Here is a 55,335-nt window from a genome sequence, read left to right on the forward strand (position 1 = left end):
CGACGGTTTCCAGGCCGCCGGTGACCGCGTCGGGTACGCGCCGGCTCCGCCGGAGGACCAGGGTCAGCGGCCCCGGCCAGAAGCGCTCGGCGATACGGCGGGCAGGCTCCGGCACCTCCGCCGCCCAGTCGTCGAGCTGGTGCGCGCCGCCGATGTGCACGATGAGCGGATGGGTGGGCGGTCGCCCCTTCACCGCGAAGACGCGCTCCACCGCCCCCACGTTCTCGGCGTCCGCGCCGAGCCCGTACACGGTCTCCGTGGGGATGGCCACGAGGCCACCGGAACGCAGCGTCCGTACGGCCTGCTCCACTGCCGGGGACCCGCCGGACCAGCGCCCGGCGCTCATCGGGCGCTCCCCGCGACGGCTGCCCCGTACACCGCGGAAGGCACCGCTGGGCGCCGGACCACTCTGCGCACGGGCCGCCCGGCCCCGCCTGCCGAGAACGGCCGCGGGCCGCACGTCACGCTGCGGGAGGACGCCGCGTCCACCCTGCCGCCTACCGGGGAGGCCGGGGTGGTCGCTCTCCTCGACCCAGTACAAGCCACCTGTTGTCACCTTCCGCTCAGGACTGCCGCCCCCATTCTCCTGCATCACCCGCCGCCTTCTCCGACCGGCTGGTCGCCTTGCCGCCCGCTCGACCCGGGGCGGCTCGGAAGGGACGCCTTCCGCGGCCGCACCCGGCGCGCGTCGGCGCAGCACCCCAGGGGAGCCCCGGCCCGGCCGAGGACGGGGCTCCGGACGGGCCCCGGTGGTGCCGGGGTCACAGGCCCGGCAGCGGCTCCTGGTCGACCTCGTGGCGCCGCGGCCGGAGGTCGGGGCGCGCCGGGTGGAGTTTCGCGTCGCAGGACGGTCCGAGTCCGGTGCGGCGCGAGGTGCGGCCCGTGAGGGGCCGCCCGCACAGCCGGCACCGCATGGGGCGCAGCGCGGGGTCGGCGTCCGTCGGCAGGGCGTCGTCGTTCATGGCTCCTGTCTACCCGGTCGGGCCGGGCCGACCGCCTCCGCCCCGGCGCCGCGCGGGGGCGGTGGCTCAGCCGAAGTGGGCCGGGTCGGGGCCGAGCCGCCGGCCCTGGTCGAGGGACGCGAACGCCGCGAGGTCGTCGTCGTCCAGGGCGAAGCCGAAGACGTCGATGTTCTCCTCGATCCGCGAGGGGGTCACCGACTTGGGGATGACCACGTTGCCGAGCTGGAGGTGCCAGCGCAGCACCACCTGCGCCGGGGTGCGGCCGTGCTTGCGGGCGATGGCGCCGACCTGCGGGAGGTCCAGCAGGCCGCGGCCCTGGCCGAGCGGCGACCACGCCTCGGTGGCGATGCCGTGGCGGGCGTGGAAGGCGCGGCCCTCGGCCTGCGCGAGCTGCGGGTGCAGTTCGATCTGGTTGAGGACGGGCACCACGGACGTGGCGTCCAGGAGCCGCTCCAGGTGCTCGGGCAGGAAGTTCGACACGCCGATGGAGCGGGCGCGGCCGTCCGCGTGGATCTTCTCCATCGCCTTGTAGGTGTCGACGTAGGCGCCGCGGGACGGGACCGGCCAGTGGATCAGGTACAGGTCGACGTAGTCCAGGCCGAGCCGCTCCAGGGAGGCGTCGAAGGCGCGCAGCGTGGAGTCGTGGCCGTGGTCGCTGTTCCAGACCTTGGTGGTGACGAAGAGCTCCTCGCGGTCGATGCCGGAGGCGGCGATGGCCTGGCCGGTGCCGCGCTCGTTCTCGTAGACGGCGGCGGTGTCGATGCTGCGGTAGCCGGCCCGCAGGGCGGTGCCGACGGCCTCGGCGGCCTGGTCGTCCGGCACCTGCCAGACCCCGTAGCCGAGCTGGGGCATGGTGGCGCCGTTGTTGAGGGTGAGGGAGGGGACCGTGGTCACGTGGCGGCGATCCTTGCGTCGTCGTGGGCTGTCGCTGACACCCCGAACGGTACTCCGCGGCCCCGGGGACGGCCCGGAGTGCTCAGGCGACCGCGCTGAGGGTGTCCGCAGGCCGGCGGCGGGCGGCCCGCGCGGCGGGCAGCACCGCGAGGGCGGCGGCCCCCAGCACCGCGGCGGCCGACAGCGCCAGCAGGTACGGGACGGGCGGGCCGTGGGCGATGCCCGCACCGACGCCGCTGGTCCGGCCCTGGTGGTCGATGAGCCAGTGGGCCAGCGGCACGCCGAGCGCGGTCCCGGCGACGGCGGCGGCCAGGGCGGTGGCGGCGGCGGCGGTGACCGTGACAGCGGTGATCTGGCGGGGTGACAGGCCCATGGCCTTCAGCGCCAGCAGGTCCCGGCGGCTTTCCCGTACGGTGCCGCCGATGGCGGAGGACACCTCGGTCAGGCCGATCAGGGCGAGGACCGCGATGAGCCCGGCCACCACGCCGCGCAGCGAGGTGAGGCCGTCGGCGGGCCCGGCGACCTCGTGGAGGTCGAGCCGTCCCGCGGCCGCCTCGGCGAGTTCGGCGCGCACGGCGTGCGGGTCGGCGCCCGGCCGGATCCGTACGTGGTACAGCGCGGGCTGGAGCGCGGGGTCGTTCTCGCGGAGGGTGTCGAGCGACGTGGACACGACCCGGCCGCCGTTCTCCGGCTCGATGCTGCGGCCGACGAGGTGCAGCACCTGGGGGCGTCCGGCGACGGTGAGCCGCACCCAGTCCCCCACCTCGACGTCCAGCAGGTCGAGCAGGCCCTGCCCGGCGACAGCCTCGTCGGGTCCGTGCGCGGGGCGGCCCTCGACGACGGAGTACGGGTAGGGGTCCTGGCGGGTGCCGAGGCCGCGCAGCGCGATCGTGCCGGTCTGGCCGGGCACGAGGGCGGCGACCTCCAGCCCGCGGTGTGCCGCCACCACGTCGGGGCTGCGCTGGAGGAGGGCGCGGGCCTCGCGGTCGCCGACCCCTTCCGCGGGGCGCGCGGTGAGCGCTGCGGGCAGGCCCAGCCGCTCGGGCCGCGAGTCGAAGCGCTCGATGGTGGTCCAGGCGCCGAGCGCCACGGTGATCAGCAGGAGCGGCAGCCCGAGCCGGGCGACGGTGGCGGCGGCCCGCCCGCGGCGGCCGGGCCCGCCGCCGAAGGCGCGGTGCCAGCCGAGGACCAGGGCCGGCGGGACACCGGGCAGGGCGAGCGCCCGGCGGGACGCGCGGGACAGCCCCCGGCCGGCGGGCGGGGCGACCCCGTTGCCCGCCGGGACGGGCGGGACGCGGCGGCGCGCCACGCGGCGAGCCCGGTGGCGGCGCCGATGAGCAGCACGACCGCGCCGGGGACGCCGAGGAGCGCGGCGGTGTGCCCGGGCAGGCCCTGCCAGACGCCGACGGCGTCTCCGAGCCGCCCCGGCAGCCGCCCGCCGAGGGTCTGGACGAGCGCGGTGGCGAGCGCGGCGCCGAGGACCGCGTACGCCAGGTGCTGGACGAGGAAGGCGCGCACGACCTGGCCGGGGGTGAAGCCGACGGCCTTGAGGACGGAGATGTCCCGCAGGTGGCCGCGCACCCGGGTGCTGATGGCGCCGAAGACGGCGAGCGCGGCGGCGGCGAGCGCCCCGAGGCCGAAGAGGCCGAGGACCTGGCCGAGGAGCCGGGTGTCGCCCTGGGCTCCGTCGCGTGCCTCCTGCCACGGGGTGACGTCGGTGATGGCGCCCGCGCCGAGGGCGGTGACGGCGCGCTGCACGGCGTACGCGGTGTCGTCGGCGTCGGTGAGCCGCAGGCCGGTGACGCGGCCGGGCCGGCCGGGGGTGTCGCGCACGGCGGCGGGGGCGCCCAGACGGTGCCGGGGCGCTCGCCGGGCGTGTAGTGCGGCTCCGCGGTGTCGGCGATGCCGAGGACGGTGAGGGTGCGGCCGCCGGGCCCCGGGAGGGCCAGGCGGTCGCCGGGGCGGCGACCAGGGCGGCGGCGAGGCTGCCGTCGAGGACGACGCCGTCGGGCACGGCCGGGTCGAGCCAGCGTCCGGAGGTGAGCAGGGGGCGGCCGGTGGCGGGCGGGCCGCCGGGCTCGACCGCGCGCAGTTCGACCGCGGCGCGGGCGCCGCCGGCGGTGACGCTGGTGATGACGGTGTCGTACGGCCCCGCGGTGGCGGCGACGCCGTCGAGTGCGGCGAGCCGGGCCGGGTCGGCGGCGCGGGTGGTGTGCAGCCAGACGTGGGCGCCGTGGGACTGGGTGAAGATCCGCTGCCAGGGGTTGGTGGCGTAGCCGAAGAGGGCGGTGGCGAGCAGCAGGGACGCGACGATCCCCGCGGTGGCGGACACGAGGAAGAGCGCCTCCCCCCGGTGGTTCCGGGAGGTGGCGTGCGCCCAGCGCAGCATGGCCCGCACGGTCCTCAGTCCCTCAGCTCGACGACGCGGGCGGGGGTGGCTGCGGCGCCGGCGGCCGGGCCGGCGTCCAGGCGGGCGTCGTCGGTGATCCGGCCGTCGAAGAAGCTGATGACCCGGTCGGCGGCGCTGGCCAGCCGGGCGTCGTGGGTGACCAGGACGATGGTCTGGCCGCGCTGGTGGAAGCGGGACAGCAGCCGCATGACCTCGCGGGTGCCCTTGCTGTCGAGGCTGCCTGCGGGCTCGTCCGCGAGGAGCAGCCGCGGGTGGTTGACGAGGGCGCGGGCGAGGGCCACGCGCTGCTGCTCGCCGCCGGACAGCTCGCCGGGCATGCTGCGGGCCTTGGCGGTGAGGCCCAGCTCGGCGAGGAGTTCCTCGCGCTCTGCGCGTGCCTTCTTCGGGGCGGCCCCGGCGAGCAGGGCGGGGAGCTCGACGTTGTCGGCGACGGTGAGGTTCGAGACGAGGTTGAAGAACTGGAAGACGATGCCGATGCGGCGGCGCCGCTCGACGGCCCAGCGGGCCTCGCTGTAGGAGTCGGTGGACTCGCCGTCGAGGCGGAGGGTGCCGCCGTCCGGCCGCTGGAGCCCGCCGAGCAGGTGGAGGAGGGTGGACTTGCCCGCGCCGGAGGGGCCGGTGACGGCGACGAACTCGCCGTGGTGAACGGTCAGGTCGATGCCGCGGACGGCGTGGACGGGCCCGCCCTCGCCGCGGTGGGTCTTGGTGAGCCCCTCGGCCTCCAGCAGCGGGGCGGGAGCGGGGGATGCGGCGGTGCCGCCGGTGGCGCGGGCGCCCCTGTCGCCGGAGGCTCCGGAGGCTGAGGCGGGGGCGGAGCTGCCGGTCCCGCGGTGGGCTTCGGGGGCGGAGGCGGCGGCCTCGCCGGAGGCTCCGGCTGTGCCGGATATGCCGGGGTCGGCGGGGCCGGGCCGGTCCGTGGTGCTCATCGCCGCTGCTCCTCCAGCTCTTCCAGCTCCTCCTGGCAGCGCTCCAGCCAGTCCAGGTCGGCCTGCAGGTGCAGCATGGCGCCCTCGATGAGGAGGTGCGCCATCCGGTTGTCCCGGTTCTCGGTGGTGGCCAGCTTGGACAGGGTGCGCATGGTGTTGAGGTACTCGCGTCGCTGCTTGTTGATGAGGGTGATCTGGTCCGCGAGACCGGTACGGGGGGCGAGGGCGAGCTTCATGAAGAACTCGTCGCGGATCCGCGGCTCGTCCGCGGTCTCCTCGAACCAGGCGCGCAGCGCCTCCCGCCCGGCGGCGGTGAGACGGTAGATCTTCTTGTTGGGCCGGCTCGACTGGGCGACTTCCTCGCCCTCGATGAGTCCCGACTTCTCCAGCCGGCCGAGGGTCACGTAGATCTGGCCGACGTTGGGCTGAGGGTACGCGGCGCCCAGCAGTTGCTCAAGGTCCTGTTTGAGCTCGTACCCGTGGGCCGGCCCGCCGGCGAGGAGAGCGAGGAGCTGCATGCGCACTCGGGTGGCTCTCCTTCTGTCGCGATACGGGATCGATGTGCTCTGCGCCCTAGTATCGCCGAATGCCTAACAGGTATACATGCCCCTGACCTGACGACGCCGTCCGGTGCCAGTGCTCCAGGGAGGAACCTATGCGGTGGATGCGTGCCGCGGGTAGGGGGTTCCTTGCCGCGGTCCTGATCCTGACGGCCTCCGTGGCGTCGGCGGCCCCCGGCGGCGGGCGCGGCGAAGGACGCGGCCCGGTGACGCTGGCGACCGCCGGCGACCTGACCGGCTACCTGCGGCCGCTGCTGGACGACTGGAACGCGCGGCACCCGGGCGAGCAGGTCACGCTCGTGGAGCTGCCCGACTCGGCGGACGAGACCCGGGCCCAGATGGTCACCGACCTGCGGTCCGGCGAGGGCCGGTTCGACGTCCTCAACATCGATGTGGCGTGGACCTCCGAGTTCGCGGCGGCCGGGTGGATCGCGCCGCTGGAGGCGCGCCGCTTCCCGCTCGGCGCCCTGCTGCCGCCGGTCGTCGACACCGCCACGTACGGCGGGAAGCTGTACGCGGTCCCGTACGTGACCAACGCGGGCATGCTGTTCTACCGGTCCGACGTGCTGGCGGCGGAGGGCGAGCGGCCCCCGCGCACCTGGGCGGAGCTGGAGCGGCAGGCCGCGGCGCTCGCCCCGAGGCACGGGCTCGGCGGCTACGCGGGCCAGTTCCTGCCCTATGAGGGGCTGACGGTCAACACCGTGGAGGCCGTCTACTCGGCGGGCGGGGCGGTGCCGGGCACGGCCGGGGGCGGCGGCCGGACGGCCGGGGACGCGGCGGCCGCGCGGGCCGGGGTGGACTTCCTGGCGCGCGGTGTCCGCGACGGATGGATCCCGCGCGAGGCCCTGGCGTACACGGAGGAGGAGTCGCGCCGGGCGTTCCAGGACGGGAGGCTGCTCTTCCTGCGGAACTGGCCCTACGCCTGGGCGGCCGCGGCCGGGCCCGGTTCGCGGGTGGCCGGGCGCTTCGGAGCCGTACCGCTGCCGGGGGCCGACGGGCCGGGCACGAGCGTGCTGGGCGGGTCGAACCTGGCGGTGAGCGAACGGGCGCGGCACCCCGGGACCGCGGCGGAGCTGATCGCGTACCTGACGAGCGAGCCGGTGCAGCGGCGGGTCCTCACGGAGGGCGCCCTGCCGCCGGTGCGGGCCGCGCTGTACGAGGACGCCGAGCTGGTGCGGGCCTTCCCGTACCTGCCGGCGCTGCGGGAGAGCGTGCTGGCGGCCCGCCCGCGCCCGAAGAGCCCGCGGTACGGCCAGGTGAGCCTGGTGGTCCAGGCGGTGATGCACGACGTGCTGGCGCAGCGCCAGTCGCCCGAGGCGGCGGTACGGCGGATGACGGCGGAGCTGGAGGCGCTGGCAGCCCGCTGAGGCCCGGCGGCGCCGTCCCGGCGGTCACCTGACCCGCCGCCCCTCGGGACGCCTGGCGTCCCCGGGGTGCGGCAGCGCCTCGGAGCGCGGACGCGTCCTCGGGGCGCGGCGGCGCCTCGGAGCGCGGACGCGTCCTCGGGGCGCGGCGGCGGGACCGGCGGCGGGTGCCGGCGGAGGTCCGGCGGCGGTCCGGCGGAGGATGGAGCGGCTGCCGGTGCCGCGGGCGGCCACCGGCGGCCCGCGCCGCCCCGCGGGGTTCGGCAGCCGCGCCGCCCCGCGATGGTGCGGCCGCGGCGGCGCCCCGCACGGCGCGGCGGCTGCGGACGGGCGCCTGGCGTCGCGAGGGCCGTATGAGGCCCGTTCATGGCCGAGCCACCCCACCCCTATTTACCTGTTAGGCATGCCGGGCGCCTCCAGGCTGCCGGTTTCCGAGGGGACAAACCGGGTCATTTCCTGGTAACTCGCCAGTGTTTATTACATCGTCGTTGACTTCTGATGAACCCAGCTACCTAACATGCATGCATAACCGCTGCCCTTGCTCGGGCAGCGTGCACCCTTCACGCAGAAACAGGTCAACGGGTGATGCTCACAGCCCCGGCTGGCGACGGCCTCTCGCACCGCTCCACGCAGACGCACTCCTGGTGGCGCGACGCGGTGATCTACCAGGTGTACGTCCGCAGCTTCCTGGACAGCACCGGCGACGGGATCGGCGACCTCGCCGGTGTCCGCAGCGGCCTGCCGTACCTCAAGAAACTGGGCGTGGACGGCATCTGGCTCAGCCCCTTCTACCCCTCGCCGCAGCACGACCACGGCTACGACGTCGCCGACTACTGCGACGTGGACCCGGTCTACGGCGACCTCGACGAGTTCGGCCGGCTCGTCGCCGACGCGCACCGGCTGGGGATCCGGGTGCTGCTCGACATCGTCCCGAACCACTGCTCCAGCGAGCACCCGTGGTTCCGCGAGGCGCTCGCCGGCGGCCCCGGCAGCGACGCCCGCGGCCGGTTCCACTTCGCGGAGGGCCGGGGCCCGGGCGGCGACCTGCCGCCCAACAACTGGCACGCCATGTTCGGCGGCCCGGCCTGGAGCCGGGTCACCGAGCAGGACGGCACGCCCGGCCAGTGGTACCTGCACATGTTCACGCCCGAGCAGCCCGACCTGAACTGGCGCAACCCCGAGGTGCCCGCCCACTTCGAGGAGGTGCTCCGCTTCTGGCTCGACCGGGGGGTGGACGGCTTCCGGATCGACGTGGCCGCAGGGCTGTTCAAGCACCCGGACCTGCCCGACTCCGACGACCCGGAGGCCGACGCCCGCACCCGCGACTCCGTCAACCCGCTGGCCTGGAACCAGCCCGAGGTGCACGACGTGTGGCGCCGGTGGCGCACGGTGTGCGAGGAGTACACGGCGCGCGACGGCCGGGAACGGCTGCTGGTCGGCGAGGTGTCCGTGCCCACCGCCCGCGAGCACGCGCTGTACGTGCGCCCCGACGAGCTGCACCAGGCGTTCTTCTTCGACCTGCTCGGCGCCCCCTGGGACGCGGCCGCGTTCCGCGGGGTCATCGACGAGGCGCTGCGCGACATCGCCGGCACCGGTTCCAGCGTCACGTGGGTGCTCAACAACCACGACCAGGTGCGCACGGTGACCCGGTACGGCGAGTCCGGCACGGAGGGCAGCGGCCTCGGCGCCGCCCGCGCCCGCGCCGCCGCGCTGCTGATGCTGGCGCTGCCCGGCGCCGCGTACGTCTACCAGGGCGAGGAGCTCGGGCTGCCGGAGGTCGTGGACCTGCCGGACGAGGTCCTCACCGACCCGATCTTCCACCGCACCGGCAGCCGCGCCCGGATCCGCGACGGGTGCCGGGTCCCGCTCCCCTGGTCCGGGCACGCCTCGCCCTTCGGGTTCAGCGCCGGAGCGGAGGCGCGGCCCTGGCTGCCGCAGCCGTCCTGGTTCGCCGAGCACGCCACCGACCGGGCGCTCGCCGACACCCGCTCCTTCTGGCACCTGTACCGGGACGGGCTCCAGCTGCGGCGCGGCCTGCCGCAGCTGGGCGAGGGCCCCCTGCGCTGGCTGGAGGCGCCGCCGGACGTCCTCGCCTTCGAGCGGGGCGACGGCCTGGTGTGCGCCGTGAACTTCGGCACCGCGCCCGTGCCCGCCCCCGTCCCCGGATCGCCGCTGCTGGCCAGCGGGCCGTGCCCGCCCGGGGCGCTGCCCGGTGCCACCGCCGCCTGGTGGATCACCGACCGCACCACCAGTCCCCCGTCCGCCTCCCTGTCCGCGTAGGTCCCTCGCAAGTCCCTCGTAACTCCCCGCGAAAGGTACGAAGATGATGAGACGACGCTTCCTGAAGACGGCGTGCTGCTCGGCCCTCACCGCCGCGCTGGCCCTCGGCGCCACCGCGTGCGGCGGCGACCCGGTCGGCACCGCGAGCGGTGGCGAGAAGGCGCTGTCCGGGCAGACCCTCACCGTCGCCGGCGTCTGGTCGGGCACCGAGCAGAAGAACTTCCAGAAGGTGCTGGACGCCTTCACCGAGCAGACCGGGGCGAAGACCCGCTTCGTCTCCACGGGCGACAACGTGTCCACCGTCGTCGGCAGCAAGATCGAGGGCGGCAACGCCCCCGACGTGGTGATGGTCCCCCAGGTCGGCGTGCTCCAGCAGTTCGCGAAGAACAAGTGGCTCGCGCCGCTGTCGAAGTCCGCCGAGAAGACGGTCGACGCGAACTTCGCACCCGTCTGGAAGGGCTACGGCTCCGTGGACGGCACGCTGTACGGCCTCTACTTCAAGGCCGCGAACAAGTCGACCGTCTGGTACGACCCCGCGGCCCTGGACACCGCCGGTGTGAAGCCCCCGAAGACGTACGACGAGATGCTCACCGCGGCCCGCACCGTCGCCGACTCCGGCGTTCCTGCGTTCGCCGTGGCCGGCGAGGACGGCTGGACGCTCACCGACTGGTTCGAGAACGTCTACCTGTCGCAGGCCGGCCCCCAGAAGTACGACCAGCTCGCCAAGCACGAGATCCCGTGGACGGACCCGACGGTCGTCGAGGCCCTCAGGACCCTCGCCAGGCTGTTCTCCGACGACAAGCTGCTGGCCGGCGGCAGGAAGGGCGCGCTCGCCACCGACTTCCCCGGCTCCGTCGAGAAGGTCTTCGGCCCGAAGCAGGAGGCCGGGATGGTGTACGAGGGCGACTTCGTCGCCGGTGTCGCGAAGGACGAGTTCGGCCGGAAGATCGGCGAGGACGCGGACTTCTTCCCCTTCCCCGCGGTCGGCGGGGGCGAGGCGCCGGTGGTCAGCGGCGGTGACGCGGCGGTCGTCCTGAAGGACGGCAGGAACCAGAAGGCCGCCATGGCCCTCCTGGAGTTCCTGGCGACGCCCGAGGCCGCAGCCGTCTGGGCCGCCGAGGGCGGATTCATCTCCCCGAACAAGGCCCTGGACCTCGGGGCGTACGGCGACGCGACCCTGCGGGCCACCGCCAAGTCCCTGGTGGACGCCGGGGACACCGTCCGCTTCGACATGTCGGACCAGGCCCCGGCGGCGTTCGGCGGCACCAAGGGCGCGGGCGAGTGGAAGATCCTCCAGGACTTCCTGCGCGACCCGTCGAAGCCCGAGGCGACGGCGGCCGCGCTGGAGGCGGCCGCGGCCAAGGCCTACGGCTCCGCGAACCAGGGCTGAGGCGGCGCTCCCCCATGACCACAGTCACCCGTTCCCCCCGGCGCGGCACCGCGCCCGCGGAGGCGACCGCCCGGGCAGCCGCCCGGCGCGGCGCCGGCGCGGACCCGCGGCGCCGCGCCGGGCGGCGCCGGCGCGTCATCGCCGTCGCCTTCGTCCTGCCGGCGCTGCTGCTGCTCGGCGCGCTGGTGGTGTACCCGGTCCTCTTCTCGGTCGGCCGGAGCCTCTTCGACGCGTCCGGCACCCGCTTCGTGGGCGGCGGCAACTACGTCGAGATGTTCCGCGACCCGGCCACGCTGAGGGCCATCCGCAACAGCACGATCTGGGTCGTCGTGGCCCCCACCCTGCTGACCGGCCTCGGGCTGGTCCTGGCGGTGCTGGTGGAGAAGATCCGCTGGGCGGCGGCCTTCAAGGTGCTGCTGTTCCTGCCCATGGCGGTGTCGTTCCTGGCGGCGGGCATCATCTTCCGCCTCGCGTACGAGGAGGACCCGGACAAGGGCGTCCTGAACGCGGCGGTCGTGGGCGTCCACGACCTGGTCGAGGACGGCTCGCCGTACCCCGGCGCGCGGGCCCGCGAGGGCGAGTCCGTGCGGAAGGCCCCGGGCGGCGCCTACGAGACGGCCGCGGCCCTCTCGCCGGGCGCGGCGCCGGTGGCCCTGCCGCTGGTCGGCGTGAAGCCGCAGGACGTGCCCGCGGCGGCGCGCCCGGCGGCGCAGGCGGCCTCGGCCCCGGCGGCGGCCGGGGAACTGCGCGGCGTGGTGTACCTGGACTTCACCCCGGGCGGCGGGGGGCGCCCGGGCGAGGTGGACGCCGAGGAGTCCGGCCTGCCGGGCGTCGCCGTGGAAGCGGTGCGGGACGGCGCGGCGGTGGCGTCGGCGACGACGGCCGCGGACGGCTCCTTCGCCTTCACGGGCCTGGAGGCGTCCGGCGGTTACGCGCTGCGCCTGCCGGAAGCGAACTTCGCCGCGCCGTACACGGGGGTGTCCTGGCTGGGGCCCGCGCTGGTGACGCCCGCCATCATCGGGGCGTACCTGTGGATCTGGACCGGCTTCGCGATGGTGCTGATCGGTGCGGGCCTGTCGGCGCTGCCGCGGGACGCGCTGGAGGCGGCGCGGATGGACGGCGCGAACGAGTGGCAGATCTTCCGCCGGATCACGGTGCCCCTGCTGGCGCCGGTGCTGACGGTGGTCTTCGTCACGCTGGTCATCAACGTGATGAAGGTCTTCGACCTCATCTACATCATCGCGCCGGGGCCGGTGCAGCAGGACGCCACGGTGCTGGCCACGCAGATGTGGCTGGTGTCGTTCGGCGGCGGGAACGACCAGGGCCTGGGCAGTGCGCTGGGCGTGCTGCTCCTGCTGCTGGTGATCCCGGCGATGGTCTTCAACGTACGCCGCTTCCGCAGGAGCCAGTCATGAGCGCCGCAGCGACCGCCCCCGTGAGGACCACCGGACCCCGCCGGCTGCGCCGCTGGCTCGGCAACGGCGTGGTGCAGGCGTTCCTGCTGCTGGTGGGGCTGGTGTGGATCACCCCCGTGGCGGGGCTGCTGGTGTCGTCGCTGCGTTCGGCGGCGGACAGCTCGTCGAGCGGCTGGTGGACCGCGCTGGCGGACCCGGGCCAGTTGTCGTTCGCGAACTACGCGGCGCTGCTGGACAACGCGGGCATGACCGCGGCGTTCTGGAACACGGTCCTGATCTCGGTTCCGGCGACGGGGCTGGTCGTGGGCCTCGCGGCGCTGGCCGGCTACGCCTTCGCGTGGCTGGAGTTCCCGGGCCGGGACTGGCTGTTCCTGCTCGTGGTGGCCCTGCTGGTGGTGCCGGTGCAGGTCGGGCTGCTGCCGGTGGCGAAGCTCTTCGGGGCGGTGGGGCTGTTCGGCACGATCCCGGGCGTGGTCCTGTTCCACGTGGCGTACGGCCTGCCCTTCGCGATCTTCCTGCTGCGCAACTACTTCGCCGAGATACCGAAGGAGATGCTGGAGGCGGCGCGGATGGACGGCGGGGGCGAGTGGCGCATCTTCACGCGCCTCGTGCTGCCGGTCGGGCGCCCGGCGATCGCGAGCCTGGCCATCTTCCAGTTCCTGTGGGTGTGGAACGACATGCTGGTGGCACTGCTGTTCGCGGACTCGCAGTCGCAGCCGCTGACCGTGGAGCTCCAGTCGCAGGTGCGGCAGTTCGGCAGCAACATCGACGTGCTGGCCCCCGGTGCGTTCCTGTCGCTGGTGGTGCCGCTGGTGGTGTTCCTCGCGTTCCAGCGCCACTTCGTGCAGGGCGTGATGGCCGGCTCGGTGAAGTAGCCGCGGGGCGGGGCTTCCCCGTCCCCCGTGCTCAGCGCCTTCGCCGCGCCCCGGGCGGCGGATGCACACGGACGGCGCCCCGCTCGGGGGGCGCCGTCCAGGCGTGCCGGGGTGGCGGCGGCGCCGTCCAGGCGGGCCGGGGCGGCGGGGGCACCGCCCCGCGGGCCGGGCCGCGGGGCGGCGGTGACGCGTACGGGCTGCCGCGGGTCGCGCGGGTCGGCGGGACGCTTACGGGCTGCCCGCTCGACGCGGGACCGAAGGGCGCTCGAAGCCGCCTCGCGGGGCGCTTGAGGGGGCCTGGCCTGGGCGCTCGAAGGGGCCTGGCGCAGCGCGTGTGAATGGTCACGTTCGAGGGTAGGAGCGCGGAACGGCTGGTTCCGGCCAGTACGCTGAACGGCATGTCCCAGTCCCCCATGCACCACGACAGGCCCGACGCCGACGCCCTGAACGCCGCGATCCGCGAGCTCTGGGCACGTTCGGGCGGAACCCTGTCGGCGGACGGGCAGCGGATCTACCAGGCCCTGATCAAGGCATGGGCCGCCACCCAGCAGGGCGACATCGCGCCCGCCGCGTAACGACCCGCCGGAACGGGGCGCCCGCCCCGTTCCTCCCGCCCCGCCGACGACCCGGCCGGCCGCCGGATCCGCACGGGTCCCCCGTGCGACGCCGCGGCCGGCCTCTGACCGTCCCCCGTACGGGTACGCCGCCGGCCCGACCCGCCTAGATGAATGAGTCCGATGTCTTCAGTGGTCGTAGGCGATCAGTGATCGCTTGACGGGGGCGTTGGTGGCCCAGTTGTGCCAGATGCCGGCGGCGAGGGCGAGGAGTCGTTGGCCGGTGCGGGCGAAGACTCCGGCCGGGGTTCTGCCGCCGTGCTGTTCGAGGCTGAGCTGGCCCTTGAGGGTGTCGATGACGGCTTCGATCCACTGCCGGACCCGGGCGATCTTTCCGTGCCGGGCCGGTTCGTCCTCGCGGTCCGGCCGCACCAGATGAACCCCGAGCCGCTCGGAGCAGAACGCTTCGAACTCCTTCCCGGCGAAGCCCTTGTCGGCGAGGATCACCTGTCCTTGGCGGACGAGGTGGTGGTCGCGTTCGAGTAGCGCGGCCATCACCTCCCGTTCGCCGATCTTGGGGTTGGCCAGGCACCAGGTGACGGGCATGCCTTCGGCGGTGGTGACCAGGTAGAGGCGGAAGCCCCAGAAGAAGCGGGAGTGGCTGCGGCAGTAGCCGTACCCGCAGTGTCCGGCCAGGTCGGAGCGTTTGACGGTCTCGCGGGAGGCCGCGCAGGGCAGCGGGGTGGAGTCGATCAGCCGCAGGTCGTCGTTCCAGGTCGGCACCTGCCGGGCCAGTGCCTCGATCACGCGGCTGATCAGGGGGCCTGCGGCGTTGAGGCGCTTGTTGTAGGCGGACTGCTGGGGCAGGTAGCGGAACAGGTGGCCGAGGCGGGCGTGGGCGAAGCGGATCCAGTGCCGGGCCGAGGGAAAACCGAGCAGGACCTGGGCGACCGCCAGGCACAGCAGTTCGGCGTCCGTCAGTTTCGGGGGTCGCCCGATCCGGCGACAAGGCGCCACATGGTCGTCGATGAACACGTACAGTGCCGCCAGAAGGGCGTCCAGGTTTGTCTTCACACACTGACCAACGGGCGCCCTTCGCCATGGTCGCGACCAGCACGAACATCGGACTCATTCATCTAGCGGATGGCCACCCCCGACAGGGTGCGCGCGATGACGAGGCGCTGGATCTCGCTGGTGCCCTCGAAGATCGTGTAGATCGCGCTGTCCCGGTGCATGCGCTCGACCGGGTACTCCCGGGTGTAGCCGTTGCCGCCGAGTATCTGGACGGCCTGGGCGGTGACGTCCTTGGCCACCTCGCTGGCGTACAGCTTGGACATGGAGCCCTCGGCGTTCTCGAAGGGCCTGCCGGCGGTCGCCATCCAGGAGGCGCGCCAGACCAGCAGCCGCGCCGCGTCGATCCGGGTGCGCATGTCGGCGAGCTGGAAGGCGACGCCCTGGTTGTCGATGATCGGGCGGCCGAACTGCCTGCGGGTCTTCGCGTAGTCGAGGGCGACCTCGTACGCGGCGCGGGCGGTGCCCACGGCCATGGCGCCGACGGCGGGGCGGGACGCCTCGAACGTCGCCATGGCGGCGTTCTTCACGCGCTCCCCGCCCTCCTTCGCCTTCTCGCGGGCCCGGGCGAGCCGCTCGTCCAGCTTCTCCTTGCCGCCGAGCAGGCAGGAGCCGGGGACGCGGACGTCCTCCAGGACCACCTCGGCGGTGTGGGAGGCGCGGATGCCGTGCTTCTTGAACTTCTGGCCCTGCGAGAGCCCCGGGGTGCCCGGTGGGATGATGAAGGAGGCATGCCCCTTCGAGCCGAGGTCGGCGTCCACGACGGCCACCACCACGTGCACGTGGGCGATGCCGCCGTTCGTGGCCCAGGTCTTGGTGCCGTTGAGCACCCACTCGTCCTTGGCCTGGTCGTAGACGGCACGGGTGCGCATCGAGGCGACGTCGGAGCCCGCGTCGGGCTCGGAGGAGCAGAAGGCGGCCACCTTCACGTCGTCGGTGTCGCCGTACATCTGCGGGAGCCAGGTCCCGACCTGCTCCTCGGTGCCGTTGGCGAGGACGCCCACGGCGGCGAGGCCGGTGCCGACGATGGAGAGGGCGATGCCCGCGTCGCCCCAGAACAGCTCCTCCATGGTCATCGGGATGCCGAGGCCCGTGGGGTCGAAGAACTGCTGGGCGTAGAAGTCGAGCGAGTAGATGCCGACCTTCGCGGCCTCCTGGATGACCGGCCAGGGCGTCTCCTCCCGCTCGTCCCACTCGGCGGCCGCGGGCCTGATCACGTCCCTGGCGAAGCCGTGCAGCCAGTCCCGGACCTGCTTCTGGTCCTCGTTGAGCTCGAACGTGAACTCGGCCATGGTGTCCCTCCGGCGGGCATGAGCGTTACTTGCGGTAACCACAGTCTGTTACCGGCAGGTAAAAGCTGTCAACCGGCGTCGTGGCCGGAGGGGGTGTTACGTTGCGCTGGCCTGAAGGAACATGTGAAGGGCGGGGAGAGACGCTATGGACACCACCCACCGGACCGAGCAGCAGCGGTCGGCCGAGCAGCGGCGGCGCGAACTGCTGGAGGCGGCCGACCGCGTGGTCCTCCGCGACGGCCCGCAGGCCTCCATGAACGCCATCGCCGCCGAGGCCGGCATCACCAAGCCGATCCTCTACCGCCACTTCGGCGACAAGGGCGGCCTGTACAGCGCCCTGGCCAAGCGCCACACCGACGCCCTGCTCGCCGCGCTGCGCGCCGCCCTGGACGCCCCCTCGGAGCGGCGCCGGCGGGTGGAGGCCACCCTCGACACGTACCTCGCCGCGATCGAGGCGCGGCCCCAGGTGTACCGCTTCCTGATGCACCCCGGCGACGACACGGGCCTGGGCCGGCACTCGGCGCCGCTGCTGCGCCGCATGGGCGAGGAGCTGGCGGACGTCATCGCGGAGCGGATCGAGCTGGGCGACGGCGGAGAGGTGCTGGCCCGCGCGTGGGGCCACGGCATCGTCGGCATGATGCACGCCGCCGGGGACTGGTGGCTCGGCGAGCGGCCCTGCGCCCGCGCCGCACTCGTCTCCTCGCTGGCGGACCTGCTGTGGGGCCGGCTGGCCGCCGCCGACGACCGCAAGGACGGCCCGGGCTTCTGACCCGGGGCGGCACCCGCCCGTGACGGGACGGCCGGGCCCGGCACCCCGCACCCCTGCCCGCGGGCACCCGGATCCACGCCGGACGACGGCGCCGACGCCGACGCCCCGAACCCTCGACCGGGCGCCCCGCACGCCCCCCACCGGCCCCTTCGCTGAGCGGATCCGCCGTGCGGAAGGCCGACAGCGCGGTCACCCGCGGGACTTCACCCGTCCGCCACCGTCACAGCGGGGCCCATCCGATCCGACGCGCCGTCAAGCAGGCGCGTGGCAGCGGGCCGGGACCCTTCGGGCCGGACGTCCGGACGCCCGGGCGGCAGTGTCAGGCGACCGGGCCGCGGCCGCCCCAGGGTGTGCGGCGGGCGGCGCGCAGCAGGCGGGTGCGGCGCCAGCCGGTGAGGCGGTCGGGGTAGACGAGGCCGTCCACGTGGTCGCATTCATGCTGCAGGCAGCGGGCGAAGAAGCCGGTGCCCTCCACCCGCACGGGCTCGCCGCGGACGGTGACGCCCTCCACCACCGCGTGGTCGTGGCGCGCCGTCCCGGCCTCCAGGCCGGGCAGGGACAGGCAGCCCTCGGGGCCGCGGACCAGCGGGCCGTCGGCGGCGACCAGACGGGGGTTGACGACGTGGCCGAGGTGGCGGACGTCCTCGTCGTCGGGGCAGTCGTAGACGAAGACCCGCAGGCCGACCCCCACCTGGTTCGCCGCGAGCCCGACGCCGTTCGCGGCGTACATCGTGGCGAACATGTCCTCCACCAGCCCGGCCAGGGACGGGCCGAAGTCGGTGACGGGCTCGCAGGGGCTGTGCAGCACCGGAGCGCCGTGGAGGGTCATGGCCCGCACGGCGCCGGAACTGCCGGGGATCGGCCGGTTTCGCATGGCGTTCAGCCTACGGTCCCGGTCTGACCGGCGGGTTCGCAGGTGGCGGGGTTCGGGGCGGCGGCCGTCTCTCGATAGGCTGAGCCAGGACCCACGCTAGGAGGAACAAGGACGATGGCAGGCAACTCGGAGCCGCTGTCGCCGCGCGCCAAGCTGGCCGTGACGGCGGGCAAGGCCGCAGCGGCGGTGTCTCGCGCGGCGGGCCGCGGCAGCGGATCGGTGATCGGTGGCCGGGTGGCCCTCAAGCTGGACCCGGATCTTCTGGGGCGGCTCGCGCAGCACCTGGACGTCGTCCTGGTCTCGGCGACCAACGGCAAGACGACGACGACGCGCCTGATCGCCGAGGCCCTGCGCGCCAGCGGGCCCGTCGTCTCCAACGCGCTCGGCGCCAACATGCCCGCGGGCATCACCTCCGCCCTCGCCGGCGGCGGTGAGGCGAAGTACGGCGTCATCGAGGTCGACGAGAAGTACCTGGCCGGGGTGGCCCGGGACGTCACGCCCAAGGCGGTGGCGCTGCTGAACCTCTCCCGCGACCAGCTCGACCGCGCCGCCGAGACCCGGATGCTCGCCGAGAAGTGGCGGGAGGGACTGTCCGGCCAGAAGGCCGTGGTCATCGCCAACGCCGACGACCCGCTGGTCGTGTGGGCCGCCTCCTCGTGCGCGAACGTCGTGTGGGTGGCGGCCGGCCAGGAGTGGAAGGACGACGCCTGGTCCTGCCCCGCCTGCGGCGGTGTCATGCAGCGGCCCGGCGACGACTGGTTCTGCGGCGAGTGCGGTTTCCGCCGCCCCTCCCCCACGTGGGCGCTGAGCGGCGACCACGTGCTGGACCCGCACGGCCAGGCCTGGCCCATCCGCCTCCGGCTGCCCGGTCGCGCCAACAAGGCGAACGCCGCCACCTCCGCGGCCGTCGCCGCGGTCTTCGGGGTGCCGCCGCAGGTCGCCCTGGAGCGCATGTACGACGTGCAGGCGGTGGCCGGACGCTACGACGTGGTGTCCTTCCAGGGCCGCGACCTGCGGCTGCTGCTCGCCAAGAACCCGGCCGGCTGGCTGGAGACGTTCTCGCTCATCGACCCGCCGCCGACACCCGTCATCCTGTCCGTCAACGCCCGGGGCGCGGACGGCACGGACACCTCGTGGCTGTGGGACGTCGACTACCCGCGGCTGGCCGGTCATCCGATCTTCGTCCTCGGCGACCGCAGGCTCGACCTGGCCGTGCGCCTGGACGTCGCCGGTCTGGACTTCCGGGTCTGCGAGACCCTCGACGAGGCCGTGCAGCTCGCCCCGCCCGGCCGGATCGAGCTGATCGCCAACTACACGGCGTTCCAGGACGTGCGCCGCCGCGTCGGCAACTGACCACCCTCCGCGAAGGACGAAACGAGCATGAGCGACAGCAGCCTGCGCCTGGTGTGGGTCTACCCGGACCTGCTGAGCACGTACGGCGACCAGGGCAACGTGCTGGTCACCGAGCGCCGGGCCCGGCAGCGCGGCCTGGACGTGCAGCGCATCGACGTACGCAGCGACCAGGCCGTGCCGACCTCCGGCGACATCTACCTCATCGGCGGCGGCGAGGACCGGCCGCAGCGGCTGGCCGCCGAGCGGCTCCGCCGGGACTCCGGCCTGACCCGGGCCGCCGAGAACGGCGCGATCATCTTCTCCGTCTGCGCTGGCTACCAGATCCTCGGACACGAGTTCATCAACGACCTCGGGGAGCGGGAGCCCGGCCTGGGCCTCCTCGACGTCATCTCCACGCGCGGCGAGGGCGAGCGGTGCGTCGGCGACGTCCTCGCCGACATCGATCCGCGGCTGGGGCTCCCGCAGCTGACCGGGTTCGAGAACCACCAGGGCGTCACCCACCTCGGCCCGACCGCCCGCCCCTTCGCCCGGACCGTGTTCGGCAAGGGCAACGGCACCGGCGACGGCACCGAGGGCGCGTACAACGAGACCGTGTTCGGCACGTACATGCACGGCCCGGTCATGGCCCGCAACCCGCAGATCGCGGACCTGCTGCTGAAGCTGGCCCTGGACGTCAACGCGCTGCCGCCGGCCGACGAGCGGTGGTACGACGCGCTGCGCGCCGAGCGGATCGCGGCGGCGAGCCAGCCCGAGTGACCCCCGGCCGGCACCGGGCCGGCAGCGGCCCCGGGAGGGCCGGAAACCGCTCATCCGGGCGGCCGTGCGAACGTCTGTTGCGTACGGCCGCCTGCGGTTTTGTCGCTTTCTCTGAAGTCGTCCAAAGGTCGGACGTCAGGTTCGGTGGTTACCCCGTGTACCGGTAGGGTGGCGGCGATCCAGCCGGACGACGTGGTCCGGGAGTCCGCCCACGTTGCAAAGGTTTTTCGGGCTATGCGCATTGGTGTGCTCACGTCCGGGGGCGACTGCCCCGGCCTGAACGCCGTCATCCGCTCCGTCGTCCACCGCGCCGTCGTCGACCACGGCGACGAGGTCATCGGCTTCCACGACGGCTGGAGGGGCCTCCTGGAAGGCGACTACCGCAAGCTCGACCTCGACGCGGTCGGCGGCATCCTCGCGCAGGGCGGCACCATCCTCGGCTCGTCCCGCGTCCAGCCCGCCCACCTGGTGGACGGTGTGGAGCGCGCCAAGGGCCACGTCGCCGAGCTCGGCCTCGACGCGGTCATCCCGATCGGCGGCGAGGGCACCCTGAAGGCGGCCCGGCTGCTGTCCGACGCCGGACTGCCGATCGTCGGCGTCCCGAAGACCATCGACAACGACATCTCCGCGACCGACGTGACGTTCGGCTTCGACACGGCCGTCGGTGTCGCCACGGAGGCCCTGGACCGGCTGAAGACGACCGCGGAGTCCCACCAGCGGGTGCTCATCGTGGAGGTGATGGGCCGGCACACCGGGTGGATCGCCCTGCACTCCGGCATGGCGGCCGGCGCCCACGCCATCGTGGTGCCCGAGCGGCCCTTCGACCTCGACGAGCTCACCGCGCGCGTCGGTGCCCGGTTCGCGGCGGGCAAGCGGTTCGCGATCGTCGTGGCCGCCGAGGGCGCGAAGCCCCGGCCGGGCGGCATGGAGTTCGACGAGGGCGGCAAGGACATCTACGGCCACGAGCGCTTCGCCGGGATAGCGCGGCAGCTCTCCGTCGAGCTGGAGCGGCGCCTCGGCAAGGAGGCCCGCCCGGTGATCCTCGGCCACGTCCAGCGCGGCGGCACCCCGACCGCCTACGACCGGGTCCTGGCGACCCGCTTCGGCTGGCACGCGGTGGAGGGGGTGCACCGCGGCGAGTTCGGCATGCTGACGGCGCTGCGCGGCACGGAGATCGTGATGGTGCCGCTCGCGGAGGCCGTGGAGACGCTGAAGACGGTTCCCGAGGAGCGGTACGCCGAGGCCGAGACGGTCCTGTGACGCGTACGGCCGGCCCGTGACGCGGCCCGCCCGCCCCCGAACCGCCCCCGGTCGCCGACGCGGCCGGGGGCGGTTCTAGTCTGGTGCGGCAAGCGGACAACCCAGCACGAATCAGGAGCCGGCGGATGGATCACAGCGGGCACGGCATGACGGCGGACCTTCCGCCGTTCACGCTGGGGCGGGGCCTGGCGTTCTCCCCGGACGCGTTCTTCCTCGTCAGCTGCCTGGTGGCGCTCGCCCTCTACGGGTGGGCGGTCGTCCGGCTGCGGCGGCGCGGCGACGCCTGGCCGGTCGGCCGGACGGTGTTCTTCGCCCTCGGCGTGCTGAGCGTGGCGCTGGTCACCTGCACCGGCATGAACGACTACGGCATGGTCATGTTCAGCGTGCACATGGTGCAGCACATGGTGATCAGCATGCTGTCCCCCATCCTCGTGCTGCTGGGCGCGCCGGTGACGCTGGCGCTGCGGGCGCTGCCGGTGGCGGGCCGGGGCCGCGGCAAGGGGCCGCGGGAGTGGCTGCTGATGCTGCTGCACAGCCGGTACCTGCGGGTGATCACGCATCCGGCGTTCACGATCCCCATGTTCATCGCCAGCCTGTACGGCCTGTACTTCACCCCGCTGTTCGACTTCCTCATGGGGTCCAGGCCGGGGCACATCTTTATGATGGTGCACTTCCTGGCCGTGGGGTTGACGTTCTTCTGGCCGATCATGGGCGTGGACCCGGGGCCGCACCGCCCGGGGTACGTGATGCGGATGCTGGAGCTCTTCGCGGGCATGCCGTTCCACGCGTTCTTCGGGATCTCGCTGATGATGGCGTCGCAGCCGATGGTGAACACCTTCCTGAACGCCCCGGCGTCGCTGGGCGTGGACCCGCTGTCGGACCAGAACGCCGCCGGCGGCATCGCCTGGGCGTTCAGCGAGATCCCCTCGGTGGTGGTGCTGGTCGCGCTGCTGTTCCAGTGGTACCGCTCCGAGGAGCGGGCGGCGCGGCGCGCGGACCGGGCGGCCGACCGGGACGGCGACAAGGAGCTGGAGGCGTACAACGCGTACCTCGCCTCGCTCCAGGCCCGCGGCAGCAGCTAGCGTTCCGGCCCCGGTGGCGGGACCATGGCAGCGAGGCCCGCGGCCGTGAGGAGGACACGATGTCCGGTTCCACGAAGACCATGGGGGTGCTGACCATCGGGGCGCTGGTGCTGACGACCGCGTACACGGTGGCGCTCGGCAGCAACGGGTGGCTGTGGTTCGCCTGGCTGGTGCTGGGGCTGGCGACGCTGGGGATGCTCACGACGCGCGACACCTGAGCCGCCGGGGCCCGGGCCCGCGGAGCGGCGGGCCCGGGCCCCGGTGCGTCTCGGCGGGCGGTGTCCACCGCGACCACAAGCCGGGCGACCTCACCTACGGCTCACCGCGGCCGGACCCGCCGCCCCGCGCGGTGGCGCTGCCCGGGCCGCTGCCGCGGGTGAGGCCACCGGCGGGGTGCGGTTCCGGGGCGGCAGCGGTGCGGCGCGGCCCCGGATCCCGGGTCAGTGGCCGAAGGCCACGACGCCGTAGCCCTCGCGGGCGCGGGCCTGGCGCATCCAGTCCACGCAGGACTCCACCGCGGCCAGCACCTCGGGGTCGAGGCCGCCGCGCTTCTCCGGTGCGGCGGCCTCCCACTGGGCGAGGCCCTCGGCGCACTGGTCGGGGGTCCACTCGCCGTACGCCGGGAGGAAGTCGGGACGCGGCAGCGGCTCGGGCACCGAGCCGTACATGAAGTCGGTGACGGCCACCGCCGTGACGCTCGCCTCCCGCAGGCCCTCGTCGACGCGCTCCAGCCACCCGGAGCGGAACGGCGAGAAGTCGTTGTTGAACAGCCAGCGACCGTGGAACTCGCAGATCATCTGGTACGCGTAGCCGTACTGGAAGGCGTGGGCGGCGTCGAACGGGCCGCCGGCCACCACCGCGCGCAGCGCCTCGTACCGGCTCGGGGCCCCCTGGGCGAGTTCGTCGGCGAACCATTCGTCGGCGTGGGCCATCTGCTGCTTGAAGCGGCCGCCGATCATGCGGCGCAGCTTGTCGTCGCCGGATCCGATGGCGGCGCGGGCCTTGGCGATGTCGACGAGGTAGGGGCTCAGTGCGTAACTCATGATCGAACCCTAGACGGGGCCACTGACAACGGACTTCACGCCCGCCTCCGGGCCCCGGCGCGGACGGCTGCACCCCTCCCCCATTTCGTCAACTTGACGAGAACAGGGGCCCTGTTTATCGCCCTACCGACGAGAATCAGGGGGTCATCATGGCCGACGTCAGCAGGCGCCTCGGATGGCGCCACCTGCGCTCCGCGCCCACCGCGCACATCCGCCACCTCAGACGGGACCGGCTCGTCCACGACGGCCCGTGCCGCGGGCGGGGCGCGCCCGCCGGCACGGGGACAGGGGTCCCGCGCCCGGCGGGCGGGCGCCGCCGGGGCTCAGCGCAGGCGGCGCCAGAAGCCCAACCGGTGCTCCCGGCGGTAGTCGACCGGGCCGACGCGGTCGGGTGCCAGCGACTGGACGTACGGGATGCGGTCCGCCGGCCGGTGCGCGGGCCATGCGGCCAGGCCCGGCGCGTTGGGGTCGCCCGTGCGCGCGAAGGCCGCCCAGTAGGCGGTCATGGTCGCCGACAGGCGCCGCTGCGCCGGGGTGAAGCGGGGCTCCGCCTGGTCGTCCTCGAACAGGTACGGCCCGTCGGCGGCGTGGAAGGCGCCGAAGTCGAAGCGACCGGGCAGCGGCAGGTACATCGGGGCGTCCCGGTCGGCGAACTCGTAGGCGTACAGGGGCACGCGGCTGCCGAGCACCCTGTGCTGCGCCTCCGTGCCGCGGGCCCACATGCGGTCCGTGACCACGGTGGCCCAGGCGAGGCCCGGGGAGGGGAAGGAGCCGGTCGGGTAGGCCGCGCGGACGCGCCGGGCCTGCGGGCCGAACGCGGTGCGCAGCGACGTGCGGTAGTCGTCCTCCGTGAAGGGGCGCCCCACGGCGTCGTACAGCATGCCGACGAAGGTGCGGTGCTCGTCGCGCGTGGCGCCGGACAGGACGGGCACCCGGTGGAAGCGGCCGGCCCGCAGCGCGTCGGGCGGGAGCTCGGGAAGCGTCGCGTTGCCGACCGCGAACGCCTGGAAGGCGTTCATGATGTGCGGCACTTCGAGGATGCGCTTCACCGGCAGGGCGCGCAGGCACCGCAGCGAGCGGTCCGGGTCCGGGTCCCGGCAGCCGAGCGGCGCGGTCATCGCCTCGGTGGTCTCCTCCATCTCTCGGCCGGTGCGCCAGACGTACCACGGGTATCCGGGCACGCCCGGGCCCATCGCTCCCGCGGGCATGTCCATCATGCCCTCGCCGCTCGCGGTCACCGCCCGGTGGAACAGCCCGCGGGCGCCCGGCGACGTGAGGTGCCCGGCGATGGCCGACGCCCCGAACGACATCCCGGCGACGGTCACGTTGCCCGGGTCGCCGCCGAAAGCGGCGGCGTTGCGCTGCACCCAGCCCAGTGCGGCCTGCTGGTCGAGCAGCCCGAAGGTGCCGGAGCCGGGCAGGCCGGGGCGGGCGAAGCCGCCGAACACCCCGAGACGGTAGTTGACCGTCACCACGAGCAGGCCCCGCGCGGCCAGGCGGCGCCCGTCGAAGAAGGCGCCGCCGCCGATGGCGCCGTCCCCGTGGATCCACACCAGCACGGGAGCCGGCCGCCGCGCCGCGGCGGGCGGGGTGGTGACGTTCAGGACCAGGCAGTCCTCCTCCGTACTGGAGATCGGCGCGTACGGCGACGGCACCTGCGGGCACAGCGGTCCGGGCCTGCCCGCGTCGCGCACACCGTCCCACGGGCGTACGGGCCTGGGCGGGGCCCACCGGTACTGCCCGGTGGGCGGTCCCGCGTAGGGGATCCCGTAGTACACGTCGTGCGCCCCGGAGCGGACCCCGCGCACGAGCCCGGACTCGGTGCGGGCCGTCGGCGCGGCCGGCGGACCGCTGCCCGCGCCGGGTACCGCCGCTGCCGTGGCCGCCATGGCGCAGAGGGCGCCCACCGCCGCGGCAGCGCGCCGCAGCCTGGTCCCTGGAGGCATCGCCGTCCCCTTCCGGGCCGTTCGCCGCATGGATCGGCATGCCTTCCCCGGGCGCCCCGACGGCACCACCGAGACGGCCCTCCGGGTGTACGGGACCACCCGCACGGTGCTGCCGCGGCCGGCCGCCGGGTCCCGGCGCCGCGCGTCACCGCTCCCGCCGGCGGCGGGGCCGCCGGGCCGCCCGACACGGCGGGTGCGGCGCAGCAGGGCGGACCGCGCGGCCGTGGCACAGAATGAGCGGGCACCGCCCCACGGCGGTCGCCGGCCGGCCGGTGCGCGTCCGGCGGCGGACGGTCGCGGGGCAGTCCGGCGCCGCCCCTCGCCGCCCCTCCGCGCGTCGCGCGAGCGGGGTAGAAGGCACTCGGCAGGTCCGGTCCGGCGAGTAGGGAGACGACGGATGTTCTACTACGTGCTCAAGTACGTGCTGCTCGGCCCGCTGCTGCGGCTGCTGTGGCGGCCGCGGGTCGAGGGGCTGGAGCATGTGCCGGAGACCGGTGCGGCCATCGTGGCGGGGAACCACCTGTCGTTCTCGGACCACTTCCTGATGCCCGCGGTGCTCCCCCGGCGCATCACGTTCCTCGCGAAGCAGGAGTACTTCACCGGACCGGGCCTCAGCGGCCGGGCCACGGCGGCGTTCTTCCGCAGCGCCGGTCAGATCCCGGTGGACCGGTCCGGCAGGGACGCCGGGCGGGCCGCCATCCGGGAGGGGCTGGAGGTGCTGCGGCGGGGGGAGCTGCTGGGGATCTACCCGGAGGGCACCCGGTCGCACGACGGGCGGCTGTACAAGGGGAAGGTCGGCGTCGCGGTGATGGCGCTGACGGCGGGGGTCCCCGTCGTGCCGTGCGCCATGGTGGGCACCTTCGAGATCCAGCCGCCCGGGAAGGTGCTTCCGAAGGTCAGGCGGGTGTCGATCCGGTTCGGGGAGCCGCTGGACTTCTCGCGGTTCGCGGGCCTGGAGCACGAGAAGGCGGTGGTCCGGGCGGTGACGGACGAGATCATGTACCGGATCCTGGAGCTGTCGGGGCAGGAGTACGTGGACGCGTACGCGGCGGACGTGAAGGCCGCGGAGGATCGGCCCAGGGGCTGCTGAGCGCGGCCGCCGCCTCGTCGAGGACGCCGCGCAGCCGCCGGGCGTCGGCGGCCACCGCCGTCACCAGGGCGCCCGGCCCGGCCAGCGGCGTGAGGACCGCCGTGCCGCCGAGCAGCCCCGCCTCCACGGGCCGCTCGGCGAACTCGGGCCGCACGACGAGGAGTTGACCCACCGCCCGGTGCCCGCCCAGCACCGCACCCCCGTCCCAGCCCGCGGGCGCGCCGGACCCGAAGGCCAGTTCCTGGTCCAGCAGCGGCAGGCCCGCGCGGCGGACGGTGAGCCGGGTCGCGAGCGTCCCGGGCGGCTCCCCCGCGCGGCCGAGCACCTGCTCCTCGCGCAGGACGAGGCGGGCCCCCGGGGCCAGGTCGACGACGGTGCGCATCCGCAGGTCCGACCGGTGCGCCGCGATCAGCTGCTCCGGCAGCCAGCGCAGTTCGGCCCCCTCCCCCGCGGTGAGCCGTACGTCGTACCGGGCCGGGGCCCTGTCGGCGCCGGGGAGGGACACCGTCGCCGCCGCCGCGTCGACGAGCAGGCGCGCCCCGTCCCGTACGGTCACGTCGAGGCTCAGGTGGTCGCCGCCCAGGGGCGCGCTCATCGCGCCGACGACGGTGACCCGGGCGTACGGGCCGGTGGCGCGGGTGCGGCGCAGGGCGAGCGGTCCCGCGCTCTCCAGGACGGGGAGGGTGCCGTCCGCCTCGGCGACGATCCGGGCCGCGGCGCGGACGCTCACGCCGCGCCGGCCGGGGCGGTCCAGGCCGCCAGGCGCGCCCGCACCCAGTCGGCGACCGGGGCGACACCGTCCCGTGTGGTCAGGGAGGTGAAGACGACGGGCAGGTCGCCGCGCTGCTCCTTGGCGTCGCGGGCCATGCGCCCCAGGTCGGAGCCGGTGTACGGAGCGAGGTCGGTCTTGTTGACGACGAGCAGGTCGGCGGTGGTGACGCCGGGACCGCCCTTCCTCGGGATGTCGTCGCCGCCCGCGACGTCGATGACGAAGATCTGGGCGTCGACGAGGCCCTTGGAGAAGGTCGCGGTGAGGTTGTCGCCGCCGGACTCCACGAGGATCAGGTCGAGCGGGCCGACGGCCTCCTCCAGTTCCTCGACCGCTTCCAGGTTGGCGGATATGTCGTCGCGGATCGCGGTGTGCGGGCAGGCGCCCGTCTCGACGGCGGCGATCCGCTCGGGCGGCAGGACGGCGTGGCGCAGCAGGAACTCGGCGTCCTCGCGGGTGTAGATGTCGTTGGTGACGACGGCGAGGGAGAGCCGGTCGCGCAGGGTGCGGCAGAGCGCGGCGACGGTGGCGGTCTTGCCGGACCCGACGGGCCCGCCGAGGCCGATGCGCAGGGCGCGGCGGCGTCCGTCGGGGCGGAACGCGTCGGCGCTCACGGCGGCGGCGCCGTCCGGTCGGTGGCTGTGGTCGAGGTGCATGCAGGGCTCCCGGTAGGGGGTCAGGAGGCGAAAAGGCGCACCGGCCAGGCCGCGTGCTGCTCCGCCGTGATGTCCAGCAGGGGTGCGGAGGCCGCGGGCAGGGCGTCGACGCCCTCCGCGGCGGCCTCGGCCGCCCGCACGGCGACGGCGTCCATGTCGGGCGCCAGCCGGGCGAGGACGGCCGCGGCCTGGAAGGGGTCGAGGCTGAGCAGCCGCACGGCCGCGGTGGCGGGGCCGCTGACGGTCTCGTACGCGGCGCAGTGCGCGGCGTCCCGCGCTCCGAGTCCGGCGGCGCGGGCGGTAGCGCCGAGGACGACCGGCTGGTGGGCGCCGCGCGGGTACGCCCGGGCGAGGGCGTCCAGTGCGGGGCACGGCCAGGTGGCGCGGGCGGCCCGCAGCAGCTGCCTGCCGAGGCGGCGGGAGGCCGCGCGCAGCGCGGGCGAGGCGGTGCGGGCGTCGGCGGCCGCGTCGAGGTGCGCCGGGTCGTGCCCGAGGGCGGCGGCCGCGGCGAGCCCGGCGGCGGTGAGGCCGGCGGTGTGCAGGCGGCCGCGGCAGAAGCCCTCCAGGTCGGCGGCGTCCTTGAGGCGGCCGGCCCGGACGGCGGCCTCGGCTCCGCCGGAGTGGGCGTGCCCGCCGGCGGGGAAGCGCCCGTCGGCGAGCACGAGCAGTGCGGACCGGGTCATGCTGCTCCCTGCCGTTCAGAAGAGGAAATAGCGCTGCGCCATGGGGAGTTCCGCGGCGGGGGCGGGTTCGACGGGCTCGCCGTCGATGGTCACCGCGAAGCTGTCGGGGTCGACCCGCACGTGCGGGGTCGCGTCGTTCTCCCGCATGTCCGCCTTGGTGACGCCCCGCACGCTGCGGGCGGCCGTGAACCTCTTGCCCAGTCCGAGCCGTTCCGGCAGGCCGTCGTCGAGGGCGGCCTGCGCGGTGAAGTTGACGGAGTTGGCCGCGGGGGCGCGGCCGTGGGCGCCGAACATGGGGCGGGGCAGGACGGGTTGGGGCGTGGGGATGGAGGCGTTGGCGTCGCCCATCTGCGCGTACGCGATCTGGCCGCCCTTGATGACGAGGTGGGGCCGGACGCCGAAGAAGGCCGGTTCCCACAGCACCAGGTCGGCGAGTTTGCCGGGTTCGACGGAGCCGATCTCGTGGTCGAGGCCCTGCGCCGCGGCCGGGTTGATCGTGTACTTGGCGACGTACCGGCGGGCGCGGTGGTTGTCGGCGCGGCCGTCGCCGGGAAGGGCGCCGCGGCGCCGCTTCATGACGTGCGCGGTCTGCCAGGTCCGCAGGATCACCTCGCCGATGCGGCCCATGGCCTGCGAGTCGGAGGAGATGATCGAGATCGCTCCGAGGTCGTGCAGGATGTCCTCGGCGGCGATGGTGGTGGGGCGGATCCGGGACTCCGCGAAGGCGAGGTCCTCGGGGACGGCGGGGTTCAGGTGGTGGCAGACCATCAGCATGTCGAGGTGCTCGTCGACGGTGTTGACGGTGTGCGGCCGGGTCGGGTTGGTCGAGCTGGGCAGCACGTGCGGCTCGGAGACGACGGTGATGATGTCGGGTGCGTGGCCGCCGCCCGCGCCTTCGGTGTGGTACGCGTGGATGGTGCGGCCCGCGATGGCGGCGAGGGTGTCGCCGACGAACCCGGCTTCGTTGAGGGTGTCGGTGTGGATGGCGAGTTGGGCGCCGGTCCGCTCGCAGACGTCCAGGCAGGTGTCGATGGCGGCCGGGGTGGCGCCCCAGTCCTCGTGGATCTTGAACCCGAGGGCGCCGCCGCGGAGTTGGGCGTGCAGCGCTTCCCTGGACAGCGTGCTGCCCTTGCCGAGCAGGCCGATGTTGACGGGGAGGTCGTCCATCGCCTCCAGCATGCGGGCGAGGTGCCATCCGCCGGGGGTGACGGTGGTGGCCTTGGTGCCCTCGGCGGGTCCGGTGCCGCCGCCGACGAGAGTGGTGACGCCGGAGGCGAGGGCGGTGCCGGCCAGGGTGGGGGAGATGAAGTGGACGTGGGCGTCGACGGCTCCGGCGGTGAGGATCCTGCCGTTGCCCGCGATGACCTCCGTCTCGGGGCCGATGACCAGGTCGGGGTGGACGCCGTCCATGGTGTCGGGGTTGCCGGCCTTGCCGATGCCGGTGATGCGGCCGTCCCGGATGCCGATGTCGGCCTTGACAATCCCCCAGTGGTCGAGGACGACCGCGCCGGTGATGACGGTGTCGGGGGTGCCGTCGGCGCGGCCGGCGCGGGACTGGCCCATGGACTCGCGGATGACCTTGCCGCCGCCGAACACAGCCTCGTCACCCGCGCGTCCCGGTCCGCCGCAGCGGTCCTCCTCGATCTCGACGAGGAGGTCGGTGTCCGCGAGGCGGATGCGGTCGCCGGTGGTGGGGCCGAACAGGTCGGCGTGGACGGCGCGGTCCAGCAGCACGGGACGCGGCTCAGTCATCGAGGGGGCCTCCGGTCTCTCCGCGCAGCCCCGGGACGATCCGCGCACCGGCGAGCGGGACGAGGGAGACGTCGACGGGGACGCCGGGCTCGAAGCGCACGGCGGTGCCGGCGGCGATGTTCAGCCGGAGGCCGCGCGCGGCCTCCCGGTCGAAGCGCAGGCCGGGGTTGGCTTCGGCGAAGTGGTAGTGGGAGCCGACCTGGACGGGCCGGTCGGCGGTGTTGAGGACGGTGAGCCGGGTCACCGGGCGCCCTTCGTTGAGGGCCACGGGCTCGTCCGCGTACAGGATCTCTCCGGGGATCATCCGCGCGCCCTTCAGAGGATCGGGTCGTGGACGGTGACGAGCTTGGTGCCGTCGGGGAAGGTGGCCTCCACCTGGACGTCGTGGAGCATCTCGGGGATGCCCTCCATGACGTCGTCGCGGGTGAGCACCTTGCGTCCCGACGCCATGAGTTCGGCGACGGTGCGGCCGTCGCGGGCGCCTTCCAGGATGTGCGAGGTGATGAGCGCGACCGCTTCGGGGTGGTTGAGCCGCACACCGCGGGCGAGGCGCTTGCCGGCCACGTCGGCGGCCACGTGGACGAGCAGGCGTTCCTGCTCGTGGGGGCTCAGGTACACGTCTCACCTCACAGTTCCCGCCCGGCGGTCGCCCCGGGCGCAACGGGACACTATCCGGCTTCAACACCTTGTTGAGCTGCGAGGACGACTGTGTCGGAGAGATATTTCAAACTCTCGCAGAAGTTTTTCCGGGAGGTTAACCGGCGTTTTGCCGACCCATGGGAAGCGGGACGGCTTCCGGCTGGAGGCGGGGCAGCGGCCGGCGTTGACGGCGGGCCCGGCAGGGCGGCGGGGCGGGCGCGGTCGACGGGGGAAACCGCCGGGGGCACGGTCGGCGGGCCTGGCCGGCGGGGCCGGCCCGGTCGGCTGCGGGGCCTCGTCGGAAGGCCGTGGCGGTGACGTCCCGCGAAATCCCGGGGGAGCTTCGGCCGGCCGGGGGTACCCGTTCGGCCCCGTGGTCGGGACCGTCGGCGCATGGCACCGGCACTCGGCGGACGGGAACCTGGAGGCATTGTTCCCCTCACCTTTGGAGGCATGGTGGCCGGTCTTGTGGTCGTCGGCGCGGACGGGTCGCCGTCGAGTCTCGCCGCGGTGGAAGCGGCGGCGCGCGAGGCGGAGTTGCGCGGGGCGCGGCTGCGGGTGGTCCACGCGTTCCTGTGGCCTGCGATGCACGTGCCGCTGGGGCCGCCGGAGGGCGGGCTGCGGAACATGGTGGAGCACCTGGTCGCCGAGTCGGTGGACCGCGCCCGTTCGGTGGCGCCCGGCCTGGACGTCACCCACGCCGTGGTGACGGGCGAGCCGCTGTCCGTCCTGGAGGTGCAGTCGCGTGAGGCGGACCTTGTGGTCGTCGGCTCGCGGGGCGCGGGAGGGTTCGTCGGGCTGCTGGTGGGCTCCACGGCGGTCCATCTGGCGGCGCACGGGTCCTGCCCGCTGCTGGTGGTGCGGGAGGCGGGCGACCCGTCGGGGCCGGTCGTGCTGGGGGTCGACGGGTCCCCGGCGGGTGAGCGGGCGGTGGAGTTCGCCTTCCGCGAGGCGGCGCTGCACGGCACCGGCCTGGTGGCGCTGCACGCCTGGACGACGTGGAACGCGCCGCTGCCCGAGCCGCACGACGGGTCCGAGCCGTACGCGAACCCGCCGGGCGCGCTGGCCGACGGGGAGCAGCTCCTGGTGTCCGAGGCGCTCGCCGGCAGCAGGGCCCGGTATCCGGAGGTGGCGGTGGAGCAGAGGGCGGTGCGGGGCGCCACGCGGGAGGCGCTGATCGAGGCGAGCCGTTCCGCCCGCATGCTCGTGGTCGGTGCGCGGGGGCGCGGAGGTTTCGCGGGCCTGCTCCTGGGCTCGGTCAGCCAGGCCATGCTGCACCACGCGCACTGCCCGGTCGCGGTGGTACGGGGTGGGGACGCCCGCGCCTGACGGCGGCGGAGGTACGCGGCGGGCGGCGGCCGGTACCGGGGGCCGCGAGGCGCGGACGCACGCGGCGGGCGGCCGACCGGTACCGCTACCGCTACCGCGGAAGGGTGGCGTACGCGGCGGCCGGCCGGCACCGCCACCGCGGAACGCTGATGTACGCGACAGGCGGGCGGCCGGTACCGCCACCGCGGAAGACTGACGCACCCGACAGGCGGCGGGTGCCGCGGCTCCGTGGGAGCGCCGGTGCCGCGGCCGCACGAGAGCGCCGGTGCCGCGGGAGCGCCGCCGTGCGTGCCCGGCCCCGCGACCGGGCACGGGCGCAGGCTCGCGGGGCCGCGGGAGCCCCGCCGCCCGGGCCGAGGTGCCGGTGACCGGTGGACCCGCCGTGGGGTGCGGCGCGGGGACACGCGTACGCCGTCCCGTGCCCGCCGGGGTGGTTCACGGGGGCCCTTGCGCACCACCCGAGCCCGGGGGTCGGTGCGCGGGTCCGCGGCACGCTCCGGCCCGGGGCCCGCGGCCTCTCCGGCACCGTCCGCGGGGTCGCCGTCCGCTGGGTCGCCGCCGTCGCCGCGGGTGGCCAGGAGGGACCAGGCGATGGACACGGTGAGGGTCACCACGATCACGCCCAGCGTCAGCGGGATCGGCAGCTTCCCCACCGGGGTCTCCGACAGGATCAGCTTCACCCCGGCGAAGGCCAGCAGCACGGCCAGCCCGTAGTGCAGATAGGCGAACCGGCGCAGCAGCCCGGCCAGGCAGAAGTACAGACTCCGCAGGCCCAGGATGGCGAAGGCGTTGGCCGTCCACACCAGGAACGTGTTGGTGGTGATCGCCAGGACGGCGGCGACCGAGTCGACGGCGAAGACCAGGTCCGTGGCCTCGATCGCGACCAGCGCCACAAAGAGCAGCGTGGCCACCCGCCGCCCGTCGATCCTCGTGAAGAACCGGTCGCCGTGGTACCTCGCGTCGGTGGGCACGATCCTCTTGACCAGGCGGACGACGGGGTTGCGGTCAGGGTCCACCTCCACGTCCTTGGAGACGGCCATCTTCCAGCCGGTCCAGATCAGGAACGCCCCGAACAGGTAGGCGCTCCAGAAGAACACCTCAAGCAACCCGGCGCCGACGAAGATGAACACCAGCCGGGCGCCCAGCGCTCCGATGACCCCCCAGAAGAGCACCTTGTGCTGGTAGGCGTCGGGGACGGCGAAGAAGGAGAAGACCAGCGCGAAGACGAAGACGTTGTCGACCGACAGCGCCTTCTCGATCAGGTAGCCCGCGTAGTAGGTGGAGGACACCTCGGCGCCCTGCCAGACCAGCAGGACCAGGCCGAAGGCGAGACCGATCGCAATCCACGCCCCGGACCACAGGGCGGCTTCCTTGAAGCCGATGACGTGGCTGTCGCGGTGGGCGATCAGGTCGACGGCGAGCATGACGGCGATGACGAGCGTGACGGCGGCCCACGCCCACAGCGGGACGGAGAACGACACCTCGTTCATCGCGGTCTGCCTCGGGCCGGGTCGGGCGTGCCCGGGTCCACCGGTACGGAGGAGAGCCCGGCCGGCGACCGCGGGGCCACGGCGCCGCGCTCGCGGGCGCGCCGCCCCCTCGGAGAACCACCGGCGCGGCTGCAGGGCGAGGGCCACGCACAGTCCACCGACGGCCAGGGCGGCCAGGGCCGGCAGCCACCAGGAAGTCGGCGCTTCAAGCCCGTCCATCACCCGTTCCCCTCCTTCCCCTGGCTCTTCTCCTGCCGGCCGGCCGGCAGGCGCCGCGCACCGGGCGGCCGCACAGCGCGGGCCCCAGCGGGCGACGGGCGGCCCGCCCTGTGCCGCCGCAGACGGCGGCCGCGGCCCCGGAGGCGACGGCGCACCCGCACGGCCCGCCGACCGGGGCGCGGCCCTCGGCCAGGCTGCGTGCGGCGCCCGCGCCAGGTCCCGGCCGGAGGCCGTCGCCGACGGGGCGTGGTGCCGCGCGACCACCGCCGCCGCGGCCGCGCGCCTGCCGGAGACGACACGCGCAGGACGCGGCTCGGCGGGCAAGGGCCGGCCTTCGAGAGGACATCGAAACCCCTTCCAGGGCCGAGAGGACCGGGAGCGTCCATCGTCCCCGCACACCCAAACACCCGTCAAGCGTTATGCGAAACTTATTTCGCTAATGATTGTTCGCCTAATGGCATTGATCGGCTGAAGCCGACTTCGTACGATGAGGAAACATGAATCGGCCAACCTCCGCCCGCAGCGACCACTGGACCTTCCTGACCAACCACGCCCGCGTCCTGATCACTCTCGCCCGGGATCCCGGCTGCCGCTTGCGCGACGTCGCGGAGCTGATCGGCATCACCGAACGCGCCGTACAGCTCATCGTCGCCGACCTGGAAGCAGCCGGGTACCTCACCAGGACCCGGGTAGGCCGCCGGAACCAGTACACGATCGACCCGACCGTGGCACTGCGCCACCCCGCGGAGGCCGGCCATCCGGTCGGCGATCTCCTGGCCACGTTCCTGCACCGCGAGGACAGCCCCGCCCCCGAGCAGGAGCACGCAGCCTCCGAACCGACCGCCGGCTGACCCCCGGCGCACCCCCACCCGCCCCGGCGCCCCCGCCGGCACCCTTCCCCCGGGGCCCGCCGAACCGTGCCCACACGTCCGGACGAGCCGGACGGCGCGGGATGCCGGCGGATGGCACGGTGGCCTCATGGACGGCTACTGGTCGACCCTCCTGCTCCTCGCCGCGCTGATCGTGCTCAACGCGCTGTTCGCCGGAAGCGAGATCGCCCTGATCTCGCTGCGCGAGGCCCAGATCAGGCGTCTGGGCCGCAGCGGGAGAGCCTCCGCCGCCCGGCTGGTACGCCTCGTGGAGGACCCGAACCGGTTCCTGGCCACCATTCAGATCGGCATCACCCTGGCGGGCTTCCTCGCCTCCGCCACCGCGGCCGTCGCACTCGCCGAGCCGCTCGTGCCGGCCCTGGGCTTCGCCGGGCGGGCCGCAGAGCCGCTGGCGATCGGCCTCGTCACCCTCGTGCTCACCTTCGCGACCCTGGTCGCGGGCGAGCTCGCACCCAAACGCCTCGCCATGCAGTACGCCGAACGGTGGGCCCTGCTCGCGGCGACCCCGCTGGACGTGCTGGCCACCGCGTCCCGCCCGGTCGTGTGGGCGCTGAGCCGGACCACCAACGTCATCGTCCGGCTGTTCGGCGGCGACCCGCGGGAGACCGAGGCGCCGCCGAGCCCCGAGGAGCTGCGGGACATGGTCGTCGGCCACGGGGGGCTCACCGCCGAGCAGCGGACCATCATCTCCGGGGCCCTGGAGATCCACGAGCGGCCCCTGCGCGCCGTCCTGATCCCGCGGCGCCAGGTGTTCACCCTGCCCGACGGCATGCAGGCCGCCCGGGCACGCGTCGAGCTGGCCCGCTCCGGGCACTCGCGTGCCCCGGTCGTCCGGGCCGGCCACGTGGACGAGGTCGTCGGCATCGTCCACCTGCGCGACCTGATCACGGCCGACGACGGCTCCTCCGTCGCCACCCTCGCCCACGCCGTGCCCTTCTACTCCGACTTCATGAAGGTCTCCGAGGCGCTGCGGCGCCTGATGGCGGCCCGTCAGCAGTTCGCCGTGGTCGTGGACGAGCACGGCTCCGTCGGCGGCATCGTGACGGTCGAGGACCTGCTGGAGGAGATCGTCGGGGAGATCTACGACGAGACCGACCGCGACGTGTCGGCCGTGCGCACCCAGCGCGACGGGACGCTGCTGCTGCCGGGCAGTTTTCCCGTGCACGACCTCCCCGATCTGGGTGTCGACGTCGGCGACCTCGCCCACGGCCCGTACACGACCGTCGCGGGCCTCGTCCTGGCCCGGCTGGGGCACCTGCCGCAGCGGCCCGGGGAGAGCATCCGGCTCGGGGACTGGTCCGTCGAGATCACCGGCGTCGACCGGCATGCCATCACGACGGTCCGACTCAGGCCGCAGCCCCGCTGACCCGCCCGGCCGGAGCCGCCCGGCGGCTGCCCGCTGCCGGCAGCCACCGGGCGGCTCAGCGGTGGCCCGGTCGGTGCGGCCGGATGGCGCCGAGCCGTACGAGGGGCCGCGCAGAGGGCCGGCGCGCCCTGTTCAGCGGGCAGCCCGGCGGTCGGAGTCGTCCCGCTTCTCGGGGTGCGCGCGCAGCGAACCGGGGTGGGCCTTGGCGGTCGGGTCCTGGCGGGTCTTGATGAGGCTGGCCACGGTGACGACCGCGAGGACGCCGCCGATCACGGCGAGGCTGACCGGGGTGGGGATCTCGGGAACCGCCTCGTTCACGTCGATGTGCGCCCAGTGGAGGATGAGCTTGACACCGATGAACGCGAGGATCAGCGCGAGACCGGTGGACAGGTACACCAGCCGGTCGAGCAGCCCCTTGACCAGGAAGAACAGGGCGCGCAGGCCCAGCAGGGCAAAGGCGTTGGCGACGAAGACGATGTACGCCTCCTGGGTGACGCCGAACACCGCGGGGATGGAGTCGAGCGCGAAGAGCAGGTCGATGCTGCCGATGGCGAGGAGGACGATGAACAGCGGGGTGACCATCCGCCGTCCGTCGACGCGTGTGGTGAGCCTGCCGCCCACATACTCCGGGGTGACCGGCAGGAACCTGCGCGCGGCCCTCACCATGACGTTGTCGTCGATGTCGGGGTCCTCGTCGCGGTGCCGGAACAGCTGCACGGCCGTGTAGATCAGCAGCAGTCCGAACAGCAGGAACATGAACGAGAACAGGGCGAGCAGGGTGGCGCCCAGCGCGATGAAGATGGCCCTCATGACCAGGGCGAGCACGATGCCGAAGGTCAGCACCTTGTGCTGGTGCTCCTCCGGCACGGCGAAGGTGCTCATGATGATGACGAAGACGAAGAGGTTGTCGACGGACAGGCTCTTCTCGACGATGTAGCCCGCGAAGTACTCGGTGCCGTACTGGCCGCCGTACCGCAGGCCGAACCAGACGCCGAAGCCCACCGCGACGAGGATGTAGAACACCGACCACGCCGTGGCCTCACCGAAGCCGACCCGGTGCGGGCGTACGGCGGCCATGATCAGGTCGACGGCGAGCAGGGCGAGGATCAGGCCGATGGTGACGGCCCAGACGAGTGCGCTGATGTCCAGCACCTGTCCTCCATTCGGGTTCCGCGTCAGGTACCGGGGCCCGGTGGCTCCCGGCCTTGCGCTCGGTCTCGGTTCGCGGGGGGCTGAGTCGCGGGTCGGTAGTCGTTCCACGGCCGGTCGTGGCCCCGGTCGGCCGTGCTCTGCGGTCGGTCGTGGTCAGGTCGGGTCCCGGTCGGCCGTGCTCTGCTGTCGGTCGTGGTCAGGTCGGTCGTGGTCTGCTGTCGGTCGGTCCCGGTTTCCGGTCGGTCCCGGTTCCCGGTCGGTCCCGGTTCCCGGCGGTCGGGTTCACGGCGATCGGCGGTGTGCGGCCGGTGCCGGGCCCGGCCGGCCCGGCGGCCACTGAATGCGGTGCCGACCCCCGGGCGGTTCCCGGTTCACCCGTACGGTCCAGGTGGCCTGTCTGGAGTCCTCGTTCCTCGCGGTGCCGGTTTTCAGTCCTGTCCCCCGGTGCCGGCCCGGTCTCCCGGCGGGCCCCCGGCCGGCGGGGGCGCCGCGCCGGTGGCACCGGTCGGAGCGGTGAGCAGCAGCACCGCCCCCAGGACGGCCGAGACCGCGGATGCAGCAAGGATGCCGACCTTCGCCTGGCCGATCAACGCCGCGTCGGTGAAGGCGAGGTCGGTGATGAACAAGGAGACGGTGAAGCCGATACCCCCCAACGCGGCGGCACCGAGGATCTCCCGGCGGTGCATGTCCCCCGGCAGGGTCCCCCAGCCCAGCCGCCGCACCAGGTGGGCGACCCCTCCGATACCGACGATCTTGCCGGCGACGAGTCCGACCGCGACCGCCCAGGTGACGGACTGGCCGAAGGCGTCACCCAGCGCGCCGCCGCGGAGGTCCACGCCCGCGTTGGCCAGCGCGAAGACGGGGACGATGAGGAAGGCGCTGACCGGGTGCAGGGAGTGCACCAGATCGTTCAGGACCTCGCGGCCGCCGACGGGCCGGGCCGGGGTGAGCAGTCCGAGGGCGACCCCGGCGAGCGTGGCGTGCACCCCGGACTCCAGGGTGGCGAACCAGACGAGCACCCCCACGGGTACGTACGCCCAGGGCGAGCTCACGCCCGCCCGCCGCATGCCCGCGGCGACCAGCAGCCCGGCCACGGCGGCGGCCAGCCACCAGAGACCCACGCTCCCGGTGTAGAAGAGCGCGATGACGCCGATGGCGAGGATATCGTCGACGATGGCGACGCTGAGCAGGAAGAGCTTCGCGCCGGTGGAGGCGCGGCGGCCCAGCAGGGCCAGGATTCCCACGGCGAAGGCGATGTCGGTGGCCATCGGGATGCCCCAGCCGCGGCCCGCCTCCCCGCCTCCGGCGAGGGCCGCGTACAGCAGGGCGGGAAGCACGACGCCGCCGACGGCGGCCAGCGCGGGCAGGGCCGCGGCCCGGCGGTCGCGCAGTTCCCCCACGGCCAGTTCCCGCTTGATCTCCAGGCCGATGACGAAGAAGAAGAGGACCATCAGCCCGTCGTTGACCCAGTGCTGCAGATCGTGGGTGATGCTCGCGTCCCCGCCGCCGAGGGTGATCTTCTGCGCCCAGAACGCGGCGTACCCGTCGGCGGCGGGGCTGTTGGCCCACACGAGCGCCACGAGCGCGGCGAGGACGAGCACGAGGCCGCCCGCGCTCTCCGCGTGCAGGAACGCCCGCAGCGGGGAGAGGACCGCGAGCGTCGCACGCCTGATCGGACCGGTCACGCCTTCCGTCGCCTCCTGTCACGGTGGTCGCTGTTCGCCCGCGGGGCGGCGCACACGTTCGCTCCGACTTTCACAGAGATCCGTACGGGTCGCAGCCGCGACCCACCGGACGGCGGGTCCGACGTCGGCCGTTTCCCTCCGCAGGGGCGGGAGGGGCGGCCGGGGAGCCGTGCGGGGCTTCCCCGGCCGGGACGCGGCCGGGGAGGGGTTCGGGAGGCCCGGGTGCGGCCGGCCGGGGACGCGGCAGGCCCGGGACGCGGCAGGCCCGGGTGCGGCCCGTGGCGGTCAGGTGAACCACGCTCCCGTGGACAGCTCCGGGTCCGTGCCACGGGCGGTACGGGCCAGGGCCACGGCGCTGGAGACCAGTCCGACATGGCTGATCGCCTGGGGGAAGTTGCCGAGGAACGTCCCGTCGGACGGGTCGATCTGCTCCGGCAGCAGCCCCAGCCCGTTCGCGTGCGAGCACAGCCGTTCGAAGAGTTCGCCCGCCTCGTCGGTGCGCCCCTGCCCCAGGAGGTTGTCCACGAGCCAGAAGCTGCACAGCAGGAACGCTCCCTCCGGCTGGCGGTCGAGGCCGTCGGGTGAACGGTCCGGCAGGTAGCGGTACAGCAGTCCGCCGCCCGCCCCCAGCCGCTCCGCGACCGCCTTCACAGTGGCGGCCATCTTCGGGTGGTCGGCGGGCACCACGCGGCGCAGCGGCAGCGCGAGCAGCGACGCGTCGAGCGAGGTGCCGCCGCCGAGGTCCTCGGTGAGTGCGCGGACCCGGTCGTTCCAGGCGTGGTGCAGGATCCGCTCGGTCAGCTGCTCGGCCTGCCGTGCCCAGGAGTCGGCGTCGCCCGGCAGGTCCAGTCGGCGCGCGAGCCTGGCGGCCCGGTCGAGGGCCACCTGGCACATGGCCGCCGAGTAGGTGAAGGGCCGACCGGACGTGCGGACCTCCCAGATGCCGTGATCGGGGGTACGCCAGGCGTGTCCGGCCCGCTCGGCGAGCCCCGCCAGCCACTGCCACAGCCGCGGGTCGAAGGTGCCACCGGTCGCCGCCCGCTGGAAGGCGCAGTCGAGGATCTCCCCGTACACGTCGTGCTGGGTCTGCTCGACGGCCGCGTTCCCCCACCGCACCGGGGCGGAGCGGCGGTGGCCTTCGAGTTCCTCGTCCACGGACTCCGGGGCCGGTACGTTCCCGTCGATGTCGTACAGCACCCGCGGCTGGTGGTTGTGGCGTGCGGCGGCCAGGGCCCAGTCCAGGAAGCCCCCGGCCTCCTGCGGGAGCCCGATACGGCGCAGGGCGAACACGGTGTAGGCGGCGTCGCGGATCCAGGAGTAGCGGTAGTCCCAGTTCCGCGTGCCTCCGATGTGCTCGGGCAGCGAGGACGTGGGGGCGGCGATGATCGCCCCGTTCTCGACGTGGTCGAGGAGCTTCAGGGTCAGGGCCGACCGGCGCACGAGGTCGGGGCGCGGCACGCCCTCGACCACGAAGCCGGCCCAGCGCCGCCAGGCGCGCAGCGTGGCCTGGAGGCCGTCGTCCGCCGAGTCGTACGGGCTGGGTGAGGGATCCCAGCGCAGCCGGACCACCAGTTCCTGCCCCGCCTGGAGGGTCACTTCCGGGTCGGCGGGGGCCAGCGGAGGCGACGACCTCAGGTGCAGGGTGAGGTCCTGCCTGCGGCAGTCGAGCAGCCATGCGTCGCCGCTGCGCCGCACGTGGGCGCCGCCGCGCGGCTCCAGGTGGAGCCGGAGGGTGACCTCGCCGCGGGTGACCCGGGCGCGGCGGACGAGTTCCCCGGCGGCCGCCGGGGCGTCCTCCTCCAGCCTCGCGCCGGGGCGCAGGAGGAAGGCGTCCGTCACCTCGACGGCTCCGCTGTCCGTGCGCAGTTCCGTGACCAGGACGGCGGTGTCGTCGACGTAGCGCTGCCGGCTCTCCCGCACGTCCGCCGGGGAGAGCCGGAACGTGCCGCCGTGGCGCCGGTCGAGCAGCGAGCAGAACACGGGGTCCGCGTCGAACCGGGGGACGCACATGAAACTGATCTCCGTGTCCCGGCCGACCAGGGCGCTGCCGCGGCCGTCGCCGATCAGGCCGTGGTCCTCGATCGGCAGGTATCCCTCTTTCCGTGTGGGTGGTTGCCAGAGCGTCATGCGTCCGCAAGTACCCAGAACCGCGCACTTGATCGCTACGTCGGCACCGCGTCGTGCGACCGGTGCCCCGCGGGGGTCAGGCCGTGGACCCGAGCCGTGCCGTCCGCGGCCCGTGCGCTCCCGCTTGCAGCGGCGTCCGGGCAGGCGGCATGCACCTGTCGAGCCGGGCCGCGCCCCGGTTCAGATGCCGGGGCCGTACCCGGGGTCCGGGTGCTGGCGCGGGGTCCACCACTCGGTGAGGCCCCACACGCCGAGCGCGATCGCGGCCACGGCGGCGATCCCCGCGGCCCACGGGCGGCGCGTCCAGCGCAGGCCCAGCATCCAGGCCGCGAGCGGGACCGCCGCGCCGCCGAGCACGATGAGGGGCAGGTCGACGAAGACCACGCTGAGATCGCGGGCGTGGGCCTCGAAGCCGCCGTCGATGCTGAACGCGGCACGGGGCGTCCAGACGACCGCCCCGGTCGTCGCCCCCGCTGCCGTGAGCAGGCAGCCGGCCGTGTCCCTCGCCGCTCCGCCGGATCCGGCTGTCGGCGTCGTGCTTCCCGTTCCTCTGCTTCCTTTGCGTATGCCCATGCCCCTGCCGGACGCACGAGCGCTTCCTGTGGTTCCGGCGGGGCCGCGGCGGCCCGTCGGGGGCGGCTGCCCGAACCGCCGGCGCCCCGTCCGAGGGCATACGGGCTCGTCCCTGCTCGCCACCGTGACACCCCTGTGGCGAGCGGTCCGGGAAACGGCCGCCGGGCGCCGTGGCGTCGCCGAGCCGGGCGGCACCCTGGTGACGGCCTGCGGCCTCCGTGACCACCGTGGCGGCTGCCGCCGGGCCCCGGGCCGGGCGCGGCCGTACGCCCTACGCCGCAGGCAGCGGCAATCGGCTGACCCCGCGCTGGACGCCCCCGCGGCCCCAGCGGAGCAGGAGGGAGCGCGCGGCACGGCGTACCCCGCGCATGGCCGCAGCACCCGTGCCGGGCGTCGCGCCGGACCGCGCTGAGCGCCGGCTGCCGGAGCGAGCGCACCCGCCGACGGGGCACGACGAGGGACACGCGCCCGTGCGGGGCGCGCCGGCCGGGACGGGTTCGGCTGCCGCACGCGCGGCGCTCGGCAGCGGGCCCGAACCGGCGGTACTCACCGGGCACCACCTCGGCCGGGGCCGGCTGCGGGCCCCGGGCAGCACGCAGACCTGGACCTCCGCGCCCGGGAGCTGCTGCGTCAGCGGGAGCGGGTGGCGGGTCTCCTGGCGCGGCGCACAGGGCGGGAGGCCGCCCGGGTGCGGGCCGGTCTCGCGCGGGATGCGGGTGCTCGACGCGACCGGCGCACAGGCGCACGGCCTCGTGGACGAGGTGGTCCGCGGCCGGCGGGAGGCGGGCCGTTGACTCCCGCCCGGGCGTCGGAGCCGCCGCCCCTGCCCGCGCTGCCCCAGGCGGAGGGTGCCTGCGCGGGCGGCTGTCCGGACACCGTGGACCTCCTGGCCCGCCTCGGCCCCGCCCGCTGCGCGCACACATACGGCGCACCGCGTGCGGGCCGGGCGCTGGTCGGGCGGGCCGCCGTGCTGCGCGACGCGCTGCCCCCGATGCACGAGCGGGGCGGGCACGAGGTGCACGCCCCGACCCTGGCGCGTGCGCTGCGTGCGCTGGACGGTGAGCGGCGCACCGGCCGTGTGACGCTGCCTCAAGATCCCGTGCGCTGACCGGTTTCAGGCCCGTCCGTGCGACGGGCCCTCGCCCGTTCGGCCGACGCAAACGGACGAACTTCGTACGGCGCGACTTGCGGGCGCAGTGGACGCAGTCGACGGCGCACGGCCGCTCCGCCGCTGGTACGGGGCTCAGTAGCGCTACGCCACGGGCCCGTGCGGACGCCTTGTCCACCTGATCGGATCAGTCGTGACGAGGCTCACACCGCTCATTTCGCTCTCGGGATTCCGGCGGCCGGCGGGAAAGATCCGTCTCGACGACAAGCCCCCGCCACCCCGGCGGGGCGGTCCGGGCGGACGCCGAGTCCTGCCGCCGTCCGGACGCCAGGTCGACACCAGTGGATCGGCAGGAGTGGAGGACCCGAGCAGTACGGGACGACCGACCGCGCACCGCGGGGTCGCCAGTCCCTTGGGGTGAAGCCGCGTCAGCGGCCGGGCATCTTCGTCCTGTCCGAACCCGACAGGCAATCCTTCACAGGCGGACTGACGAAGGGTACTGCCGTGCCGACGCAGAATCAGGTCCCGTCCCCCCTCACCTCCGACTCCCCCGCAGCGCCGCCTCCCACCGGGGGTCCCGCGCAGCGCACCGGCGGCCACCACGCCGCCGGCCACACCTCCACCGCCGCCAGGATCGCCCGGGTCCTGTCCGCGCTCACCCTCGCCGCCGTGGGCGGGACGCTGCTGACGCCCGGAGCCGCACCGGAGGCGCAGGCCGCCCCGGCCGTGGCGCACAAGGCGCTGAACGTGGCCGCCTCCAAGAAGGGCTCCCCGTACCAGTGGGGAGCGGCGGGCCCGCACCGCTTCGACTGCTCGGGGCTGACGCTCCACTCGTACAAGCGGGCCGGCAAGAAGCTGCCCCGCACCGCGCAGGCGCAGTACAACAAGACGCGGCGGATCTCGAAGACCCACCGCCGCAAGGGTGACCTCGTGTTCTTCCACGGCCGCGGCGGTGTCTACCACGTGGGCATCTACGCCGGGAACAACAAGGTCTGGCACTCGCCGAAGCGCGGGTCGTGGGTGAAGCTGGACCGCATCTGGTCGCGGTCGGTCTCGTACGGCCGCGTGCGCTGACCCGCGGGCACGCCCGGTGCCCTGCCGTGCGGTACGGGGACTCCCGTGGGCAGCGTCCCGCGGGCGCCCCCGTACCGTCGGGCCGCGCCGCCGTGCCGGGTGCCGGGGGCGCCCTGCGTCGGCTACGGCACCGGTGCGGGCCAGGGCAGGGCGATCCACACTGTCTTGCCGCCCTCGTCGGTGGGGGTGACCGACAGGCGGCCGCCGCGCTCGGCGGCCAGCCACCGGATGATCACCATGCCGCGTCCGTTGTCCTGTTGGACGGCCGCCGGGAGCCGCTGCGGCCAGCGCGGATGGCTGTCGGTGACACCGATGCGCAGCCGTTCCTCGCGTTCCAGCCGTACGTCGACGGTGAAGGTGGGCGACTGGCCGAAGGTGTGCTGCACGGCGTTCGTGGCGAGTTCGGAGACGATCAGCCGGACGGCGTCGCCGATGTCGGCGCCTTCCGGCAGGCCCCAGTCGGCGAGGACGTCGCTGACGTATCTGCGGGCGGCGGACACCGAGGCCGGATCGCTCGGCAGGGTGACGGACGCTTCCTGGTGATCTGCCATGGCGACACTGTCCCTTTCCCGCCGGGGCCGGGTCTGCCACGCGACTGCGGGGGCTGGCGCGGTCGGCCTCGGACTGTGTGTTTCGCGTCGTCAGACTGCCACCGATGTCACCGTGACGAGGACCGATCCACCAAGATATGCAGATATCTGTCGCTCGATGCGGTGAACCCTGCCACGTGCGAACGGATTCCCCGGGCCCCGCGCCCGGAATCGGAGCGGCTCCGGCAGTGGCCGGATCCGTCAGCCGCACCGCAGGCGAACACGCCGCCCGGGGCCCGTACGACGCGCACCGGGGCAGCCGACCCCGCGGCCGCGGCAGCAGCCGCCCTCCGGGGCCGTACCACAGCCGCCGGCCCGCCCCGGCACGTCCGCCCCACCCGGTATGGACGTGCTGAGCGCTCGCTTGCGCGGAGGCGCGGCGGCATGGGCGCGGCGGCATCGGGGGCGCACGTCGGCCCCCGCGCGCCGGCGCCGGTCGCCTCAGTCGAGGACGTGCCGCAGGTAGGCGTGCGGGGCGGCGAGGTAGCGGCGCCAGTGGTCGACGAGTTCGAGTTCGTGCCAGGCCGCCCGGCGCATGCCGTGCTCGCCCACCTCCACGATGTCCGCGCCGGGCAGCGCGGTCAGCAGCGGGGAGTGGGTGGCGCACACGACCTGGCCGCCGTTGCGCACGAGCTGGTGGATGTGGCCGAGCAGTTCCAGGCAGGACGCGAAGGACAGCGCGGCTTCGGGCTCGTCCATCACGTACAGCCCCGGCGCCGCGAACTTGCTGCGGAAGGCGGCGAGGAACCCCTCGCCGTGGCTGACCGCGTCCGGCCCGACCCCTTCCCGTTCCAGTGCGTCGAGCGCTGTCTCGGCCCGCAGGAAGAACCCCTTGCGCGCGGACCAGCTGCCCAGCATGCGGCGGCCGCCCGGGGCCGCGTCGAAGCGGATCCGCTCGCCCAGGACCGACTTGGGGCGGTGACTGGCGTAGCGCCAGTCGTGCGAGCCGCCCCAGGAGTCCAGGCCGAACCCTTCCGCGAGCGCCTCCACGAGGGTGGACTTGCCCGAGCCGTTCTCCCCTACGAGGAAGGTGACCGGCGCGCTGAACCGCAGCCCGTCCGCCAGCAGCGCACGCACGGACGGTACCGACCAGGGCCACTCGTCCTCGTCGTAGTCGGCCACACGTACGTACGCGTGTTCGATGATCACTGGCTGATTCTCCCACACAGCGGGACGAACACGTCCGGTGCCGCTCGCCGGAAGCCCTCACCCTGGGCGGGCACACGGCCGCCGCCGCGTGGGCGCGGCGAGCGCCGGGCCGGCGGCCGCATGCCCGGGCCGCGCCGCTCCGGCGTCACCCACGCACGCGCAGGAATCCGCACGACCAGGGCGAGAGGGGTGGTCCGCGACGGTCGCGCATCACGCGACCGCCCTGCCTCACGCACCCGCAGGGAATCGAGCCGAGCCGCGGGCGGCCCGGCAGCAGCGGTACGCCGAGAGGGCCGCACGCCGAGAGAGGCGGCATTCCGCCACCGGCTCCGTGCCCGCCCCCGAACCCCGGGGGCTCCGACCGTCCGCCGTGGCGGGCGCGGCGTCCGCACGCGACCACGGGGTGCCGGCGGCCCCGTCGGGCCGCCGCTCCCCGGCGCCTCCCGCGGGCGGCCTACGACCAGGGCGAGGTACGCAGGACCGCGGCCACGGCCTCGTCGACCTGGCGTTCCGTCAGGTCCGCGCGGGCGGTGAGGCGGAGGCGCGAGATGCCGTCGGGGACGGACGGGGGGCGGAAGCAGCCGACCGCGAGGCCCTCGGCCCGGCAGTCCGCGGCCCAGCGCACCGCCTGCTCCGGAGCCGGGGCGTGGACGGAGACCACCGCCGCGTCGGGACGGGCCGCCGTCAGCCCGGCCGCGGTCAGGCGGCCGTGGAGTCCTGCCGCCACTGCGCGGGCCCGTGCGGCGCGCTCCGGTTCGCGGCGCAGCAGCCGCAGGGCGGCGAGTGCGGCGGCCGCCGCGGCCGGGGCGAGACCGGTGTCGAAGATGAACGTCCGGGCGGCGTTCACCAGGTGCTCGATGACGGCGGCGGGACCGAGCACCGCTCCGCCCTGGCTGCCGAGCGACTTGGACAGGGTGACAGTGGCGACGACATCCGGCGCACCGGACAGGCCGGACGCGTGGAGGGCGCCCCGCCCGCCCTCGCCCAGGACGCCGAGGCCGTGCGCGTCGTCGACGAGCAGGGCGGCGCCGTGCTCGCGGCACACCGCGTGGAGCGCGCCGAGCGGCGCCGCGTCGCCGTCGACGGAGAACACCGAGTCGGTGACGGCGAGGGCCGCCGCCCGGCGTGGGCGGCGAGGGTCTTGCGCACGGCCTCGGGGTCGGCGTGCGGGACGACGGCGGTCTCGGCCCGGGCGAGCCGGCAGCCGTCCACGAGGGAGGCGTGGTTGTCCGCGTCGGAGACGAGCAGGGAACCGCGGGCGCTCAGTGCGGTGACGGCGGCGAGGTTCGCGGCGTACCCGGACGAGAAGACGAGCGCGGCCTCGAAGCCGCAGAAGGCCGCGAGCTCCCGCTCCAGTTCGGCGTGCAGCTCCGTGGAGCCGGTGACCAGCCGGGAGCCGGTGGCGCCCGCGCCCCAGAGGCGGGCCGCGTCCGCGGCGGCGCCGGTCACCTCCGGGTGGTGCGCCAGGCCCAGGTAGTCGTTGCCCGCGAGGTCCAGCAGGCCGGTGTCGCCGGGGCGGGGCCGCAGGGTGCGCACGAGCCCGGCGGCGGCCCGTCGGCGTGCCTCCTCGGCGATCCACGCGAAGGCGCCCCCGCGCGGGTCCCCGGCCGCTTCCCGGCCCGGGGGGTCGAGCGGCCCGTGCGGTGCGCCCGGCTCCTGCGGCTGCTGCGGCATGCGCCCGGTCCCTTCCTGCGGCCTGCTGCCCCGGCATGGCGTCCGCGTGGCGGGTTTGTAGGCAGCGCACAGACCCTAGCGAATGACAGGCCCGGTCAGAGTGTGGTCATACACACACCCCATGCGGGCCCTGTTGTGGGTTTCCACCTTGGCCCGGGGGTACGGCATGGGTCAGGATCAGCGCCATGGACCTGTTGAACACGCTGGTGGACAAGGGGCTGCGGCGTGAGCTGCCGAGCCGCGATGAGGCGCTCGCCGTGCTGGCGACCTCCGACGACGAGCTGCTGGACGTGGTGGCCGCGGCCGGGAAGGTGCGGCGCCACTGGTTCGGGCGGCGGGTGAAGCTCAACTACCTGGTCAACCTGAAGTCCGGGCTGTGCCCCGAGGACTGCTCGTACTGCTCCCAGCGGCTGGGTTCCAAGGCGGACATCCTCAAGTACACCTGGCTGAAGCCGGAGGACGCCTCGAAGGCGGCCGCAGCGGGCGTCGCGGGCGGCGCCAAGCGGGTCTGCCTGGTGGCGAGCGGCCGGGGCCCCACGGACCGGGACATCGACCGCGTGTCGAAGACCATCGAGGCCATCAAGGAGGAGAACGAGGGCGTCGAGGTCTGCGCCTGCCTGGGCCTCCTCTCCGACGGCCAGGCGGAGCGGCTGCGCTCCGCGGGAGCCGACGCGTACAACCACAACCTGAACACGTCCGAGGGGACGTACGGGGACATCACGACCACCCACACCTACGCGGACCGGGTGGACACGGTCACCAAGGCGCACGCCGCCGGACTGTCCGCCTGCTCGGGTCTGATCGCGGGCATGGGGGAGACGGACGAGGACCTCGTCGATGTCGTGTTCGCCCTGCGCGAGCTGGACCCGGACTCCGTGCCGGTGAACTTCCTCATCCCGTTCGAGGGCACGCCCCTCGCCAAGGAGTGGAACCTGACGCCGCAGCGGGCGCTGCGCATCCTGGCGATGGTCCGGTTCGTCTGCCCCGACGTGGAGGTCCGGCTGGCCGGCGGCCGCGAGGTGCACCTGCGGTCCCTGCAGCCGCTGGCCCTGCACCTCGCCAACTCCATCTTCCTCGGCGACTACCTGACCAGCGAGGGCCAGGCGGGCAGGGCGGACCTGGACATGATCGCCGACGCCGGCTTCGAGGTGGAGGGCGCCGACACGACGACGCTGCCCGCGCACCGCGCTGACGCGGCGGGCGGCGGCTGCGGCTCCGGCGGCGGCTGCGGCTCGGGCTCCGGCGACGTGTGCGGCACGGCTCCGGAGGCGGCCGGCACCGACCCGGAGGACACCGGCACCGGGCAGGAGGCCACCGCGGGCACTGCGGCGCAGGCCGCGCCGGGCTCCGCGCGGACGGACCTGGTCGCGGTGCGCCGCCGCGGCGCGGGCACCGACCTCGCCCCCAATGCCTGAGCCGTCCTACGACCCGGCCCGGCTGATCGCGCTGGACCGGGAGCACGTGTGGCACCCGTACGGACCGATGCCCGGACGTGTCGACCCGCTCGTGGTGGCGTCGGCGTCCGGGGTGCGGCTGCGGCTGGCCGAGCCGGTCCACGACCGGACCGAACTCGTCGACGGCATGTCGTCGTGGTGGTCCGCCGTCCACGGCTACAACCACCCGGTGCTCAACGAGGCGGTGCGCGGCCAGCTGGACCGGATGAGCCACGTGATGTTCGGCGGGCTCACCCACGAGCCCGCCGTCCGGCTCGCCACCCGCCTGGTGGAGATCACCCCCGAGCCGCTGCGGCACGTGTTCCTCAGCGACTCCGGCTCGGTGTCCGTCGAGGTCGCCGTCAAGATGTGCCTCCAGTACTGGCGCTCCACCGGCCGTCCGGCGAAGCAGCGGCTGCTGACCTGGCGCGGCGGCTACCACGGGGACACCTGGCAGCCGATGTCGGTGTGCGACCCGGAGGGCGGGATGCACGAGCTGTGGCAGGGGGCGCTGCCCCGGCAGGTGTTCGCGCCCCCGCCGCCCGCGGCGTACGACGAGGGCTACGCGCAGGAGCTGCGCTCCCTGATCGCCCGGCACGCCGACGAGCTGGCCGCGGTCATCGTGGAGCCGGTCGTCCAGGGTGCGGGCGGCATGCGGTTCCACTCCCCCGCCTATCTGCGGGTGCTGCGGGAGGCGTGCGACGCCCACGGCGTGCTGCTGGTCTTCGACGAGATCGCGACCGGCTTCGGCCGCACGGGCACGCTGTTCGCCGCGGACCAGGCGGGCGTGTCCCCCGACGTGATGTGCCTGGGCAAGGCGCTGACCGGCGGCTACCTCTCCATGGCGGCGACCCTCTGCACGTCCCGGGTCGCCGAGGGCATCTCGCAGGGCGAGGTGCCGGTGCTGGCGCACGGCCCGACCTTCATGGGCAATCCGCTGGCGGCCGCCGTGGCCTGCGCCTCCGTGGAACTGCTGCTGGGCCGGGACTGGGCGGGCGAGGTCAAGCGGATCGAGACGGGACTGGCGGAGGGCCTGGCCGGCGCGCGGGAGGTGCCCGGCGTACGGGACGTCCGGGTGCTCGGCGCGATCGGAGTGGTCCAGCTCGACCACCCGGTCGACATGGCGGCGGCCACGGCGGCCGCCGTGCGGGAGGGCGTGTGGCTGCGCCCCTTCCGGGACCTGGTGTACGTCATGCCGCCGTATGTGACGGGCGACGACGACCTGGCGCTGATCTGCCGGGCCGTCCGCGCGGCGGCGAAGGAGGGCTGACATGGCACAGGCACAGGCACAGGCACACGGCATCATCGTGGTGACCGGCACCGGCACCGAGGTCGGCAAGACGGTCGTGACGGCGGCGCTCGCCGCGGTGGCGGCCGCGCAGGGCCGGTCGGTGGCGGTGCTGAAACCCGCGCAGACGGGCGTGGCCCCGGGCGAACCGGGCGACGCGGACGAGGTCGCGCGGCTGGCCGGGGACGGGGTCGTCGGCCGGGAACTCGCCCGCTATCCGGAACCGCTCGCCCCGGCGACGGCGGCCCGGCGCGCCGGGCTGGACCCGGTGCGGCCGCGGCAGGTGGCCAAGGCGGCGGAGAAGCTGGCCGCCGCACACGACCTGGTGCTGGTGGAGGGCGCCGGGGGGCTGCTGGTGCGGTGGGACGACGAAGGGAGCACCCTCGCGGACGCGGCACGGCTGCTGGGCGCGCCGGTGCTCGTGGTCGCCGCCGCCGGCCTGGGCACCCTCAACCTCGCCGCCCTCACCGGCGAGGCGCTGCGGGCGCGGGGCCTGGAGCAGTCGGGCGTGGTGGTCGGCAGCTGGCCGGCCGATCCGGGCCTGGCGGAGCGCTGCAATCTGACCGATCTGCCGGTCGTCGCACAGGCCCCGCTGCTGGGCGCGGTCCCGCAGGGCGCGGGCGCCCTCGCGCCTGCCTCCTTCCGCGCCGCCGCGCCCGCGTGGCTCGCGCCGGACCTGGGCGGCACCTGGAGCCCCGACGCACTGACGGCCTGAGCCCGGACCCGTCGCGGGGCCCCGTCGGCATACGCGGGGCGTGCGCAGCTCGCGTGCGACCGGCTGAAAGGAGCGCGCGGCCGGGCGGCAGGTCGTGCGGGGCTCGCGTGCCTGCCGGCTGAACGGAGCCCGCGGCGGGGCGGCAAGCGGCGCGCGGCTCGCGTGCCGGCTGGTCGGCTGGCCGGCCGGGCGGGCAGTGTCTGCGGCGGGGCCGGCAGGCGGTGCGGGCCCGGCAGAAGCTGCCAGCCGACCCGAAGAAGTCCACGGCGTGGGCGGCCGTCGGGGTGCTCGGCCCGGAGGCGCCGATCGGCCGGAAGGCGTCCTCAGCGGGAGAGGGCGTCCACAGCGGGAGGCGGTCCGCGGGCGAGCCCGGCCGTCGCTGACGCGTGCGTCCGGGCGGCGCTGCGGGCGCGGGCGCGGGGGTACGGGCAACGGCACGGGTGCCGGCAACGGCCGGGCGGCCCTGCGGGCGCGGGCGCGGGCCGCATAGGGTGCCCGCATGCGAGCCACCGTGAGCGAGATCGTGTTCGACTGCGCCGACCCCGCGGCGCTGGTGCGTTTCTGGGCCGGACTGCTCGGGGGCGACCCCGTGGACCGGAGCCCGGACTGGTCGTACGTGGAGCCGCCGGGTTTCGTCCGTGTGGCGTTCCAGCGGGTACCGGAGGGCAAGGCGGTGAAGAACCGGCTGCACCTGGACCTGTCCGCAGGGGACGTGGAAGCCGCCGCCGACGAGGCGGTGCGGCGCGGCGCGGTACGGGTCGGCGGACTCGTGCGCGACGAGCAGGGACCGTTCCAGGTGCTGCGGGACCCGGAAGGCAACGAGTTCTGCTTCGTGGGCGGCTGACCGGCCGGCGCGGCGGATACGGGGCACAATCCCCGTATCCGCCCATGTATCCGCCGTGTCTCCCGAGGAGGTCGCGATGACGGACCGCAGCGCCAGGGCCGCCCGTACGCGTGAGCCCGTCCACCACCCGCTGTTCGCCCGCTTCTACGCACGCGTGAGCGTGCTCGGCGAAACGAAGGCCGGGATCGGCGCGCACCGCAGGGAGTTGCTGGACGGGCTGTCGGGCCGCGTCGTCGAGGTGGGCGCGGGCAACGGCCTGAACTTCGCCCACTACCCGTCGACCGTCTCCGAGGTCGTCGCCATCGAACCGGAGCGGGTGCTGCGGCGGATGGCCGTGGAGGCGGGGCTGCGGGCGGACGTGCCGGTGGACGTGGTGCCGGGAGTGGCGGAGGCGCTCCCGGTGAAGAGCGAGGCGTTCGACGGGGCCGTCGTGTCGCTGGTGCTGTGCAGCGTGCGGGACGTGCGGCGGTCCCTCGCCGAGGTGCGGCGGGTGCTGCGCCCGGGCGGGGAACTGCGGTTCTACGAGCACGGCAGGGCCCCGGGGCACGTGATGGCGGCGGCTCAGCGGGTACTGGACGCCACGGTGTGGCCGCGCCTGTTCGGTGGCTGCCACACCGGCCGCGATCCGCTGGCGGCCGTGGAGGCGGCCGGCTTCGAGGTGGTGACCTACCGTCGGCTGCGGGTCCCCGGGCAGGGCGCGCTGCTGCCGACGTCGCCGCACGTACTGGGGGTGGCGCGGCGCCCGCTGTCCGACGGCTGACCGCCGCCCGCACCCACGGGCCGCCGCTCGCCCGCCGCCCGACGGCCGGCCGCATCCCCTCCGGCCGCCGGGCCGGTGGTGGGTGCTGCCTACAATCAGGCATGGATGCGCGGAGGATACGTTGACGTCGCCGGCCGCCCGCCTCGACGCCGGGGAGGACGCACCGGCCGGGGCCGCGGCCGCCCAGCGCCGGGTGCTGGCCGTGCTGGTCGCGGCCCAGGTACTGAGCGGCGCCGGTCTTGCAGCCGGTATCACGGTGGGGGCGCTGCTGGCGCAGGAGATGCTGGACTCGACCCGCCTGTCAGGGCTGCCGAGCGGCCTGTTCACCGCGGGCTCCGCGGTGGCCGCGGTGCTGGTGGGGCGGGTGTCGCAGCGCCACGGCAGGCGGCCGGGGCTCGCAGCCGGGTACGCCGCGGGTGCCGTGGGCAGCGCCGGCGTCATCGCGGCCGCCGTGGCGGACAGCGCCCCGCTGCTGTTCCTGTCGCTGTTCGTGTACGGCGCGGGCTCCGCCACCAACCTCCAGGCCCGCTATGCCGGGGCGGACCTGGCCGACCCCGGCACCGGGGCCGGGCCGTGAGCACCGTGCTGGTCGCCACGACGCTGGGCGGTGTGGTCGGTCCGAACCTGGCGGCTCCCACGGGTGCCGTCGCGCAGGCGCTGGGGGTGCCCCGCCTCGCGGGGCCGTTCCTGCTGGCGGGTGCCGCGTACGCGGCCGGGGCGCTGTTCCTCGCGGTGTGGCTGCGGCCCGACCCGCTGCTGCTCGCGCGGGAGATCGCGGCGTCGCCGCAGCAGCCGGCGGGCGCCGGGGCGAGCCGGGCGCGGTCGCCCCGCCCCGCCACGGCCTGCCGCTGGGCGCCGGCGTCATGGGCCTGGCCCAGCTGGTGATGGTGGCGATCATGACGATGACGCCGGTCCACATGCACGCCCACGGGCACACCACGGCGGCTTCGGGCTTGGTGATCTCCCTCCATGTGGCGGCGATGTTCCTGCCGTCCCCGCTGACCGGGTGGCTCGTCGACCGTGCGGGCCGGCTGTGGACGGCATGCGCGTCCGGCGTGGTCCTGCTGGCCGCGGGTGCGCTGGCGGCGGGTGCTCCGCCGACCTCGCTGCCGTTGCTCACGGCGGCCCTGGTGCTGCTGGGGCTCGGCTGGAACCTCGGGCTCATCAGCGGCACGGCGCTCATCACGGACAGCGTGGCGCTGGCGACCCGGGCCCGTACGCAGGGCATGGTCGACGTGGCCATCGCGGCCGCCGGGGCCGTGGGCGGCATGGCGTCCGGGTTCGTCGTGGCGGACGCCGGCTATCCGGTGCTCGCAGCGGTCGGCGGGGCGCTGGCCCTGACACTGCTCCCCGCGGTGGCCCTCCTCGGCCGGGCGCGCAGCGCGCCGCACGGACGGGGCTGAGGCAGTACGGGCGGCAGCGCGCCGGACCGGGGTGAACGGGCGGGGCGCGGGGCGCGGACGGCCGGGGCCGCCGCCCGTATGCCGCCGTCCGCTACCCGCCCCGGCGTTCGGCGGCCGCGTGCCACCAGGCGGGCGGTGACGGCCCGTCGGCGCGGGCGGCGGGCTGGTCGGGGTGGAGCCCGAGGCGCCGCAGGGCGTCCGGCAGGACCCGTACGTGCCACCAGCCGCGCCAGTGGCCGTCGGGCCCGGGGGCGCAGGCCAGGCCGAAGGACACCTCCTCGTCCGAGAAGGGCATCCAGTCGATGCCGCGCTCCCGCAGCCAAGCCCGCAGAGCGGCGCGGGGGCGGGCGGAGCCGGGGGCGTTCTCGTAGCCGAGGAGGGCGATCCAGTCGGTGTGCGGGTCGCGGTACGGATGGCTGGCCATGGCCGCCATGATGCCGCCACGCCCCAGGCTGCCGCCGCGGCTGCGGCCACGCCGGTGCGGGCGGGCGGCGCCGAGGTGCCGCCAGGGAGGGGCGGTCGCGAGAGGCCGGGGGCTGCGCACACGGTTCCGGGGTTCCGGGGGTGGGCGGGCTATGGCGACGTGCCGGCGGTGCGGGCGTGCGGCACCGGGTACGGGAGGGGCGGGCGGCCCCGGAGGCGGGGTGGGCGGGCTGCCCGTGCCGGGCGCGGGCCGCCCGCCCGCCCCGTGGGCTACAGCGTCCAGCGCTTCAGTTCCACGGCGATGGCCCGGACGTCGGCGCGGCCGTTCTTGACGAGCCGTGCGAGGTCGCGGACGCGCTCCGGTGACGTGGCCACCCGGAGTCCGGACGCGACGAGGTAGCCGTGCGCGACGGCGCAGGCGAACAGCGCGTTGGAGTGCTCCAGCGCCGGGACGTGCAGGAGCAGTTGGAGGAGGGCGGCGGCCCGGGTGTGGGGCTGGTCGTAGACGGCGATGTCGAAGATCTTGGCGTCGTGGCGGCTGACGGCGGCGACGAGGGCGCCCCAGTCGGCGACCTGGGGGTCGCCGGGCGTCTTCTGCTCCGCGACCATGAGCAGCCACGCGAGGTCGATGGTGGGGTTCATGCGTGCCGGCCGCGCTCCAGGCGGGCGCGGGCCGCGGGCCGGGGCGTACCCGTGCCGGGCCGGGGCGGCGGTGCGGCCGTCACCGGTCGGCCTCGGGGCGGGGCGCCGGTCCCCGGGTCGTGTCGCCGTGGAACTCCTCGGCGAACACCGCCTCGTACTGCTTCATGAAGTCGGCTGCCGCCTCCACGAAGGTGCGGCCGGTCTCACCGGCGTCGCGCTGGACGAGTTCCTCGATGTACCGGTTCACACTGACCCCCCGCTGCTGTGCCATACGGCGGGCGGTCTCGGCCGTGGCCTCGTCCACCCGCACGTTCAGCTGAGTCTTCGCCATCCCACCACGCTAGCGCCAACGCGCTAGCACAACAAGGGGTGGGAGGAAGCCGGCGGAAACCCGGTCGACGGGGCGTCCCGCCGGTGGTGGGATGCGGCGGTGAACGATCTTCGACTGCGTATACGGACCGCCTCCCCCGACGACCTGGACCGCGTCCTGGCGTTCTGGAGGACGGCCGCCGAAGGGACCAGCATCAGTGACGACCGTGACGGCGTCGGCAGGCTGGTGGCACACGATCCGGAGGCGCTGCTGCTCGCGGAGGACCTGGCCGACGGCACCCTGGTGGGCACGGTGATCGCCGGGTTCGACGGCTGGCGGTGCCACCTGTACCGGCTCGCGGTCCACCCGGACCGGCGGCGGCGCGGCATCGGGACCGCCCTGCTCGGCGCCGCCGAGGAGCGGTTC

General features: G+C 74.7%; 49 protein-coding genes, 5 pseudogenes and 1 riboswitch (2 of these 55 running past the window's edge). Of the genes and pseudogenes, 26 read left to right on the forward strand and 28 right to left on the reverse strand.

Annotated elements, in window-relative coordinates:
- From L6E17_RS01000 to L6E17_RS01025, 6 genes and pseudogenes are all read right to left on the reverse strand, one after another.
- Positions 1-346 carry the start of an L-threonylcarbamoyladenylate synthase gene (locus L6E17_RS01000; protein WP_236238897.1) on the reverse strand. It extends 662 nt beyond the left edge of the window, so 346 of the gene's 1,008 nt are visible here — the first part of the coding sequence; its start codon is at positions 344-346; its stop codon lies off the left edge, out of view.
- Positions 347-761: 415 nt separating this feature from the next.
- A complete protein-coding gene (locus L6E17_RS01005; protein ID WP_236238898.1) occupies positions 762-962 on the reverse strand; it encodes a DUF6011 domain-containing protein in 201 nt (66 codons plus the stop codon).
- 66 nt (positions 963-1,028) lie between these two features.
- Positions 1,029-1,856: an aldo/keto reductase gene (locus L6E17_RS01010; protein WP_236238899.1), complete on the reverse strand. Its 828-nt coding sequence runs from the start codon at positions 1,854-1,856 to the stop codon at positions 1,029-1,031.
- A gap of 82 nt (positions 1,857-1,938) precedes the next feature.
- Positions 1,939-4,254, reverse strand: a pseudogene (locus L6E17_RS01015) (FtsX-like permease family protein).
- A gap of 5 nt (positions 4,255-4,259) precedes the next feature.
- On the reverse strand, positions 4,260-5,192 hold the full coding sequence (locus L6E17_RS01020) for an ABC transporter ATP-binding protein (protein WP_236238900.1): 933 nt from the start codon (positions 5,190-5,192) through the stop codon (positions 4,260-4,262).
- Entirely contained in the window at positions 5,189-5,716 is a 528-nt protein-coding gene (locus L6E17_RS01025; RefSeq protein WP_236238901.1) for a PadR family transcriptional regulator, read from the reverse strand. The genes L6E17_RS01020 and L6E17_RS01025 overlap by 4 nt, the downstream gene beginning before the upstream one ends.
- A gap of 131 nt (positions 5,717-5,847) precedes the next feature.
- On the opposite strand from L6E17_RS01025, the gene L6E17_RS01030 reads away from it, so the two are divergent.
- The 6 genes from L6E17_RS01030 to L6E17_RS01055 all read left to right on the forward strand — a co-directional run bounded on the left by L6E17_RS01030 (position 5,848) and on the right by L6E17_RS01055 (position 13,651).
- On the forward strand, positions 5,848-7,119 hold the full coding sequence (locus tag L6E17_RS01030) for an ABC transporter substrate-binding protein (RefSeq protein WP_236238902.1): 1,272 nt from the start codon (positions 5,848-5,850) through the stop codon (positions 7,117-7,119).
- Between the two features lie 582 nt (positions 7,120-7,701).
- Positions 7,702-9,396 carry a glycoside hydrolase family 13 protein gene (locus tag L6E17_RS01035; protein ID WP_236238903.1) on the forward strand — a complete coding sequence of 565 codons (1,695 nt, stop codon included), beginning with the start codon at positions 7,702-7,704 and terminating at the stop codon, positions 9,394-9,396.
- Positions 9,397-9,439: 43 nt separating this feature from the next.
- Positions 9,440-10,786, forward strand: coding sequence for an ABC transporter substrate-binding protein (locus tag L6E17_RS01040; RefSeq protein WP_236238904.1), 1,347 nt, complete (start codon positions 9,440-9,442; stop codon positions 10,784-10,786).
- A 14-nt stretch (positions 10,787-10,800) separates the two neighbouring features.
- Positions 10,801-12,201: a carbohydrate ABC transporter permease gene (locus L6E17_RS01045; protein ID WP_236238905.1), complete on the forward strand. Its 1,401-nt coding sequence runs from the start codon at positions 10,801-10,803 to the stop codon at positions 12,199-12,201.
- Complete coding sequence (locus L6E17_RS01050) at positions 12,198-13,076, forward strand: carbohydrate ABC transporter permease (RefSeq protein WP_236238906.1); 879 nt, start codon at positions 12,198-12,200, stop codon at positions 13,074-13,076. The genes L6E17_RS01045 and L6E17_RS01050 overlap by 4 nt, the downstream gene beginning before the upstream one ends.
- 398 nt (positions 13,077-13,474) lie before the next feature.
- On the forward strand, positions 13,475-13,651 hold the full coding sequence (locus L6E17_RS01055) for a hypothetical protein (RefSeq protein WP_236238907.1): 177 nt from the start codon (positions 13,475-13,477) through the stop codon (positions 13,649-13,651).
- A 168-nt stretch (positions 13,652-13,819) separates the two neighbouring features.
- On the opposite strand, the gene L6E17_RS01060 is transcribed toward L6E17_RS01055, so the two are convergent.
- Together L6E17_RS01060 and L6E17_RS01065 are read right to left on the reverse strand one after the other, a co-directional pair.
- Positions 13,820-14,704, reverse strand: coding sequence for an IS982 family transposase (locus tag L6E17_RS01060; protein ID WP_236238908.1), 885 nt, complete (start codon positions 14,702-14,704; stop codon positions 13,820-13,822).
- Positions 14,705-14,766: 62 nt separating this feature from the next.
- On the reverse strand, positions 14,767-15,993 hold the full coding sequence (locus L6E17_RS01065) for an acyl-CoA dehydrogenase family protein (protein ID WP_236238909.1): 1,227 nt from the start codon (positions 15,991-15,993) through the stop codon (positions 14,767-14,769).
- Between the two features lie 145 nt (positions 15,994-16,138).
- On the opposite strand from L6E17_RS01065, the gene L6E17_RS01070 reads away from it, so the two are divergent.
- A complete protein-coding gene (locus L6E17_RS01070) occupies positions 16,139-16,762 on the forward strand; it encodes a TetR family transcriptional regulator (protein ID WP_236238910.1) in 624 nt (207 codons plus the stop codon).
- Between the two features lie 319 nt (positions 16,763-17,081).
- On the opposite strand, the gene def is transcribed toward L6E17_RS01070, so the two are convergent.
- The gene (def, locus tag L6E17_RS01075) at positions 17,082-17,636 is read right to left on the reverse strand and encodes a peptide deformylase (protein WP_236238911.1); all 555 of its coding nucleotides are present in this window, start codon (positions 17,634-17,636) and stop codon (positions 17,082-17,084) included.
- A gap of 114 nt (positions 17,637-17,750) precedes the next feature.
- Here def and L6E17_RS01080 point away from each other — a divergent pair, with 114 nt between their 5' ends.
- The 5 genes from L6E17_RS01080 to L6E17_RS01100 all read left to right on the forward strand — a co-directional run bounded on the left by L6E17_RS01080 (position 17,751) and on the right by L6E17_RS01100 (position 22,305).
- Entirely contained in the window at positions 17,751-18,989 is a 1,239-nt protein-coding gene (locus L6E17_RS01080) for a MurT ligase domain-containing protein (RefSeq protein WP_236238912.1), read from the forward strand.
- A 27-nt stretch (positions 18,990-19,016) separates the two neighbouring features.
- Positions 19,017-19,745, forward strand: coding sequence for a type 1 glutamine amidotransferase (locus tag L6E17_RS01085; protein WP_236238913.1), 729 nt, complete (start codon positions 19,017-19,019; stop codon positions 19,743-19,745).
- 234 nt (positions 19,746-19,979) lie between these two features.
- Positions 19,980-21,005 (forward strand): 6-phosphofructokinase, encoded by a 1,026-nt coding sequence (locus tag L6E17_RS01090; protein ID WP_236238914.1) that lies wholly within the window; start codon positions 19,980-19,982, stop codon positions 21,003-21,005.
- Positions 21,006-21,130: 125 nt separating this feature from the next.
- Positions 21,131-22,087, forward strand: a complete 957-nt coding sequence (locus L6E17_RS01095) for a cytochrome c oxidase assembly protein (protein ID WP_236238915.1) — start codon at positions 21,131-21,133, stop codon at positions 22,085-22,087.
- A 59-nt stretch (positions 22,088-22,146) separates the two neighbouring features.
- A complete protein-coding gene (locus tag L6E17_RS01100; RefSeq protein ID WP_175499805.1) occupies positions 22,147-22,305 on the forward strand; it encodes a hypothetical protein in 159 nt (52 codons plus the stop codon).
- 222 nt (positions 22,306-22,527) lie between these two features.
- Here the strand turns inward: L6E17_RS01100 and L6E17_RS01105 are convergent, their stop codons facing one another.
- Positions 22,528-23,130 carry a hypothetical protein gene (locus L6E17_RS01105; protein ID WP_236238916.1) on the reverse strand — a complete coding sequence of 201 codons (603 nt, stop codon included), beginning with the start codon at positions 23,128-23,130 and terminating at the stop codon, positions 22,528-22,530.
- A gap of 149 nt (positions 23,131-23,279) precedes the next feature.
- Here L6E17_RS01105 and L6E17_RS01110 point away from each other — a divergent pair.
- Positions 23,280-23,381 (forward strand): annotated as a pseudogene (locus L6E17_RS01110) (SPFH domain-containing protein); the annotation flags it as partial.
- A 72-nt stretch (positions 23,382-23,453) separates the two neighbouring features.
- Here the strand turns inward: L6E17_RS01110 and L6E17_RS01115 are convergent.
- Positions 23,454-25,076, reverse strand: a complete 1,623-nt coding sequence (locus L6E17_RS01115; RefSeq protein WP_236238917.1) for a carboxylesterase/lipase family protein — start codon at positions 25,074-25,076, stop codon at positions 23,454-23,456.
- A 397-nt stretch (positions 25,077-25,473) separates the two neighbouring features.
- Here L6E17_RS01115 and L6E17_RS01120 point away from each other — a divergent pair, with 397 nt between their 5' ends.
- Entirely contained in the window at positions 25,474-26,166 is a 693-nt protein-coding gene (locus L6E17_RS01120; protein WP_236238918.1) for a 1-acyl-sn-glycerol-3-phosphate acyltransferase, read from the forward strand.
- Here the strand turns inward: L6E17_RS01120 and L6E17_RS01125 are convergent.
- Genes L6E17_RS01125 through L6E17_RS01150 form a run of 6 tightly spaced genes read right to left on the reverse strand, consistent with a single transcriptional unit; the run spans position 26,072 to position 30,644 of the window.
- Entirely contained in the window at positions 26,072-26,896 is an 825-nt protein-coding gene (locus L6E17_RS01125; protein ID WP_236238919.1) for an urease accessory protein UreD, read from the reverse strand. The two genes, L6E17_RS01120 and L6E17_RS01125, sit on opposite strands and share 95 nt — an antisense overlap.
- Positions 26,893-27,591, reverse strand: a complete 699-nt coding sequence (ureG, locus tag L6E17_RS01130) for an urease accessory protein UreG (protein ID WP_236238920.1) — start codon at positions 27,589-27,591, stop codon at positions 26,893-26,895. Before ureG ends, L6E17_RS01125 begins: the two co-directional genes overlap by 4 nt.
- A gap of 20 nt (positions 27,592-27,611) precedes the next feature.
- On the reverse strand, positions 27,612-28,274 hold the full coding sequence (locus L6E17_RS01135) for an urease accessory protein UreF (protein WP_236238921.1): 663 nt from the start codon (positions 28,272-28,274) through the stop codon (positions 27,612-27,614).
- 15 nt (positions 28,275-28,289) lie between these two features.
- A complete protein-coding gene (locus L6E17_RS01140; RefSeq protein ID WP_236238922.1) occupies positions 28,290-30,026 on the reverse strand; it encodes an urease subunit alpha in 1,737 nt (578 codons plus the stop codon).
- Positions 30,019-30,330, reverse strand: coding sequence for an urease subunit beta (locus tag L6E17_RS01145; protein ID WP_236238923.1), 312 nt, complete (start codon positions 30,328-30,330; stop codon positions 30,019-30,021). Before L6E17_RS01145 ends, L6E17_RS01140 begins: the two co-directional genes overlap by 8 nt.
- Positions 30,331-30,341: 11 nt before the next feature.
- Complete coding sequence (locus L6E17_RS01150) at positions 30,342-30,644, reverse strand: urease subunit gamma (protein WP_236238924.1); 303 nt, start codon at positions 30,642-30,644, stop codon at positions 30,342-30,344.
- 474 nt (positions 30,645-31,118) lie between these two features.
- On the opposite strand from L6E17_RS01150, the gene L6E17_RS01155 reads away from it, so the two are divergent.
- Entirely contained in the window at positions 31,119-31,994 is an 876-nt protein-coding gene (locus L6E17_RS01155; RefSeq protein WP_268984675.1) for a universal stress protein, read from the forward strand.
- A gap of 497 nt (positions 31,995-32,491) precedes the next feature.
- On the opposite strand, the pseudogene L6E17_RS01160 reads toward L6E17_RS01155, so the two are convergent.
- Positions 32,492-33,484, reverse strand: a pseudogene (locus L6E17_RS01160) (TerC family protein); the annotation flags it as partial.
- Between the two features lie 716 nt (positions 33,485-34,200).
- On the opposite strand from L6E17_RS01160, the gene L6E17_RS01165 reads away from it, so the two are divergent.
- On the forward strand, positions 34,201-34,554 hold the full coding sequence (locus tag L6E17_RS01165) for a helix-turn-helix domain-containing protein (RefSeq protein WP_236238925.1): 354 nt from the start codon (positions 34,201-34,203) through the stop codon (positions 34,552-34,554).
- Between the two features lie 127 nt (positions 34,555-34,681).
- On the forward strand, positions 34,682-35,959 hold the full coding sequence (locus L6E17_RS01170) for a hemolysin family protein (RefSeq protein WP_236238926.1): 1,278 nt from the start codon (positions 34,682-34,684) through the stop codon (positions 35,957-35,959).
- Positions 35,960-36,091: 132 nt separating this feature from the next.
- On the opposite strand, the gene L6E17_RS01175 is transcribed toward L6E17_RS01170, so the two are convergent.
- From L6E17_RS01175 to L6E17_RS01190, 4 genes are all read right to left on the reverse strand, one after another.
- Positions 36,092-37,108, reverse strand: coding sequence for a TerC family protein (locus L6E17_RS01175; RefSeq protein ID WP_236239592.1), 1,017 nt, complete (start codon positions 37,106-37,108; stop codon positions 36,092-36,094).
- 431 nt (positions 37,109-37,539) lie between these two features.
- Positions 37,540-38,796, reverse strand: coding sequence for a Na+/H+ antiporter NhaA (gene nhaA, locus L6E17_RS01180; protein WP_236238927.1), 1,257 nt, complete (start codon positions 38,794-38,796; stop codon positions 37,540-37,542).
- Positions 38,797-39,081: 285 nt separating this feature from the next.
- Positions 39,082-40,923: a glycoside hydrolase family 15 protein gene (locus tag L6E17_RS01185; protein ID WP_236238928.1), complete on the reverse strand. Its 1,842-nt coding sequence runs from the start codon at positions 40,921-40,923 to the stop codon at positions 39,082-39,084.
- A 180-nt stretch (positions 40,924-41,103) separates the two neighbouring features.
- Positions 41,104-41,496, reverse strand: coding sequence for a hypothetical protein (locus L6E17_RS01190; protein ID WP_236238929.1), 393 nt, complete (start codon positions 41,494-41,496; stop codon positions 41,104-41,106).
- A 790-nt stretch (positions 41,497-42,286) separates the two neighbouring features.
- On the opposite strand from L6E17_RS01190, the gene L6E17_RS01195 reads away from it, so the two are divergent.
- Positions 42,287-42,604 (forward strand): hypothetical protein, encoded by a 318-nt coding sequence (locus L6E17_RS01195; protein WP_236238930.1) that lies wholly within the window; start codon positions 42,287-42,289, stop codon positions 42,602-42,604.
- A 320-nt stretch (positions 42,605-42,924) separates the two neighbouring features.
- Positions 42,925-43,105: riboswitch (cyclic di-AMP (ydaO/yuaA leader) on the forward strand.
- Positions 43,106-43,237: 132 nt separating this feature from the next.
- Positions 43,238-43,678, forward strand: coding sequence for a C40 family peptidase (locus L6E17_RS01200; protein WP_236239593.1), 441 nt, complete (start codon positions 43,238-43,240; stop codon positions 43,676-43,678).
- A 122-nt stretch (positions 43,679-43,800) separates the two neighbouring features.
- On the opposite strand, the gene L6E17_RS01205 is transcribed toward L6E17_RS01200, so the two are convergent.
- The 3 genes and pseudogenes from L6E17_RS01205 to L6E17_RS01215 all read right to left on the reverse strand — a co-directional run bounded on the left by L6E17_RS01205 (position 43,801) and on the right by L6E17_RS01215 (position 47,091).
- Positions 43,801-44,229: an ATP-binding protein gene (locus L6E17_RS01205; protein ID WP_236238931.1), complete on the reverse strand. Its 429-nt coding sequence runs from the start codon at positions 44,227-44,229 to the stop codon at positions 43,801-43,803.
- Between the two features lie 480 nt (positions 44,230-44,709).
- Positions 44,710-45,417: an AAA family ATPase gene (locus tag L6E17_RS01210; RefSeq protein ID WP_236238932.1), complete on the reverse strand. Its 708-nt coding sequence runs from the start codon at positions 45,415-45,417 to the stop codon at positions 44,710-44,712.
- Positions 45,418-45,871: 454 nt separating this feature from the next.
- Positions 45,872-47,091: pseudogene (locus tag L6E17_RS01215) on the reverse strand (8-amino-7-oxononanoate synthase).
- Positions 47,092-47,276: 185 nt separating this feature from the next.
- Between L6E17_RS01215 and bioB the strand changes: the two are divergent.
- From bioB to L6E17_RS01245, 6 genes and pseudogenes are all read left to right on the forward strand, one after another.
- The gene (bioB, locus tag L6E17_RS01220) at positions 47,277-48,506 is read left to right on the forward strand and encodes a biotin synthase BioB (RefSeq protein ID WP_236238933.1); all 1,230 of its coding nucleotides are present in this window, start codon (positions 47,277-47,279) and stop codon (positions 48,504-48,506) included.
- Positions 48,499-49,794: an adenosylmethionine--8-amino-7-oxononanoate transaminase gene (locus L6E17_RS01225; RefSeq protein ID WP_236238934.1), complete on the forward strand. Its 1,296-nt coding sequence runs from the start codon at positions 48,499-48,501 to the stop codon at positions 49,792-49,794. The genes bioB and L6E17_RS01225 overlap by 8 nt, the downstream gene beginning before the upstream one ends.
- A 1-nt stretch (position 49,795) precedes the next feature.
- Entirely contained in the window at positions 49,796-50,527 is a 732-nt protein-coding gene (gene bioD, locus L6E17_RS01230) for a dethiobiotin synthase (protein WP_236238935.1), read from the forward strand.
- Positions 50,528-51,026: 499 nt separating this feature from the next.
- Positions 51,027-51,371, forward strand: coding sequence for a VOC family protein (locus L6E17_RS01235; RefSeq protein ID WP_236238936.1), 345 nt, complete (start codon positions 51,027-51,029; stop codon positions 51,369-51,371).
- Between the two features lie 76 nt (positions 51,372-51,447).
- Complete coding sequence (locus tag L6E17_RS01240; protein WP_236238937.1) at positions 51,448-52,131, forward strand: class I SAM-dependent methyltransferase; 684 nt, start codon at positions 51,448-51,450, stop codon at positions 52,129-52,131.
- 205 nt (positions 52,132-52,336) lie between these two features.
- A pseudogene (locus L6E17_RS01245) lies at positions 52,337-53,534 on the forward strand (MFS transporter).
- Between the two features lie 91 nt (positions 53,535-53,625).
- On the opposite strand, the gene L6E17_RS31315 reads toward L6E17_RS01245, so the two are convergent.
- The 3 genes from L6E17_RS31315 to L6E17_RS01260 form a co-directional block, all read right to left on the reverse strand.
- On the reverse strand, positions 53,626-53,958 hold the full coding sequence (locus tag L6E17_RS31315; protein WP_374108972.1) for a hypothetical protein: 333 nt from the start codon (positions 53,956-53,958) through the stop codon (positions 53,626-53,628).
- Positions 53,959-54,227: 269 nt separating this feature from the next.
- The gene (locus tag L6E17_RS01255; protein ID WP_236238938.1) at positions 54,228-54,599 is read right to left on the reverse strand and encodes a fic family toxin-antitoxin system, toxin component; all 372 of its coding nucleotides are present in this window, start codon (positions 54,597-54,599) and stop codon (positions 54,228-54,230) included.
- A gap of 79 nt (positions 54,600-54,678) precedes the next feature.
- Complete coding sequence (locus L6E17_RS01260) at positions 54,679-54,930, reverse strand: toxin-antitoxin system HicB family antitoxin (RefSeq protein ID WP_236238939.1); 252 nt, start codon at positions 54,928-54,930, stop codon at positions 54,679-54,681.
- 99 nt (positions 54,931-55,029) lie between these two features.
- Between L6E17_RS01260 and L6E17_RS01265 the strand changes: the two genes are divergently transcribed.
- Positions 55,030-55,335: the 5' portion of a GNAT family N-acetyltransferase gene (locus L6E17_RS01265; protein ID WP_236238940.1), read on the forward strand. It continues 132 nt past the right edge of the window; 306 of the gene's 438 nt are visible here — the first part of the coding sequence; its start codon is at positions 55,030-55,032; its stop codon lies off the right edge, out of view.

It is taken from the genome of Streptomyces sp. CC228A, assembly GCF_021390935.1.
Taxonomy (GTDB): domain Bacteria; phylum Actinomycetota; class Actinomycetes; order Streptomycetales; family Streptomycetaceae; genus Streptomyces.

Bases quoted from the DNA above. Each gene is read 5' to 3' on its own strand.
- L6E17_RS01205 (WP_236238931.1), bottom strand. From the start codon at position 44,229: ATGGCAGATCACCAGGAAGCGTCCGTCACCCTGCCGAGCGATCCGGCC.
- L6E17_RS01020 (WP_236238900.1), bottom strand. From the start codon at position 5,192: ATGAGCACCACGGACCGGCCCGGCCCCGCCGACCCCGGCATATCCGGC.
- L6E17_RS01090 (WP_236238914.1), top strand. From the start codon at position 19,980: ATGCGCATTGGTGTGCTCACGTCCGGGGGCGACTGCCCCGGCCTGAAC.
- L6E17_RS01170 (WP_236238926.1), top strand. From the start codon at position 34,682: ATGGACGGCTACTGGTCGACCCTCCTGCTCCTCGCCGCGCTGATCGTG.
- L6E17_RS01145 (WP_236238923.1), bottom strand. From the start codon at position 30,330: ATGATCCCCGGAGAGATCCTGTACGCGGACGAGCCCGTGGCCCTCAAC.
- L6E17_RS01105 (WP_236238916.1), bottom strand. From the start codon at position 23,130: ATGAGTTACGCACTGAGCCCCTACCTCGTCGACATCGCCAAGGCCCGC.
- L6E17_RS01070 (WP_236238910.1), top strand. From the start codon at position 16,139: ATGGACACCACCCACCGGACCGAGCAGCAGCGGTCGGCCGAGCAGCGG.
- L6E17_RS01190 (WP_236238929.1), bottom strand. From the start codon at position 41,496: ATGGGCATACGCAAAGGAAGCAGAGGAACGGGAAGCACGACGCCGACA.
- ureG (WP_236238920.1), bottom strand. From the start codon at position 27,591: ATGCACCTCGACCACAGCCACCGACCGGACGGCGCCGCCGCCGTGAGC.
- L6E17_RS01255 (WP_236238938.1), bottom strand. From the start codon at position 54,599: ATGAACCCCACCATCGACCTCGCGTGGCTGCTCATGGTCGCGGAGCAG.
- L6E17_RS01225 (WP_236238934.1), top strand. From the start codon at position 48,499: ATGCCTGAGCCGTCCTACGACCCGGCCCGGCTGATCGCGCTGGACCGG.
- L6E17_RS01005 (WP_236238898.1), bottom strand. From the start codon at position 962: ATGAACGACGACGCCCTGCCGACGGACGCCGACCCCGCGCTGCGCCCC.
- L6E17_RS01260 (WP_236238939.1), bottom strand. From the start codon at position 54,930: ATGGCGAAGACTCAGCTGAACGTGCGGGTGGACGAGGCCACGGCCGAG.
- L6E17_RS01140 (WP_236238922.1), bottom strand. From the start codon at position 30,026: ATGACTGAGCCGCGTCCCGTGCTGCTGGACCGCGCCGTCCACGCCGAC.
- L6E17_RS01100 (WP_175499805.1), top strand. From the start codon at position 22,147: ATGTCCGGTTCCACGAAGACCATGGGGGTGCTGACCATCGGGGCGCTG.
- L6E17_RS01030 (WP_236238902.1), top strand. From the start codon at position 5,848: ATGCGGTGGATGCGTGCCGCGGGTAGGGGGTTCCTTGCCGCGGTCCTG.
- L6E17_RS01080 (WP_236238912.1), top strand. From the start codon at position 17,751: ATGGCAGGCAACTCGGAGCCGCTGTCGCCGCGCGCCAAGCTGGCCGTG.
- L6E17_RS01045 (WP_236238905.1), top strand. From the start codon at position 10,801: ATGACCACAGTCACCCGTTCCCCCCGGCGCGGCACCGCGCCCGCGGAG.
- L6E17_RS01085 (WP_236238913.1), top strand. From the start codon at position 19,017: ATGAGCGACAGCAGCCTGCGCCTGGTGTGGGTCTACCCGGACCTGCTG.
- L6E17_RS01035 (WP_236238903.1), top strand. From the start codon at position 7,702: ATGCTCACAGCCCCGGCTGGCGACGGCCTCTCGCACCGCTCCACGCAG.
- bioB (WP_236238933.1), top strand. From the start codon at position 47,277: ATGGACCTGTTGAACACGCTGGTGGACAAGGGGCTGCGGCGTGAGCTG.
- L6E17_RS01185 (WP_236238928.1), bottom strand. From the start codon at position 40,923: ATGACGCTCTGGCAACCACCCACACGGAAAGAGGGATACCTGCCGATC.
- L6E17_RS01135 (WP_236238921.1), bottom strand. From the start codon at position 28,274: ATGACCCGGTCCGCACTGCTCGTGCTCGCCGACGGGCGCTTCCCCGCC.
- bioD (WP_236238935.1), top strand. From the start codon at position 49,796: ATGGCACAGGCACAGGCACAGGCACACGGCATCATCGTGGTGACCGGC.
- L6E17_RS01055 (WP_236238907.1), top strand. From the start codon at position 13,475: ATGTCCCAGTCCCCCATGCACCACGACAGGCCCGACGCCGACGCCCTG.
- L6E17_RS01050 (WP_236238906.1), top strand. From the start codon at position 12,198: ATGAGCGCCGCAGCGACCGCCCCCGTGAGGACCACCGGACCCCGCCGG.
- L6E17_RS01065 (WP_236238909.1), bottom strand. From the start codon at position 15,993: ATGGCCGAGTTCACGTTCGAGCTCAACGAGGACCAGAAGCAGGTCCGG.
- L6E17_RS31315 (WP_374108972.1), bottom strand. From the start codon at position 53,958: ATGGCCAGCCATCCGTACCGCGACCCGCACACCGACTGGATCGCCCTC.
- L6E17_RS01240 (WP_236238937.1), top strand. From the start codon at position 51,448: ATGACGGACCGCAGCGCCAGGGCCGCCCGTACGCGTGAGCCCGTCCAC.
- def (WP_236238911.1), bottom strand. From the start codon at position 17,636: ATGCGAAACCGGCCGATCCCCGGCAGTTCCGGCGCCGTGCGGGCCATG.
- L6E17_RS01165 (WP_236238925.1), top strand. From the start codon at position 34,201: ATGAATCGGCCAACCTCCGCCCGCAGCGACCACTGGACCTTCCTGACC.
- L6E17_RS01235 (WP_236238936.1), top strand. From the start codon at position 51,027: ATGCGAGCCACCGTGAGCGAGATCGTGTTCGACTGCGCCGACCCCGCG.
- L6E17_RS01155 (WP_268984675.1), top strand. From the start codon at position 31,119: ATGGTGGCCGGTCTTGTGGTCGTCGGCGCGGACGGGTCGCCGTCGAGT.
- L6E17_RS01040 (WP_236238904.1), top strand. From the start codon at position 9,440: ATGATGAGACGACGCTTCCTGAAGACGGCGTGCTGCTCGGCCCTCACC.
- L6E17_RS01115 (WP_236238917.1), bottom strand. From the start codon at position 25,076: ATGCCTCCAGGGACCAGGCTGCGGCGCGCTGCCGCGGCGGTGGGCGCC.
- L6E17_RS01095 (WP_236238915.1), top strand. From the start codon at position 21,131: ATGGATCACAGCGGGCACGGCATGACGGCGGACCTTCCGCCGTTCACG.
- L6E17_RS01120 (WP_236238918.1), top strand. From the start codon at position 25,474: ATGTTCTACTACGTGCTCAAGTACGTGCTGCTCGGCCCGCTGCTGCGG.